Raw genomic sequence first — 53,047 nt, forward strand, 5'->3', positions numbered from 1 at the left:
GCGCTGTTCCTCGACGGCACGATATCCAGCCTGTTTGCACCGGCCATCGGCCGCAATGACGACTACTGGAATTTGGGGCCGATGATTGGGGTATTCAGGAAGAACGGCTAGCGCCCGAGGTCGCTTCCCGACCCCGCTTGGAACCCTCGCTCGGGCAAATAATCTTTGATTCAAACTTTATTGGTAATTTCTCATTCATAACTGATCCGGTTTGTCCGTTGGCTGTCGTTTTGCCCTCGGTCTGTTGTGTTTTGAGTACAGGTCCAGATGCGGATTTCGGGCGCCATCAGTTTCTTGATCGCATCGCTATGCCTTGCCGGCTGCACGTCGACGGCCGGCGTCGACGCTTTGGATTTGCAGAAGCCGTCGAGCGAAACCACCAGTTCCGTGATACGGCCGCCGGCGCCTATCGCGGCGGTGCCGCGGGCAATGCCCAGCAAGGCGCCGAGCGTCGAAATGGCGCCGGTCGACGAAAGTCCGCGGCCTTTCGGACTGGCGGAGGAAGAGACGGTGGCACTTTCTGCGCCTGATCCGTCGGACAGCGTCGAGCCCTCAATCGAGCCGGCGGCCCTGGTATCGCCGCCGAGGCTGCTCAGCCGCGCGGCGCCTCCGATGCTTGCCGGGCCGCTTACGCGCTATGGATTTCGCGATGCCAAGCCGATCAATTTCGGCAAGGCTTCGCCCCGTTACCTTGCCGTGCACGGCGTCGACGTCTCGCGCTGGCAGGGCAACGTCAACTGGAACAAGCTGCGCGCTCAGGGCGCCAACTTCGCCTACATCAAGGCCACCGACGGTGGCGACCACCTCGATCCGATGTTCACCAGGAACTGGCGCAATGCCGACGCCGCCGGCCTGAAGCGCGGCGCCTATCACTTTTTCTACTGGTGCCGTACGGCCGGCGAGCAGGCCGACTGGTTTATCCGCAACGTGCCCAGGGTCGAAGGCGCTCTGCCGCCGGTGATCGACGTCGAGTGGAACGGCGAGTCCAGCTGCAAGCGGCGGCCGTCGCGTGAAAAGGTGCTGGAGAAGATGCAGGTGTTCATGGACAGGCTGGAGCGCCATTACGGCCAGCGGCCCATCATCTACACCGCGCCCGATTTCTATCGCGACAATCTGCGCGGCGCCTTCCTCGATTATCCGTTCTGGCTGCGGGCGGTGGCGCGGCACCCGTCAAAGGTCTACCCCGATCGCAAATGGCTGTTCTGGCAGTATTCCGGCTCCGGCCTGTCGCATGGCGTCACCGGCCGCATCGACCTCAACGTCTTCCACGGCGACGAACGGCAATGGCGCGCCTGGGCCGGTGGCCGGATCTCCGTCGCCGACGCCAACTGAAGCAGCCGATCAGGCCCGGCGTTCCTTCGCGCGTGGCTGTTGCTGTTTGCGCTGCTCTTATCTGCGTGGCCGGCGACGCGATTCATCGAGGGTGGCATAGGCCAGGACCGCGGAGAATGACCCGAAATAGAGCAAGACCGCGGCCGTAATCATGAGGTCGTAAGTCGACACGTTGGTTCTCCCTTCGATGAGTGTCGAGAAGACAGCACGCACGGTGCATGTGCGTTGATCCAGATCAACGGAAGACAGTCGTTTCCAGATCCGAAGGGGAGGCTTCGCGAATAAACAAGACATTGCCGCAGCCTTGCTGTCTATGTGCAGGCTCCTGCACTCCTGGGGGGAGACGAGTTGGAACTCAAGATTTTGCTTGTCGGCTTTGCCTGCGTGGTCGCCGGCATGTTGTCGCTCATCACCTTCCTGAAATGGCGAGAGGTAAAGGCACTCAGCCGCTGGTTGCCGGCGCCGGGAAAGATCATCTCGTCGCGCGTCGAAGCCCGTGAAGTGAGGCGCTTGGGCGTTGGCTCGGATAGCACTGATACCACCGAAATGCGCAATTTTCCGGCGATCACCTTTGAATACAAGGTCGGCGGCAAGAAATTTCAAAGCTCGCGCTACAGCGTGAAGGAGAATTTGGGGAATTTCGGAGTCGCCGAAACCCTTGCGCAGTTTCCTCGCGGCGCGGAAGTGACCGTCTTCTACAATCCGGCCGATCCGGGCAAAGCCGTGATCGAGCGCACCATGCCGGACGGCGCCTTCAAGTTCATGGTGCAGCTTTCGGCAGGGTTGGTGATCGGCGCGGTTGTGCTGGTGTTTTCCGTCGGGGGCGTCCTGGAGGCTATCGGGCCGCATCTGCCCAAGCCGCAGAACCTCGGCGCGGGAGCGCTGCTGCTGTTCATGGGCCTGTTTGTCCTGCGCATGGGTTTCGCCCAGAAATCGTTGGCCGAGCAGGCGGCAAAATGGCCGGTCGCGGCCGGCCGCGTCGACGCGTCAGGCCTGCAGGCGCTGCGAAGCCATTCAGGCTATCGACGCTGGCGCACGGTCTTCAAATCGCGGATCGTCTACTCCTATGGCGTCGCCGGCCAGCGCTACAGTGCCGATCGCGTCACCTTCGGCGCCACCGTGACGGCTTCGCTGCTCGGCCTCGTCGGCGGTCAGGCACGGCAGTATGTCGAGGGCAGCAAGGTCGACGTGCGCTATGACCCCGCTAACCCCGCCTCGGCGGTGCTCGAATGCCGGGTGCGCGGCCTCTGGTTGCTGTGGGTCTGTTCGGTTGGCTTTCTCGGCGGCGCCGCGTTTCTGGTCGGGCTGGTGTGAGCGGACAATCGCTTCGGGTTCGGATTCGTACCCCAACCTTTTCCGGACGTTGGCGCCGCCCCTCATCTGCCTGCCGGCATCTTCTCCCCGTATAGTGACGGGGAGAAGGACGCTTTCGCGATGGATTTCGCCAATCTCCAGCGTTGCAGAATGGGTGCCGAGGTTGCGGCCGGCCCACTTCTCCCCGTCACTATACCTATCGGATTCACACATCTTTCTGCGGCGGCTAAAGAAACGTGAAATCAAAGACTTAAGTGAGGGCGATGTCGTCATGATCCCTTGGCGGCGCTAGGATGCAGGCGTTGAAAATGCTGGCATTTTTGACCTACCGTCCATGAGCGGAAAGAGATGTGTGAATGCCATAGGTCACTATACGGGGAGAAGTGCCCGGCAGGGCGATGAGGGGCGGCGCCGACTTCGACAATTGGTGGTCTCCGCCACAAGCGATCGCCCTGCTGGTGTGAGGCGCCGGATGCCTTCAGCAGCGGACGAGGGGCCCGCTGTCGAAGCCATGCCAGGTGAACCGCACCGTGGCGCCATGCTTGACGATACGGATGACGCGCGTGAACGGCTCCTCCAGTGACGGGTCCGACCCGTAGCACTGGCTGGCATGCACCACCCAGCCGGTGGCGGTTTTGCGGAAGGTCGCGTGCTCGCAGCCGAATTCGGGAAGCGACAGCGACGCCCGATCCACGGTGAACACAGTCTGGCTTTGGACGTCGGCGGTCGCACTGCAGTTCAGCCGGTCGCTGGACCATGCTCCGACATAGGGCGCCGCCGCCATCGCAGGGCCAGCCGCGAATGCGGACATCGTCATCGTCGTCATAAAGCGCCGCATCACCGGGTTTTCTCCTTCGTTGTTGCGCTCGACCATACAGACTGTTGGGAACGATACGGGATACGTTTCGTCCAGGCGTGGACAAACGCTGCCGTTCCGGATTTCGCTTATGCTTTTGCACGGATGATGCGACTGTGCGGGAGTACCCAGGCAACGCTTTCCCAGAGACATCTAATGATCACCCGCAAACTGGCCTTCGTCTTCCTGGGCCTGCTCGGTCCGATGCAGGCGGCGAGCGCCAGGGACTGTCTGCTGAGCCACGCCACCTATCGGGAACAGCGCTCGGGTGCCGTCATGCAATTTCGGCCGCTCGCCAACGAGCCGGCGGCGCTGACGGCGCAGGTGTTTTCGCTGACCGTGCCCAACACCGGCACAAGCCTGCCGGCCGACATCACCTGGACCAACGGCAAGAATTCCTTTCCGCTCGGCACCATCCGCCACACCTGCACCGACGACGACCGCGAAGCGGGCCTGCAGGACGGCAGCGGACTGTGCAGGATATGGGAGGGACAGGTCTATGCCTTGACCGGCGGCGGCGCCGAGCAGTTGAATTCGCGCGAAGCGACAGCGGCGCCGAAAGGGCTGCTTTTACCCGATTTCGGTGTGGCCTTCAGCGAATTGGCCGATTTCGCCAATGCCAATCCCGATGGTTCGGCCTGGGATGCCTTCACTTTGACAGGATGCAGCGATGAATAATGCCATGAAATCGATCATCTGGGTCAGCGCCCTGCTTGCATCCACGACGATATCCGCCGTGGCGGACGAGCCGGCGCCGTCGCGCCCGCCCATCGACAAATGCGTCTGGGAAAGGCTGTCCGACAGGAGTGTCGGGCTCGCCGCCTGGGTGCAGCGCTGCGATTTCGGCTTCCGTCAGATCCACTTCGAATTCGCCGGCAATGCGCTCGCCATCAAATACAGCGATGGCGGCGCCGCCGACCCTCTTGTCGAGGTCTTCGACATCATATCAGGTGAAACCGCCGAGGCCGCCTTGCAGCGCCTGTTCCTGCAAAAGACCGACAAGGCAGTCAGCGCCCGCTGCGTGCTGGCGCCTTACACCGAGGGCACAGTTCCCGCCGGCATCAAGCGCTATACATTCAGCCCCGACGCGGCCTACGCGAAAGAACTGAAAGCGGTGGCCGACCCCAACGAGGTTCCAGAGCCACCCTGCGGCGACTGGGGCGAAATGCCAGACGGCATCCAGTATTTCGAGGTGCCCACGGGTGAGGCGCGCAAACTGCTGTTCGTGCGAATAGGCCAGGACGAGTCGCTGTTTGACGAGCAGACGCTGTACGTGTTGCCGGCGGGGTAGGAGGCGGGATCCGAGCCGGTCCGGATGAGCGAGGCGCCGGGTCTGTCTTCTATGCCTCTACGTATTCCGCGAGGCTGACGCCGTTAGGCACGTCCAGCCCATCGGCGCGCAAACCTTCGATGTGAAAGCGGATTGCGTCGCGAATCTCGGTTTCCACCTCAGGTACGGTCGCACCGGTCGCGATGCAGCCGGGGAGGTCCGGCACATAGGCGGAGAAATTATCTCCTGCTTTTTCAATCACGACCGCGTAACGCATGTCATCACTCCCTTAAGTGGACTAACTTAACCAACTTGGATGCCGACGCCGCAGCCTGCCATACGATTCCCTTCTAGTATCATACCGCCGACCTGGATGTTGCGATCGTTGAATTTGACGGGCACAGGTGCAGGCATATCACCTGTAAAGAAGCAGAAAACGACGTTTTCCTCGGCAGGAATTCCGAATTCGGCGGAGATATTCTCGTCTTCGGTGCTCAACGATTTCCTATCTTTGAATTCGATTTTGACGTTAACTTGATGGATAGTCGATTTGAATAAAAGCGTTCGCGCGGCCGGCGGCGTCTCGATGTCATCTACATTTATTTTGGCGGTCCAATCGTTCATCCGCATTTCGAATATTCTATTCATGCAAACATCATATATATTCAAAGAAAGAGTATCGCATCCGAATTCATCTTTTTCAAAATAGATTACGTCTATTCCCCCTACGCGAAGCATACTATCGCATTGATAGGCATAAGTTCCACCGCAAACGAAAATGGTGTGTTTTCTACGCCACTGAAAGCTACTTTGGACAAAGGTATGATTGGGTCGCTTAAGACTCGTAAGTTGATCGTTTGTGAACGCTCCCGAATCGGCGGCAGCATGATGTTCAGCACATAAGGCGATCATGCCCTGTTGATCGTGATGGTTTTGCTCGGCCCAGGTAGGATTGAAATGGTGATATTCCAGGTGCGGAGAACCGCACATCGGGCATCCGAAGCCGACTTCCGCTCGAAGCCGTCGTCGAACGTCAACAGGCGGCGTTCTTGAGATCGATTTGATTTCTGACATGAGTGCTCCGGTCGTGTTGTTAAAGCAAACTGAGCCGTACCCTTTTTGTTCCTTTTGCCATTTCGGCCCGATCTTGCGACCGGGCCGAAATGTTGCGTTTAGGGGGCCTCATCATCAGAATTTTCTCAGCTGCACCCGCTCGTGGCACCACACGTATCGCACTTCTCACAAGTCCCGTTCCGCACCATCGTAAAATTCTGGCACTCGGAGCAGGAATTGCCGGTGTAGCCCTGGAGCAGCGATTTGGCGCGGCGGTCGTTGGCGAGTTTCTTGGCCTCGGCCGCCTCAAGGGCTGCGGCATCGGTGAACAAGCCTGCCGTGGCGTCGGATGCAGCCGCTTCCTCGAAGGTGATGTCCTCGGCCAGTTCCTTCGCTCGCTCCTCATAGTCGCGCTTGTAGGCGACCGCTTCGTCGCTGGCCGGTTTCAGGGCCAGCACGTTGGAGCCGGAGAAGGCTGTCGGCACCGAGCGGGCAGGGGCGCCCGAGGGAGCCGCAAAGCCTTTCGGATCGTTGCCGCTGACGCGCGACACCAGCTTCACCGGCGAGGCGCCACGGGTCAGGCCCTTGGAGACCGCGTCCGTCTTGCCTTCGCTGATGCCGCGGCCAAGTGCGGTGTTGGAAAAGTCCGACTGGTCGACATGGGCGAGGTCGTTGCGGCCGAGATAGGAGATCGCCAGCTCGCGGAACACGTAGTCGAGGATCGACGTCGCGCTCTTGATGGCGTCGTTGCCCTGCACCATGCCGGCTGGCTCGAATTTGGTGAAGGTGAAGGCGTGCACATATTCGTCGAGCGGCACGCCGTACTGCAGGCCGAGCGAGATGGCGATGGCGAAGTTGTTGAGAAGGCCACGCAGCGTCGCGCCTTCCTTGTTCATGTCGATGAAGATCTCGCCGAGGCGGCCATCGTCATATTCGCCGGTGCGCAGGAAGATGGTGTTGCCACCGATCTTGGCCTTCTGCGTATAGCCCTTGCGGCGGCCGGGCAGCTTTTCCTGCTCGCGCGACACGCGCTCGATGATGCGCTCGACGATCCGCTCGGTGATCTGTGCCGCGCGCGCCGCCGCCGGTGCGGCGATCAGTTGCTCGAGAGCTTCGTCCTCGTCGTCCTCGACATCGGCGAGCAGCGAGGAATTGAGCGGCTGCGACAGCTTCGAGCCGTCGCGGTAGAGCGCGTTGGCCTTCAGCGCCAGCTTCCACGACAGCATGTAGGCGCCCTTGGCGTCTTCCACCGTGGCATCGTTGGGCATGTTGATGGTCTTGGAGATGGCGCCGGAGATGAAGGGCTGTGCCGCCGCCATCATCTGGATGTGGCTGTTGATCGACAGCGAGCGCTTGCCGATCTTGCCGCACGGGCTGGCGCAGTCGAACACGGCGAGGTGTTCGGGCTTGAGGAAGGGCGCGCCTTCCAGCGTCATCGCACCGCAGACATGGATGTTGGCGGCCTCGATGTCCTTCCTGGAGAAGCCCAGCGCCTGCAGTATCTCGAACGAGAAGTCGTTGAGCTGCTCGTCGGAGAACCCGAACGTCTCCTTCACCCAGTCGGCGCCGAGCGTCCACTGGTTGAAGACGAACTTGATGTCGAAGGCCGACTTCAGCGCTGCATTGAGCGCCGCGATCTTGTCGTCGGTGAAACCCTTGGCCTTGAGCGCGCCGGGGTTGATGGCCGGCGCCTGGTTGAGATTGCCGTGGCCGACCGCATAGGCCTCCATCTCGCCGATCTGGGCCTCGGAGTAGCCGAGCGTGCGCAGCGCTTCAGGCACGGCGCGGTTGATGATCTTGAAGTAGCCGCCGCCGGCCAGCTTCTTGAACTTGACCAGCGCGAAATCGGGCTCGATGCCGGTGGTGTCGCAATCCATGACCAGGCCGATCGTGCCGGTCGGCGCGATCACGGTTGCCTGCGCATTGCGATAGCCATGCTCCTCGCCAAGCTCGATGGCGCGGTCCCAGGCGGCCTTGGCGTGGGTTGCGAGTTCCGGCTGCTTCAGGTCGGAGGCGACCAGCGGCACCGGATTGACGGCGAGCTTCTCATAGCCCTGCTTCTCGCCATAGGCGGCACGGCGGTGGTTGCGCATGACGCGCAGCATGTTCTGGGCGTTGCGGTCGTAATCGGCGAAGGCGCCAAGCTCGCCGGCCATCTCAGCCGACGTGGCATAGGCGACACCGGTCATGATCGCGGTGAGGGCGGCGCAGATGGCGCGGCCCTCGTCGGAATCGTAGGGAATACCCGAGGTCATCAGCAGGCCGCCGATATTGGCATAGCCGAGGCCGAGCGTGCGGTATTCATAGGACTGCTTGGCGATCTCCTTCGACGGGAACTGCGCCATCATGACCGAGATTTCCAGCACGATGGTCCACAGCCGTACGGTGTGCTCGTAAGCGGCGATGTCGATGGTGCCGTCGGCGTTGCGGTAGGGCAGCAGATTGATCGAGGCGAGATTGCAGGCCGTGTCGTCGAGGAACATGTATTCAGAGCACGGGTTGGACGCCCGGATCGCACCGGCGGAAGCGCAGGTGTGCCAGTCGTTCATCGTCGTGTTGAAATGCAGGCCCGGATCCGCAGATGCCCAGGCGGCATAGCCGATCTTTTCCCACAGATCCCGTGCCTTCAGCGTCTTCAGCACCTTGCCGTCCTTACGGGCGGTCAGGTGCCAGTCGGCATCGTCCTCGACAGCGCGCAGGAAGTCGTCCTTCAGCGACACCGAATTGTTGGAGTTCTGGCCCGAAACCGTGAGGTAGGCATCCGAATCCCAGTCGGTGTCGTAAGTCTTGAACGACATCGACGAATAGCCCTGCTTGGCGAACTGGATGACGCGGTAGATGCAGTTCTCCGGCACGGCGGATTTCTTGGCCGCCTTGATCTCGCGCTTCAGCGCGGAGTTGATCGATGGATCGAAGCAGTCGTCGCCATTGCCTTCGCAATTGACGCAGGCCTTCATGATCGCTTCGAGATGCTTCTTGACGATCTTGGAGCCGGTCACCAGCGAGGCGACCTTCTGCTCTTCATTGACCTTCCAGTCGATGAATTCCTCGATATCGGGGTGGTCGGCATCGACGATGACCATTTTCGCGGCGCGCCGCGTCGTGCCGCCCGACTTGATGGCGCCCGCCGCGCGGTCGCCGATCTTGAGGAAGCTCATCAGGCCGGACGAGCGGCCGCCGCCCGACAGCTTTTCGCCTTCGCCGCGCAGCAGTGAGAAGTTGGAGCCGGTGCCGGAGCCGTATTTGAACAGACGCGCTTCACGCACCCAAAGGTCCATGATGCCGCCCTCGTTGACGAGGTCGTCCTGCACGCCCTGGATGAAGCAGGCATGCGGCTGCGGATGCTCGTAGGAGGATTTCGACTTGGTCAGCTTGCCGGTGAACGGGTCGACATAGAAGTGGCCCTGGCTCGGGCCGTCGATGCCATAGGCCCAATGCAGGCCGGTGTTGAACCATTGCGGTGAATTCGGCGCCACGCGCTGGGTGGCCAGCATGTAGGCAAGCTCGTCCCGGAAGGCGCGCGCGTCTTCCTCCGACGACTTGAAGTAGCCGCCCTTCCAGCCCCAATAGGTCCAGGTGCCTGCCAGCCGGTCGAAGACCTGGCGGGCGTCGATCTCGGAGCCGTAGCGCTCGGCTTCCGGCAGTTTGGCAAGTTCCGCCTCGTCGGCGACGGAGCGCCACAGGAAGGAGGGGACGTCGTTCTCCTCGATCTTCTTCAGGCGTGCGGGGACACCGGCCTTGCGGAAATACTTTTGCGCCAGGATGTCGGCGGCGACCTGGGAGAACTGCGCCGGCACATCGATGTTGTCCAAGCGGAACACCACCGAACCATCCGGATTCTTGATCTCCGAAAGCGCCTTGCGGAATTCGATCTCCGCATAGGCAGATTGTCCTGGCTTGGTGAAACGACGCTCGATGCGCATTGGTCCGGTCCCTTTTGTCTATATATAGCGCTTTCGTCAGGGGAATTTCTGCCCCCAATGCGAAACACGCATGTCCGCGTCTGCCGGCGTTCGAAAACGGCCGGCTCTCCATTTCGCGGTCTCCGCCGGCCCTGCTGGTCAAAACTCCTTGCGAAGTAACTGTCCAACGCGCCGACGAACCCCACGGGTCCCTCAAAACTGATTTTTTCGATTCCCTCACTTGAGGGAGATTCACACTATCTAGCGTCGAACGTACCTGCAAACACTAAATATAGTGTTAACAGACAATTTATTCAAGCCTGACAATTGTCCCAATTGTCCCCAATCGCCCCACAATTCCAACGCTTCCGCCGGCCTCGTAAACGGGCGGAAATGCGAGCAAAAACGCACATAATCCGGGAAAAATACCGGGCTCAGAACTTTCCGGTCGCACTCTCAACAGAAGCGCATGGCCTATAAAAGGCGACTCGTTTTGCGCCGTCAAGGATTCGTTTGCGTAGCTTTTGTGACCCCAACATCTTGTGTGTCACATATGTGGATAACGGGGATAGAAACCGGCGCGGCGATCGCAATTGCCGCCCAATGGGAGACGTGGATGCGGGCGATGTTCACACTATTGCCAGGGCAAGGGGGTGAGGCACGCGCTTGCCCCCAGGTTCCGACAGGATCAGCCGTAGTGCAGCCGGGGCTTTGGCTCGGTGCCGGTGAACTGCACGCCAAGGCGGTCATTGCGCCGCCAGCGAACCTCGCACCGATAGGCAATGCCGTCGAGCGGCACATAGAGAAGGAAGCGATCGGGAACCCGGGCTTCGAGTGGTATCTTCAGTTCGGCGCCGCCTTCGTGCTGATTGCGCAGCGTGCAACCGACTTCCGAATTCGAAATTCCGGTGATGATCGACCCGCCCTTGAGCACGCGCGGACGATGCTCGCGCTGGGGATCGCCGGACTCGTTCGGAATTGGATTTGCGGGGTTCGCCATCGATGAAAATACCAGAGCTGCCGAATCGTACCCTTGATTCCTTAGCAAAGCATTCACGTCGATGCGCGGCGCAGCGTGTCTCGCCTTTGAAAAAACCGTTCCGCTTGCCCTTGCAAACCGATCCGGTTTGCAGGCAGCGCGATGCCGCCGCTCAATGTCGCGTCAGGGGAAGCTGTGCGGGTCGGCGCAGAAATAGGCGATGATCTGGCAAAGGTCGGGTTCGTTGATCATGCGCACGGCTTCGCTGGAACTGACCCATTTGCGGGTGCGGGAGTGTTTTTCCTTCCAGCGGTCGGCGATCTTGTCGACGTGCAGCGGGAACACCAGGACCTCGCACGGCACTTCTTCGCCGGAAGCCAGCACCTTGGCGTAGAAGTAGCGGCCGGCTTCGAGATGAGAGATACTCCCCCGCAGCCCAGCTTCCTCGGCGGCTTCGCGCGCCGCGGCCTCGCAGAGCGGCTCCCTGGCCTCGGGCCAACCCTTTGGCAACACCCAGCGGCCGGTATCGCGGCTGGTGATCAGCATGATCTCGACACCGTTTCCGGCATCGCGCCAGGGCAGGGCGGCGACCTGAAGGCGGCACGGCGCCGTGCCGAAGAGCCGTCGGACCCTTTCGGCCAGATGATTGTGCGTCGTTGGCCTCGTCAACATCGAAGAAGCTAGCCCCAGCCTCCGGAATCGTTTGCCGTCTCACGAATCTTAGGGCTAATTGTCGGCAATAAAAGTAAAAAATTTCATTCGTCCGGCCGATTTCCGCCAATAGACGTCGATTTCGCAAAATATCCGGCCTGCCGGGCTTATTCGCGAAAGCAAATAATGCCCGTGCAAGCTGCTGATCTGTAACAGCCAGGTTGTTGCGAATCAGCTGGCGTGGTCGTCGGCGATCGGCTTCTGGTAGGTGAAGCCCATGTCCCACGGAAAATAGATCCAGGTGTCCTGGCTGACTTCGGTGACAAAAGTATCGATCAGCGGCCGGCCTTTCGGCTTGGCGTAGACGGTGGCGAAATGCGCCTTCGGCATCATCGCGCGCACGATGCCCGCCGTCTTGCCGGTATCGGTCAGGTCGTCGATGATCAGCACGCCGGCGCCATCGTCGGCCAGCAAGGCCGGCGTGATCTCTTTCAGCACCTGCAGTTGCCCCTGGCTGGTATAGTCGTGATAGGAGGCGACGCAGACCGTCTCGATGACGCGGATGCCGAGTTCGCGCGAGATGATCGCCGCGGGGACCAGCCCGCCTCGCGTGATGCAGACGATCGCTTTCCACTGCCCCTTGTTGGCGCCGGCAAGCCGCCAGGCGAGCGCCCGGGCGTCACGATGGAACTGGTCCCAGGAGACCGGAAAGGCTTTTTCGGGAAGGGACATGTCGCGCACTCCGCAGCACGCGGGGATCGCGCGCAAGAAAACAGGGGAATGCGCGCGGAATTAGCTGGAAAGCCCCCATCTTGGCAAGAGCATGGGCCTTGGCAAGAGCAGGGGTCTTGGCAAGAGCAGGGGCCTTGGCAAGCGCAGGCCTGACCGATCGCGGTGGACTTCAAACGCGTCGCATCGAAACAGATGCATGCGATCCGCTCCAAGTCTGCATGTCGTTGTCTCAAAACTCGCGACCTGCGCGACATGCGTCAACGCGACAGGAAGGCTGCTACCGGCGCGGTGCGCAGCACACTGCGCGTCACGCCGCCGAACAGAAGTTGTCGCAGCCAGGAGTGGCTGTAGGCGCCGAGCACCAGCAGATCGGCGCCGGTCTCCGCGATCCTGGTCTGGATGATGTCGTCGATCGAATTGCCTCCCGACTGCTGCAGCGAGACGCTGACGGTGGCGCCGTGGCGCGACAGCGCTGACGCGATTTCGGCGCCGGCGGCCTCCGCGCTGTCGTCGAGCGTTTCAGGCGGATCGATGACCAATATCTCGGTCTTCTCGGCTTCGATGATGAAGGGCAGCGCGTCGAAAGCGGCGCGCGCCGCCTCCTTGCTGCCGTTCCAGGCGAGCAGGACGTGTTTGAAGGTGGTGATCAGCGGACCCTCATGCGGCACCACCAGCACCGGCCGGCCGGCATCATAGACCAGCGTGTCGACATCAGCGCTCGGGTCACCGCCCGTTTCGCGTTGCGCCGCAATGATCAGGTCAGCGGCGCGCACGCTCGAAATCCCGGTCAGCGCACTGTCGCCCGAAAAGCTCTCCAGGCTTCGCCACTCGAAGGACAGGCCGGAATCCTCGATACGTCTGAGGAAAGTCGCCTGCAGTTTTTCGGCACGCTCGCGGTTCATGTCGGCCGAAACCTGCAGGAATTCAGTGTCCGGAAAGCCCGTGGCCGAGGTGTAGGGCACGGGAAGCGTTTCGGCGTGGATGCCGATCAGATGGCTCTGGAACCGGGTGGCGAGAGGAATGGCGCAGTCGAGCACGCGCTCCGCGTCCTGCTCGTTCTGCAGAATGGCGACGATGGTTTTGAAGCGCATGATAATCCCTCAATCTACGAGCTACCGAACTCGTGCCGAGGAAACGTTGCAGCTTCGTGCTTGGTTCCGGTCTGGACCAGATCAGCCGGGATTGCTGGCGAACCCGGCCACCATTGCCTCGACATCGGTACGCGCGGCATCCAGGGCCTCCTGGTTGCGGGCACGCACCACCAGTTCGGTCCAGAACTTGCCGTCGCCATATTTCGGATAGGAGCCGATGATCGTGTCCGGATGCGCTTTCTGGATATCGCCAAGCGGCCCGCCGATAAGGCCTTCGCCGAATGGGCAGGGCACGGTTGCCGACAGCATTTTCGTGCCGGCCTTTAGCGTCGGCACGACATTGTCGAGCATGGCCTGGAAGATCGACGGCACACCGGCCATGACATGGACGTTGCCGATACGGAAGCCGGGTGCAACGGACACCGGGTTGTCGATGAGATCGGCACCGCGTGGCATCCGTGCCATGCGTTTGCGGGCCTCCGTGTATTCGATGCCGCGCGCCGCGTAACTTGCCTCCAGCAGTGCATAGGCCTTGGCATCGTACTCGCAAGGCACGCCGAAAGCCTTGGAAATGGAATCGGCCGTGATGTCGTCATGCGTCGGGCCAATGCCGCCGGTGGTGAACACATAGGTGTAACGGGCGCGCACGGCATTCACCGCGGCAATGATCTCGTCTTCCTCGTCCGGGACGATGCGCACCTCCTTCAGGTCGATGCCGATCGCCGTCATGATATCGGCGAGATGACCGATGTTCTTGTCCTTGGTTCGGCCGGATAGAATCTCATCGCCGATGACGAGCATGGCGGCGGTCACGATTTCAGGCATGGGAGGCTCCGGTATGACGGGTGGCCTGAGATAGCGCGGCGCGGCGGCGGCCGCAATGCCGCCGGAACGGTGAACAATCCGCACCCGAGATATCCATTGCCTACGGACAGGGTGCCGCGTCACGGAAGTCGACCGTCGAAACGGGCGGCCTTCGCGCTCGCCGTTTCGACGGAAGGTTGCACCTGGATCGGGGGAAGCTAAGCTCATGCGGGTTCTGGTCCGGTGAACAATGATCTTGCCGATTCTGTCATGGCTTCTGGGCACGCTGTTCCTGCTGGCGGTCCTGGGGATCGCCAGTCTGGTGCTGGCGACGCTGTGGATCGCCGCCAAGGCTGAAAGGCTGGTGCCGCCGGTCGGAAAATTCATCGAGATCGGCGGCAACCGCATCCACTATGTCGATCAGGGTGAGGGGCAGCCGATTGTCTTCGTGCACGGGCTTGGCGCCCAACTCCATCATTTCCGGCACACTCTGTTCGAACGGTTCGGTCCGGGCTACCGGTTGATCGCGCTCGATCGACCGGGGTCGGGCTATTCGGTGCGAGCGCGCAGCGCCACGGGCCGGCTGCCCGAACAGGCCGAGATCGTGCGACGCTTCATTGAAGCCCTGGGACTGGAAAGGCCGCTGGTGGTCGGTCACTCGCTGGGCGGCGCCGTCGCGCTGACCCTGGCCGTGGAGCATCCCGAGGTAATTTCCGGCATCGCGCTTTTGGCGCCATTGACCCATCTGGAAGCCGGCATGCGCGAAAAGTCCGGCTTGCTCTATATCCCCTCACGCCTGCGGCGCTGGATCATGGCTTACACCATGGCGATACCGACAAGTCTCCGATATGCGCGGCCTACAATGGAATTCATCTTCGCGCCGCGGGTTTTTCCTGCCGACTACATGGTCGACGCAGGTGGATGGCTCGGGCTGAGGCCAACCCATTTCTACGCCACGTCCTCCGATGTCGTCGCAGTCGAGCAAGATCTCGGCCGCATCGAGCAGCGCTATGGCGAGATCGTCATGCCGGCTGGCATTCTCTTCGGAACGGCCGACCGCGTCATCGATATCCGTACCCACGGCGAGCCAATGCAGGACAAGATCGAAACACTTGATTTCGAATCTGTCGGCGGCCTCGGCCACATGCCTCAATTCAATGAGCCGGACCGGGTCATTGCCTTCATCAAACGCCTTGCGGCACGTGCGTTTTCCAAGCCGACATCAAACCGGCTTCACAACAATTTCAAGGAACCATTCGGCTGAATGCCGGGTTTTACCCCGTGTCGCACCCAAGACGACGAAGATATGGAGTAATTCAAAATGTACACAAAACTACTCGCAGCATCCGTCCTGACGATCGGTCTTGCCACAGCGGCGATGGCGCAGTCGTCGGATAGCAACTATTCCAACCATAGCTGGTGGTTGTTCGGCAATGAAGACCGGACGACTGTCGATCCCAACACCACCGGTAGTATCAGTGCGGACGGCTCCGGGTTGAACACTTTGGGCAATACCGGCGGGATTGGCCCATGTGCCGATCACACGCCCGGTCCAGACGCCAATGCCGGGCTGAACGTCAACGATCGGTACTGCGGCAAATAGGGCCACGCGGCGGTTGCTGGCCGCGGAGCGTTTCCTCTCCGGACGTCCGCGGCCGGCGTCCCGCTCAATGCCAAAAACTGACTGTAGATCCCAAACTAGTCGGAAACCTCTGTCTGAGGCCGATCCCGGCCGTCGGCCAGTTCCTCATGCCATTCGCCATCGGCATCTTCGTATTGGATGCCGTCCGTGGCTCCGGCGATCCGTTGCTCGGCCGAAGCGATTTCGGCGGCGCGCAATGCGTCCTGATGGGTGGGAAACGTCTCCGAGAAGGTCGCTCCGACCTTGTAGGCCCAACCGCCGTCATGCTCGACGATCTTATAAGTCAGCTTCGCCATGAAAACCTCCGGTTGAAAGGTCCGTCCGCTCAGTGCAGCCGGTCGTCGGGCAGTTGGTCGTCGGGCACCAGAACTTCCGATTCCTTGGCGGCTTCAATCAGCGCCCGGCGCGCATCCGCTGTCGAACGATAACCTTCCAGCACTTTGAGGCAAGTGTCGAGGGCATCACGATGGCGCGGGCCGCGATTGAGCGGCCACACGGTCATCAGGCATTCCGCCGCCTCCTGGGCGCTGCGGATATGGCGATATTTGCCGACGTGCCCAAGTTCGACGACGACCGGCACTTCAAAAGGTTTGTTGTCCATCATGGCCGCAACGCAAAGCAGCCAATTTGGTTGCAAACGTGGCCTTCAGCGTGCGCCCAAACGTCTCAGAGCCTGTTTGGAGGCTGCCATCCGACCGGGAGCGACTCGAAAACAGCCGCTCAGTAGCCGCAGTCGTTGCGCAGCCAGCGTGCGTTTGCCCAGCCGGTCCGGCCGCCGATTTCGACCTGATACCAGTTGCCGCGTCGGTCGAAGATCTCGGTATGATCGCCATTGAACAACTGGCCGATCATCCGCGACGACGAATTCGGCCGTGTCCGCACGGCAAGAAAGCCGCTGCCGGTCGATAGATTGTAGCGGCCGGACAGGCCGTGCACCGTGCCCTCGCAATATTGTGCGCCGGCCGGCGTCGACGTGCCGATCCAAAGTCCGGCCACAACGGTCAGCGCCGCAACCGGCAAGAATGCCTTGAACGCCATGATTTCCTCCCAAGCCCTGCCGCGCCCGCCGCGGCCTCACCGAACGTAACAGTTTGCGGCGAGAATTGAAGCGGGGCAACTGTCCAAAGCCAGGGGGCGCCGGTATCGGGAGAACGGGCCGATCAGCCCGCCGCCTTCATCCAGTGCTGCATGGTGGTCACCGATCGCGCAAGCTGCGGCGCCGGGTGGATTGTCTCGCTGAACGTCGCCGCCGCGCGCCATCCCCAGCGCGGATCGGCCAGGAAGGCGCGCGCCAGCGCCACCATGTCGGCACGGCCGTCGGCAACGATCGCTTCGGCCTGCTTCGGATCGTCGATCAGGCCAACCGCGCGGGTCGGAATGCCGGCACCCTTGCGCACGGCCTCCGCCAGATGCACCTGGTAGCCCGGACCGGTGGGCAATTTCTGCAACGGCGAATTGCCGCCGCTCGAGCAGCAGAGATAGGCGACGCCCGCGTCCTTGAGTGCTTTCGCCACTTCGATCGCATCCTCGACGTCGAAGCCGCCATCGACCCAATCCTTCACCGACAGCCGCGCGCCGAGCATCAGCTTTGGCGTTGCCTTGCGCACCGCCTTGGCAATCTCGACGACAAGGCGCATGCGGTTTTCCAGCGAGCCGCCCCAACGGTCGGTGCGCTGGTTGGACAATGGCGACAGGAACTGGAAGATCAGATAGCCATGCGCGGCATGCAGCTCGAGGAAGTCGAAGCCCGCGCGTTCGGCCCGCCTTGCCGCGTCTGCGAAGCGTTCGATGAGGTGCAGGACTTCCTCCTCCTCCAGCGCGCGCGGCACGTTCCAGCCGGTGTCGTAGGCGATCGCCGACGCCGACACGGTCTGCCAAGGATCCTCGTCTGGCTGCAGCGGTCCGCCGCCCTCCCACGGCTTGCGATTGGAGGCTTTGCGGCCGGCATGGGCAAGCTGGGAGCCGAACTTCGTGCCGGGAGCGGCGACGCGTCTTGCCGCATCGAGTGCCCGACGGGCGGCAGCCTCATTGTCTTCGGAATAGAGGCCGAGGCAACCATGCGTGATGCGTCCGCGCCGCTCGACATCGGTCATCTCGACCGTGACCATGCCGGCGCCGGACATGGCAAGGTTCATCCAATGGTAGAGATGCCAGTCGCTGGCCGAGCCGTCTTCGGCCGAATACTGGCACATAGGCGCGACAGCGATGCGATTGGGAAAGGTAAGGCCGTCGAGGGTGATCGGCTGGAAAAGCGATGTTGTCATGAAAAGGGGCTCCGGGGAGGGGTTAGCCGCTATTTAGGCAACCGATCGAGTCTACGCCAGACACGAGGCGGTGAACCGGCTTCTGGACCAATCACTGAGGGCATTGCCGAAACGCCGGTTCGCGGCTAGGCCTCGACCCGATAGCATGGAGACCATGATGGAAGATCGCGTTCGCATCCGTTCGGAGGAAATCCTCTCCGATGACTGGGCTGTCCTGAAGAAGACCGTCCTCGACTACCGCCGGCGTGACGGACAGTGGGAGACGCAGGTGCGCCAGACCTATGATCGCGGCGACGGCGCGGTGATCCTACCTTACGATCCCTCGCGTTCGACCGTGCTCCTGGTGCGCCAGTTCCGCTATCCCGCCTACGTCACCGGCCACCGCGAGCCGCTGATCGAGGCCTGTGCCGGCCTGCTCGACGAAAACGATCCGGAAACCTGTATCCGCAAGGAAGCGGAGGAAGAACTCGGCTACCGGCTGCGGAACGTGGAGCGGTTGTTTTCGCCCTATATGAGCCCGGGCAGCGTCACCGAACGGCTCTGGTTCTTCATCGCCCGCTATTCGCCCGCCGATCGCATCTCGGCCGGCGGCGGCGCGGCGGGCGAAGGCGAGGACATCGAGGTGCTGGAAATGCCGCTCGACGAGGCGCTGGCCGGCATTGTCGACGGCCGCATTGTTGATGCCAAGACCATTATCCTGATCCAGCACCTGAAGCTGAACCCGATGCCGGCTTGAGTGCCGGCTATCCGGCGATCTGAAAAATTGTCGCTGGTGCGGACGACGGGAATCGAACCCGTACGATCAGAGATCGAGGGATTTTAAGTCCCTTGCGTCTACCAATTCCGCCACGTCCGCAGGCCAGCCCTTTTCAGACGCCAGACACAGGCCGTCAAGTCGTGTTCTTGGGCCTTGGCCGAACGTGCGAACAGACCGGCGGCTTGGCCATACTGGCGCGATCACGGAATTTTCGGCGCCGCGGGCATTGGTACGATGTTTGTGCGGCGGATTTGATCCGCCAAGGCCGGCGTCTCCCAGGCCCAACCCATTCCCCCGCCCACTGGGAGCGTCGGCCGCCCCAATTCCTTTTGAAATAGCTCCGCAAGCTCCGTCGTGGCCGGCAGCGCCACAACAGTGGGCTGGTTCAGAACTTGTAGCTCAAATTGATACCGACCGTGTTGAGCTTCACGTCCTGATCGCGATCGTTAAAGGGTTCCGCTACGTCGTAGTGCTCGGAGCCGAAATCATAGTAGCGATATTGCGCGCCGACGACGAACTTGTCGGTCAGCGCGTAATCGACGCCGGCGCCCAGGGTCCAGCCGATATTCGTGCGCGTGCTGGCGAACGCCGGACCAGCGACTTGCGACGTCTCGATGCCGGCAAAGGCGACGCCGCCAATGCCGTAGACCAGCAGGCGATCCACGGCGTAGCCGGCCTTGGCGTTGACCGATCCGAACCATTTGATGTCGGTGCCGAATGTGCTTCCCAGGCCCGATTCCGTCGTGCCGTCGATCGAGGAATAGTTGAGTTCGGCCTCGGCGCCGAGCACCGCCTGGTCGAACTGCCACAGGCCGGCGACATGGCCGCCGACGAACCCGCCGTCAATGTCGGGCGTGATGGAAAACGGCGCGCCTTCTGTTCCTGATATGTCGGATTGGCCCCAGCCATAGCCAGCCTGCAGGCCGGCATAATAGCCCGTCCAGTCGAAGCCGGGCGCGGTCATCGGCACGTCGGCACCGATGTCCGCCGCGAACGCCGACCCGCACATGAGGACAAGATAGCCGGTACTGGCAAACGTCAAACGACGCATCGAGTTCTCCGAAATGACGGTTCAGAAAATCCTGCCGGGACGATAACCGTTTTCGTCGCAAAACGGAATCCCATTGTTCAACAGTTGTGATTCACCTGTTGCTGCACAGAATCTCCCTATTTGGCGTCGATGAAGTCCAGCACCGCCTGGCTATATTCATCCGGCGCTTGCAGCATGGCGAAATGACTGGCGTTGGGCAGGATGATCAGCTTCGCGCCTGGGATGGCGGAGGCTATGTATTCGGTGTGTTCGCGCTTGATCGCCTCATCATGGTCGCCGGCAACGATCGCCGTCGTCGTGGTGATCTTGGCGAGCTGTTCCTTGGTCCACGCCGGCTCGCTCTCCCACATATGGCTGATTTGCGCCACGAAGGCGTCATACTGGTCCGGCGTTTTCGACATCCTCTTGTAGTCGCGGCCGGAGCGGTCGATGTAGGCGGCAAAGGTCTTGTTGGTCATCACGCCCGGATCGACACCGTCGGTGGTTACGTTGGCCGCTTGCGCAAAGAGTCTGGTCAGCCGCTCTGGATGATGCAGCGCGATGTCGATGCCGATAATGCCGCCATCGCTCCAGCCGACAAGCGCGGTCTTGTCGATCTTCAGGTAGTCGAGCAGCGCGAGATAATCCGACGCCATCAAGTCGTAGCCGTAAGGCTGCTCGGTGCGGGTGGAGCGACCATGGCCACGGCTGTCGGCGACGATCACCTTGTGCGTTTTGGAAAGCGTCGCCACCTGGCTGGCCCAGATGTCGGCGTGGCCAAGGCCGCCATGGATGAGCAGCACCGGGTCGCCCGCGCCGAAAACGGCGTAGTACATCTGGATGCCGTTCACCGGCGCATATCCGCTCTGATCGGGTTCGGGCATGGCCGCGGGCTCCGGCAAGGTCTGCCAACGTTCCTCGGCGGCGGCAAAAGTGGTTGGCGCGGCGAACAGGACGACGATGGCGAACGCTTTCCAAAAACGGGTCATGTTTCCCTCTTACGGCTCGGTCCGCGGACAGCATTGCGTTTTGGCCAGATTAGTCAACAAGCCCGGCCGCCGTCGGATGTTGGACCGACGGCTCTGGCGGCGCCCGCCCACATTTGCGAGACTGGGCGCAACCGAGGAATCGCCAATGACGAAAGCCAAGCCCGCAAGGCCCGCAAAACCCAAACCCTGGACCGAGATGGCGACACATCTGGTCGATGTCGCCATGGGGCGAAAGCCCGCCGACCTGGTCGTCCGCAACGGCCGCTGGGTGAATGTCCATTCAGGCGAGATCATCGCCGGCACCGACATCGCCATTGCCGGCGGGCGCTTCGCCTATTGTGGGCCGAACGCCAGCCATGCCATCGGCCAGGGCACCAAGGTGGTCGACGCCGGCGGGCGCTATCTGGTGCCCGGCCTCTGCGACGCGCACATGCATGTCGAGAGCGGCATGGTGACGGTGACCGAGTTCTGCCGGGCGGTCATCCCGCACGGGACCACGTCGATGTTCATCGACCCGCACGAGATCGCCAATGTGCTGGGGCTGCCAGGCGTGCGGCTGATGCATGACGAGGCCGTTGCCATGCCCATCAACGTGCATGTGCAGATGCCGTCTTGCGTGCCTTCGGCGCCGGGGCTGGAACATGCCGGCGCCGAACTGACGGTCGCCGATGTGGCGGAAGCGATGACCTGGGAAAACATCATCGGGCTTGGCGAAGTGATGAATTTCCCCGGCGTCGCCGCCAACGATCCGGTGATGTCGGGCGAGATCGCCGCGACGGTCAAGGCAGGCAAGACGGTCGGTGGCCACTATGCCTCGCGCGACCTCGGCCTGCCGTTCCATGGCTATGTCGCCGGCGGCCCGGAAGACGACCACGAGGGCACGCGCGCCGAGGACGCCATTGCCCGTGTGCGCCAGGGCATGAAGGCGATGCTGCGGCTGGGCTCGGCCTGGTACGACGTCGCCTCGCAGATCAAGGCGGTGACGGAGAGCGGGATCGACCCGCGCAACTTCATCCTGTGCACCGACGACAGCCATTCCGGCACGCTGGTTCATGAAGGCCATATGGACCGCGTGGTGCGCCACGCCATCCAACAGGGGTTGAAGCCGGTGACGGCGATCCAGATGGCGACGCTCAACACAGCCCAGCATTTCAAACTGGAGCGCGAGATCGGCTCGATCGCGCCGGGGCGGCTGGCCGACCTGCTGATCGTCTCGGATCTCGCCGCAATGGCAATCGATGAGGTCTATGCACGCGGCGTCAGGCTGGCCAAGGGCGGCAAGCTCGAAATCGACATTCCGGCCTATGATTATCCGAAGACGGCGAAGAACACCGTCAAGCTCGGCAAGAAGCTGAAGGCCCACGACTTCGACATCGCCGCTCCCAAGGGCGCCAACGAGGTGCGGGTGCGCGTCATCGGCGTCATCGAGAACCAGGCGCCGACGCGGGCACTGGAGGCCGATCTGCCGGTAGAGGACGGGCTGGTCGCCATGGATCGCCGCAACGATGTCTGCCAGATCGCGCTGGTCGAGCGCCACAGAGGCACGGGCGGCGTCACCAACGCCTTCGTCTCCGGCTTCGGCTACATGGGCGACTGCGCCATGGCGTCCAGCGTGGCGCATGACGCTCACCACATCATCTGCGTCGGCACCAACAAGCAGGACATGGCGCTGGCCGTGAATCGTCTGGGCGAGGTCGGCGGCGGCGTCGTGCTGTTCTCCAAGGGCAAGGAACTGGCCCTGGTCGAAATGCCGATCGCCGGGCTGATGTCGGACGAGCGGGCTGAAATCGTCGCGGCCAAGGCGGACAAGCTCACCGAGGCGATGCGCAAGATGGGCTGTTCGCTAAACAACGCCTATATGCAGCACTCGCTGCTGGCGCTGGTTGTCATTCCGGAGCTCAGGATTTCCGATGTCGGACTGATCGACGTGACGACTTTCCAGAAGGTCGATCTCTTCGTCTAGGGTATATCGATATTCGGGTGAGGCCGGCCTGCGAATGGTGGCTTTCTGCGCTTCCGGTGCTCACGTACTTAAAGTACGCTCCGCTCCGGTTCTCGAAAGCCGCCATTCTCGACTCGGCCTGACCCGAATCTCAACATACCCCGGCGCTTGTTGATGGTACTCAGCCGCCGGTGGCTATGGTCAGCACCTTGAATGGTGTGGTGATGACGATCTCGGCGACCGAGCCGACAGCCTTGCCGAGGCCTTGACCGATATTGTTGAACTGTGTCGGGTCGGGTTCCTCCGAAGCCAGGCCAGCCGGTGCTCGCAGCCGGTCGCCGAGCAGTTGCACCAGGATCGGGTTATCGGCGAATTTGGCGTGGTTGAGGCGATCGCCGGACTTCAGTTTGCTCAAGTCCACAACCGATACGCCGTAGCTGGCAAGGTCGGCTGCATTGCCATAGTCGCCGACTCGCGGTTTGTCGCCGGACAGAAGGCCTGACAGTCTCAAGGCGCGGTCGTCGCCCGAAAGCAGGATGGCGAACGGCTTGTCCGGCTTGCCGTAGCGGATCATCTGTTTCTTGAACACATCGACGTCGATATCCGGCGAGGCCAGAATGACATAGCCGAGCTTCCCGCCGAGATCGCGGTCGCCGGTGATGGCGAGTTGCCGCAGCGCCTCCATGGTCAACCACGTCCCCATCGAATGGGCGATAATGTCGATGCTTCTCACCTTGGTCTTGGCAAGCATTCTCAGCGTTGCTTCAAGATCGTCGCGCGCCGCGTTTGCACTATCCCTGTCGTAGAGATAGCCCGTCGTCTTGGCACTCGACGCCCATGAAAACAGAACGGGCGTACCTGGATATTTCGTGTCGTGAGCGATCTGCGTCAGCCGATAGATGCCGTCATCGAAGCCATTGTTGAAGCCGTGCACGAAAACCAGCGCACGGTCTCCGCGCATGGCAATGTCGGCGCCGACCGCCTTGGCGAATTGCGGCGCGCCTTCGTAGAAGGCGACGTCCTTGGCGGTGAAGTCCTTGGCTGGAGCGCTGTTTGCCGATCCCTTGGCCCGCTCGATGGCGCCGACTTGATGGCTTTTCGGAACGGTGACGTCGACGCGGGCAAAGCTGGTGGTCAGCGAGCGATCGCCGTCGAACACCTGTCGCGGATCCTTGATTGCCTTCTGGCGGGTCGTGGCAACGAAGATCTCATGCGTGGCCGCGATGTCGGAAGCGGGCACTGAGACAGCAGTTCTGTTGAGCAGGTCATGCGTGTTCCGGCCGGCGCAGCCGGTGACAGCGAGCGCGATCGCAACGACGAGGTAACTCTTCGAACGCACGGTCACGCGCCGGCTCCCGCGAAGGGGGACGTCAAACGCATGACGTCGCTGGCTATTCCGATAAAGCCAGAGACCGGCGCGGTCCAGTTCAAAGTGAGTCCATGCGTCCGCGATGCTGAACAGGAACGGCGAAAACCGCGGGACCGCATCTATTGCCCGAGCAGGCCGATGCGGTCGGTCACGTCACGGTCGCTGGCAAAGCCGTCATCCTCGCGCAGCCGCTGGCCGATCATCTTCACCAGCGTTGGATTGTCGGCGAATTTCGTATGGTTGAAGCTGTCGCTTCCCTTGACCTTGGAGAGGTCGACGACGGTCACGCCGTAGGAAGCAAGATCGGCGGCATCCTTGTAGTCGCCGACGCGCGGCCGCGAACCGGCGATCAGGCCGGAGAGCCTCAGCGCCCGATCGTCGTCGGACAGCAGCAGGATGAACGGCTTGTCGGGCTTGCCGTAGCGCCGCATCTGGCTCTTGAACACGTCGACATCGATGTCGGGCGAGGCCAGCACCACGTCGCCGAGTTTGCCGCCGAGATCGCGGTCGCCGCTGATGGCCATCTGGCGCAGCGTTTCCATGGTCACCCAGGTTCCCATTGAATGGGCGACGATGTCGATGCGACGGGCGCCCGACTGCTGCAGCATCCTGAGCGTCACTTCCAGCTGGTCGCGGGCGGCACTGGCGCTTTCCTTGTCGTAGACATAGTCGGTGGTCCTGGCGCCGGATGCCCAGGAAAACAGCACGGGCGTGCCGGGATAGCCGGAATCGTGGACAAGCTGGGTGAGGCGATAGACGGCGGCGTCGAAGCCTGTGTTGTAGCCATGCACGAAGACCATGACGCGGCCGCCGCGCGCTGCGATGTCGGCGTTGAGGGCGCTGGAGAATTTCGGCTGTGTGTCGTAGCCGACGACCTCGGAGGCCATGAAATATTTGGCCGGGTCATCCGACTTGCCGCGCGAGCGCCGCTCGATCTGGCCGGTCTCATGGGTCCCCGGAACGGTGACGTTGACGCGGGCGTAGTTAAGCGTCGCCGAGCGCTCGCCGTCGAAAACCTTGTTTGGATCGTCGGATTTCTTGCGCGTCGTGGCGATGAAGATGCTGTGGTTGCCGGCGATCTCCGTCACCGGAGCGGACACCATGGCGCTACCCAGCAGTTCCTGTGTTTGCGAGCCCGCGCAGCCGGCGACGAGCAAGGCAAGGACAACGGCAAAGATCTTGTTCAAAGGCACGCTTGAAATTCCAACTCCGGCCGAAAGGCCTGTCTACCCCCGCCACCTCCCGGACAGGCAGAGTGCGGCGGAACTAAGTCGTGTCCAGTCGAAATGTGATCAGCGCCCGGCTACAGCCATCGCAGTGTTGCGCGAAAGCCAAAATGGCGGGAGGAACGCATGCGTGGTGCGCGCAATGAGCGGCATCACCGTCGGCTCGCCGAATTCCGGCAAGGACATGGATTCAGGCCAACCGATGACACGGCATGAACAAACGCCTCCAAGTGCTTGCAAGGATTCTACGAATGCCCGTTGCGGAAGGGCATGAATGGCCGGACAATGGCGTCGCGAGGCTGGATATGCAATAGGCGGGGCCGGCTGCGCGGTCCGATCGATGATTGAGGGTCCGCGGGCGACAACCGGCGCGAGGTGTTTTCCAATGAACAGTTTTTCTTCCCGCGTCGCTGCCGCTGCCGCGGCGATCCGCCAGATCTTTCCGGAAACGCCACTGCAGGAAAACGACTATTTGTCGAAAAAGACAGGTGCGCGGGTGCTGTTGAAGCGTGAGGATCTGTCGCCGGTGCGTTCCTACAAGATCCGCGGCGCCTTCAACTTCTTCCGCAAGACGCTGGCGGCGGGCAACGAGGCCGAACTGTTCGTGTGCGCGTCCGCCGGCAACCATGCGCAGGGCTTTGCTTTCGTCTGCCGCCATTTCGGCAAGAAGGGCGTGGTGTTCATGCCGGTGACGACACCGCAGCAGAAGATCGACAAGACCAGGCTGTTCGGCGGCGATTTCGTCGAGATCAGGCTGGTTGGTGACTTTTTCGACGACTGCTACCGTGCCGCCTTCGAATTCACCGAAAGTTCCGGCGCCCATATGGTGCCGCCCTTCGACCACAAGGACATCATCGAGGGCCAGGCGACCGTCGCCTATGAGATCGCGGACCAGATGCCGGGCGCCCGCATGCCCGATATCATCATGCTGCCGGTCGGCGGTGGCGGGCTCGCCGCCGGCGTCACCCATTATTTCGCCGATCAGGGCCGGGAAGCGCGCTTCGTCTTCTGTGAACCGGCCGGCGCGCCGAGCCTGCGCGAGAGCCTCGCCGCGGGAAAACGGCTCAAACTCGCCAAAGTCGACAATTTCGTCGATGGCGCGGCGGTGGCCGAGATCGGCCGCGAGCCGTTACGGCATCTCAAGGATTTTCCGGCCGACACGGTGCGGCTGATCCCGGAAAATCGGCTTTGCGCCACCATGATCGAGATGCTCAACGTCGAAGGCGTAGTGCTGGAGCCGGCCGGCGCCCTGGCGATCGATGCGCTGAAGGATTTCTCCAGAAAGGAAATCAGGGGCAAGACCATCGTCGCCGTGGTTTCGGGCGGCAATTTCGATTTCGAGCGGCTACCGGACGTCAAGGAGCGGGCGCTGCGCTTCGAGGGCTTGAAGAAATACTTCATCATCCGCTTCCCCCAGCGGCCGGGCGCGCTGCGCGACTTCCTCGAACTGCTCGGTCCCGACGACGACATCGCCCGCTTCGAATATCTGAAGAAATCGGCGCGTAATTTCGGTTCGGTGCTGATCGGCATCGAAACCAAGGACCGCCGCAATTTCGACCTGCTCAAGGCGAATTTCGAGGCCGAGGGCGTCCAGTACCAGGACATCACCGACAACGAGACATTGGCCGGGTTCATCATATGAGCGGTGCTGGAAAAATCTTCGTCGCGCTGTTTTCCGGCATCAATGTCGGCGGCAACCGCATCGTCAAGATGGCGGAGTTGCGGTCGTTCTTCGAGGGTCTCGGCTTCTCCGATGTCGCCACCTATGTGCAGAGCGGCAATGCCGTGTTCAAGGCGAAGAAGGGCGATGCGGTCACGCTGACGAAACAGCTCGAAGCAGCCTTCGAGAAGAAATGGGGTTTCCATTCACGCATCATGGTGCGCGATCTCTCATGGTTCGAGCGGTTGGTGGACGAAAATCCCTATCCGGACGTGGCCGCGGACCACACGAAGTTGCACGCCTATGTGCTGGAGCGCGAGCCGACCGCCGACGAGGTGGCGCGGCTGGCCGAAAAGTGCACAGGGCCCGAACGCTTCGAGATCAAGGGCGATGTGCTCTACCTGCACGCGCCGGATGGATTGGGCAAATCGGTGTTTGCCGGGCTGATCCCGCGCACGTTGAAAGTGCCGGGCACGGCGCGCAACTGGCGCTCGGTGCGGGCGCTGCTGGAGATGGCCGCTCAGGCCGGTGGAAAATAGGGTCCTTATGCCGCCGGCGCGGGCTTCCAGGCGAAGGTCAGTTCTTCACGGAAAGCAAAGCGCTTGATGTAATCGGCGACGACGCTTTCCAGGCGTTCGATCGATCCGGCTTCGTCAGTTGATACCGTTATATGCAGCGCGGTCGCGTCGGCATCCATGACGGTGCGGCCGAGCGAGAGATCGATGGTGCCATGGGCGGGATCGAACTCGACCGGGAATTTATGCGCCCAGTGTTTGCACAACTGCTGCAGGTAGCGGCTGGCATGTTCGGTGGCGACATCGGCACGGCTGGTCGGCATGAATGAATTCTCCTGGTGAGCGCCGGCCCCTTGCCGGGCAGGCGCTATAGGCAGGTAGATAGGTGCCGTCGATCAAGACGGCAAAGGCGGACGGCTTGTCCGCCTGGCCGCTCCACTCAAGATGGCGTGATCGCTACCAGGTGCCGGTGTTCGGCATCGAGGCCCAGGGCTCGGCCTTGGGCTTCGCCGGTCCCTTCTGCAGCAGCTCGATCGAGATGCCGTCCGGCGACTTGACGAAGGCCATATTGCCGTCGCGCGGCGGCCGGTTGATGACGACGCCGTTGTCCATCAAATGCTGGCAGGTGGCGTAGATGTCGTCGACCTCATAGGCGAGGTGGCCGAAATTGCGCCCGCCCTTGTAGTCTTCCGGATCCCAATTGTAGGTCAGTTCGATCAGCGGCGCCTTGTCGGCGATGCCGCTTTGCTCGTCTTCCGACGCGGCGAGGAAGATCAGCGTGAAGCGGCCCTGCTCGTTTTCGTAGCGGCGCACCTCCTTGAGGCCGAGCTTGTTGCAGTAGAAGTCAAGCGAGGCGTCCACGTCGGCGACGCGGACCATGGTGTGCAGATAGCGCATGTGATTTCCTCGACAAATTGCGTTGCGGTGCAACATAGGGTCGGCCCTGTAAAAGGGCAATCGTGCGGCAGCGCGCAATGCCGGCAAAGAACAAATCCGGTATTCCCCCCATTGAACCGTGAAAAAAGGCACGGCAGGTCTTGCACACACCGGAAGTGGCGGTGTTAATCTGGTGCCAAGAATCAGTTGCGGTGTTCTTGAAAAGAGGGGGGCATTCTTATGGGGGAAAAGGCCTCTTTCATGGGGCGGGACGGACCCCTTGGCGACGCCCGGCAGCGTGACGAAGGCGGCGACGCCGCCGACCTGCTCGAAATTGCCGGCGCCATCAAGTGGTTCGATGTGGCCAAGGGCTACGGTTTCATCCTTCCGGATGACGGCATTTCGGGCGACATCCTCCTCCACGTGACATGTCTTCGAAAGGACGGCTTTCAGACGGCCCTGGAGGGCGCGCGCGTGGTCTGCCTCGTCAAGCATGGCGACCGCGGGTTGCAGGCCTTCCGGGTGCTCTCCATGGATCTCACCACCGCAGTTCACCCGGCCGAGATGCAGGAGCAGCGCACCCATATCGTGGTGACGCCGGAAAGTGGTCTCGAACGCGCCTTGGTGAAGTGGTTCAACCGCACCAAGGGTTTTGGTTTTCTAACCCGCGGCGAGGGCACCGAGGACATCTTCGTCCACATGGAGACCTTGCGCCGTTACGGCATCACCGAGCTTCGGCCCGGCCAGGTCGTGCTGGTTCGTTTCGGACGCGGCGACAAAGGCCTTATGGCCGCCGAAATTCACCCCGATATGGGGACCTTGCCGGTCTCGCATTAAGACGATTCCCGGCCGAGGATCTCAAATGGCTCACAGAAACTGGCTGACGGCGGGCGTGGTATGCGCCGTGATTGCCGTCATCGTCGCCGCAGGCGCCTTCTTCTATTCCGGCCGGCCGACCTCGGCGGACAGCCGGGCGATGATCCTTCCGGTCGATCCGGCGCCGCTGGTCGTGGTGACGAAAGGCGGCGACCGCTCTTTTTCCATTGAAGTCGCCGACACCGATCGAGAGCGCGAGGCCGGTTTGATGTATCGCCAGGACATGGCGGACGACCATGGCATGCTGTTCGTCTTTGAAATGCCGCAGCAGGTCAATTTCTGGATGCACAACACGCCGATGCCGCTCGATCTGATCTTTGTCGGCCAGGACGGCAAGATCCGGGCGATCAAGCACGGCGAGCCGCAGTCCGACGCCGTTGTTTCGCCCGGTGTCCCCGTGCGCTTCGTGCTCGAGCTCAAGGCCGGCACGGCTGCCAGGAATGGCATCGAATATGGCGACCTGTTGCGCCATCCGGCCGTGGGCACGGTATCCGGCCCCGGCATGCCGCCAGCCGACAATGGCGATTCGCCCAATGGCGGGGGCGGCTGAGTGGGCAGGCGGGATCGCTGATGCGGCTTTTCACCCATGACGGCTTCGACCTTGCCTTCCTCGACCGCCAGCCGGCATCGGGCGAGGGCGACCCGGTGCTCATGATCCACGGCTTCGCCTCGAACCACCATGTCAACTGGGTGTCGCCCGGCTGGTTCAAGACGCTGAACGATGCCGGTTACCGCGCTATCGCCTTCGACAATCGCGGCCACGGTTCGTCGTCGAAGAGTTATGAGGAAGCGGACTATACGCCGGTCAAGATGGCTTCGGACGCCGCCGCCCTGCTCGGCCATCTCGGCATCCAACGCGCCCATGTCATGGGCTATTCGATGGGCGCGCGCATCGCGGCGTTCATGGCACTGTCGGATCCGGACAAGGTGGCGACGCTGGTCTTTGGCGGCCTCGGCATCGGCATGATCGATGGTGTCGGCGATTGGGATCCGATCGCCGCGGCCCTGCTTGCCGATGATCCGGCCGCGACAAGCCATCCGCGCGGCCGATCGTTTCGCGGCTTCGCCGACCAGACCCGCAGCGATCGCCGTGCATTGGCCGCTTGCATTGCCAAATCGCGCGAACTGCTGAGCGAGCAGGATATTGCCCGCATCGCCCAGCCGACGCTGGTCGCTGTCGGCACGACCGACGACATTGGCGGCTCGCCCGATGAACTCGCGGCGTTGATGTCGAACGCCAGGGCCTTTCACATCGAGGGCCGCGACCATATGCTGGCCGTTGGGGACAAGACCTTCAAGCAGCGCGTGCTGGAGTTCTATGCCGAAAATCCGCTCTGAGCGGACAGCGAGGGGAGAGGGACGTGACTGCCCTCAGCCTGTGGTGAGAGCCGCCAGCGACCGCGTCATGTTTTCCCGGGCCTGCCGTTCAAAGCGTTGCCGGAACTCCTCCGTGTGGAAAATGTGTGGGCGGGCGAGGAAATTCTTCAGCACCGCACTGCGCCCGGCCCGCCACATCGGCTCCTCCACCCATTGATACTCGCGCCGCACGGCGCGCTCATAGGCGTCGAAGGCTTCCGGCGCGGCACCCAGGATCGCCAAATCCATATCGAGGAAGAGACTTGCGTCCCGTGTGCTCGTCGCGTCGTCAAACGGCGGCACCTGGTGTGTGGCGGTGGCGACGATCATCGCCGAGATGCGGTTCAGGCGTGAAGGATCCGCGCGGCCCGCCAGCTTCTTCTCGGCGAGGTCGGCACTTTGCGCCTCGTTGTCCTTGGCCTTGCTGTCATAGACGGCATCGTGGAACCAGATCGCCGCTTCGACGGCTCCGGGGTCGCCGAGCGCCGCTCGATAATCACCCGCCAGAGCCAACATCGCCTCGATATGGGCAAGGTTGTGGTAATGGCGGCCTGGTCCCCGGTAGAGTGCTGAGAGCTCGCTCTTCAGAGCGTCGTCCATCAAGGGTTCGTTTTCCATCGCTGCTTGAATTCCCGCGAACCAAATCCATTTGACAATGCACTAAGGAAAATTGAGTTCAATCGTGCTATGATCTGGCTTATATGTGCGGCCGGACAACAGGCAAGCACAACAGGCAAGCCCGGCAGGGCGCAGGACGAGACGGCGATGAACAGCATCAGCATTTCCCGACACAGCGCATTGCAGCCGGTCGACCCGATCTGGCGTTCGATCCGCGACGAGGCAATGGAGGCTGTCAACCGCGACCCATTGCTCGCCGCGTTCCTCTATTCGACCATCCTCAACCAGGACAGCCTGGAGGAAGCGGTCATCCATCGGCTGGCCGAGCGGCTGGCGCACCAGGACATCGGCTCCGATCTCATCCGCCAGACCTTCAAGTCGATGCTGGCAGATGACAAGGACTGGCCGACGACCGTGCGTGTCGACATCCAGGCCTATTACGACCGCGATCCGGCGTGCGACCGGTTCATCATGCCGGTGCTCTATTTCAAGGGTTTTCACGCCATCCAGACCCATCGGCTGGCGCATTGGCTGTGGAACCAGGGCCGCAAGGATTTCGCCCTTTATCTGCAGAGCCGCTCATCCTCGGTCTTCCAGACCGACATCAACCCGGCCGCGCGCATCGGCAAGGGCATCTTCATCGACCACGCCACCGGCCTTGTGGTCGGCGAGACCGCGGTCATCGAGGATGATGTGTCGATCCTGCATGGCGTAACACTGGGCGGTACCGGCAAGGCCGGCGGCGACCGTCATCCCAAGATCCGCTACGGCGTGCTGATTGGCGCCGGCGCCAAGATCCTCGGTAACATCGAAGTCGGCCATTGCTCGAAGATCGCGGCAGGCTCGGTGGTGCTGTCGCCAGTGCCGCACAACAAGACGGTAGCCGGCGTGCCGGCCCGCGTCGTCGGCGAGACCGGCTGCGATCAGCCGTCGCGCCAGATGGATCAGCTTCTGCCGTCGCAGTCGATGGATCAGGTCGTCAGCTTCGACATCTGATTTTTACGAGGCCTGCCGCCTGCTTGCCGGATTCCGGCCGCGGGCATGAGTGGTGGTTGTCTCGTCTTATCAAGCCGCTTGCCTTTACATCGCCATTGTCGACGTGCCAGAAGCGCGTTCGAACGAGCAAGCCCGATGATCGGAGAAGACTGTTGAAGCCGGACGAAATCAGAAAGCTGGACGCCTATTTCAAGCGCGTCTTCCAGAACCCCAAGCTCGAGGTCAAGGCACGGCCGCGCAAGGAAGATTCGGCCGAGGTCTATGTCGGCGACGAATTCCTCGGCATCGTCTTCAAGGACGAGGACGACGGCGACTACAATTTTTCGATGGCGATCCTCGACATCGACCTGGCCTGAGCCAGCATCTTGCGCTTGCCGGCTGCGCCTCGAATGCGGCCGGCCAGCCGGATCTCCCGACGCTTTCCTATGCTAATGTCCTGGTTTCAGGACGCGCCCGGCTTCGGTGGCGATTGCCGCGTCAAGCGCCTGCCAATCGCCCAGAAATTCCCTGGGGAAGCGATAGGTGAGGCTGAGCTCGTCGCCGACCTGGATGTCGCGCTCGCAGGGCGCCAGCGATTCCTCGGCACTCGGCCCGCTCAGGCAACGGGCCACGAACGGGTCCTTGCCGGGGCGCTTGCCGACAACCAGCACCTCGTTCAAATAGCCTGATTTCTCGTTGAAACCGTACACCGTCGTGCCGCCAGGCCCCGCAATGCCGGGTTTGGTGATCAACGCGTTGTAGATCGGCGCGAAGCGGCCACTCATGTCACGCGACATCATCTGCTGTTCGAAGGACAGGAAGATGATGTTCTTGGCTGTCCCCGTGTGGTTGAAGTCGTCGCGCGCGGCCTCGCTGTAGCCGTCCATCTGGGGATAGCGCAGATAGAGGTCGAGCCGCGAGGCGATGCCGTCGCGCCGGGCCTGGGCGAAGCGGATGGCGTTGGCCGGCACGGCGAGGACATTGTTGCCGATCACCACCTGGTGGACCGTTGTGTCGTCGGTGTATCCGGCCATGGCGATCGAATGGCCGAACCATTTGCCGCCAAGGCTGATCGCTGCCGACAGCAGGGCCAGCGCCGCGAACCCGTAGAGCACCCGCTTCATCAGCCTGGAATCGACCACGGTGATTTCGGGGCCGTTGGCGAGCGCTGCCTGTTTCATTTCAGTCCCCGGATCTCCGGCCGCCACCTGTCCGCCTCCCGTGTCCCTGTGCGGCACACATCGTACGGCACGGCTCTTGCAGCCTTCATGGAACGACTGTGCAATTTCATGGTAAATGGAAAGTTAAGATGGGACCGCTGCAACTCACTCTCTTCGCTTTTGTCGTCGGGTTGACGGCCTGCGGGCTGGCTGGATCGGCCATGGAACTGGTCTCGGGCCGCAAGGTCGCCTTCACCGAACCCTATGTGTCGCCGTCCCATATCTTGCGCTCGCTGCTCGCCACCGCGTGTGCCGGGCCCTTCATGCTGGTCAACGATGCCATCGATGCCCGGCGCGAGCGCCGCATTTCGATGATAGCGCTAATGTCCTGCGGCTGCACGGCGATCGCCTGGGCCTTGGCGCTGGGCGTGGTCGTGCTTGCCATTGCCTCATGGACGATCCGTCTCCTAGGCTTGCCAGCCTGAGACGATTCGGAGATCAAGAAATGCCGCTTTATGCGATCGATGGAACGGAGCCCAGCTTCGTGGATGCCGAGACCAACTGGATCGCGCCCGATGCGACGCTGATCGGCGACGTGCGCGTCGGCCGCAACGCCGGCTTCTGGTTCGGTACCGTCATTCGCGGCGACAATGAGCCCATCGTCATCGGCGCCGACACCAATGTGCAGGAGCACACGGTGATGCACACCGATCCCGGCTTCCCGCTGACCATCGGGGAGGGCTGCACCATCGGCCACCGCGCCTTGCTCCATGGTTGCACGATTGGCGACAACAGCCTGATCGGTATGGGCGCCATCGTGCTGAACGGCGCGAAAATCGGCAGGAATTCGCTGGTCGGCGCCGGTGCACTGGTCACCGAAGGCAAGGAATTCCCGGACAATTCGCTGATCGTCGGCTCGCCCGCCAAGGCAATCAGGGTTCTGGACGACGCGGCCGTGGCAAGGTTGCGCGGCTCGGCCGCGCACTACGTTGCCAATGGCAAGCGCTTCAAGGCTGGGTTGAAGAAGGCCTGAGGCCAGTTTGGCCTATATCTGTCGCCGACCGTCTTAATCGCGGCCCAACTCACCGTTGGAACCACGCCCGGTCATCGCATCGTGCAGCAATGAAGCACCTGCTTCAAAACCGGCAATCTGGGCCTCTTCCACGGCCGTCCTGTAGTCATCGATGCGGGTTTCGAGTGCCGGGTCGGCGCCCGCCGCCAAAAGCAGGCGGATCGCATCGACACTGCGGATTGCCACCGAATAGTGAAGCGGCGTCCAATCGTTCACACCCCGCATGTTGGGATCGGCTCCGCCGTCGATCAATATCCGCACGATGTCCAGCCTGTCGGCCCGGTCGGTGGACAGCGCCGCGATGATGGACGGAAACCCGCCGTGATCCTGATAGTTCGGATCCGAGCCAGCATCCAGCAAGGTCGAGATGAAACCGACGGGGCTCCAATAGATCGCATATTCCAGCGGATGCCCGAGGCCGAGTTCAAACGGCATGCGCTCGTCGAACCAGCGGGGCGAGTCACCCAGGGCTACGCCGAGGCCCTCGAGATCGCCGGCCTTGAAGGCATCATCGATGGCCTTGAACAGGCGATGGCGCTCGCATCGATCTTCCGGGATTTCCAACATCGCCGAGATCCAGAGGTGGCTTTTGATCGCTCATCCTGCAGCGATCAGTTGCCATTTGAAAGCTGGATCGCGGACAAGGGAGCCTTGTCCGCGTTCGCAGCGGCCGCGAAACTTCCGACGGACCGCCTGAGCGCCATTTTAACAAATGATGGCATTCAGGCGGATGCCATTTCCCGGCCACTATTCGCCTTCGGACGTGCCGTCGGTAGGCAGTAGGCGACAACACATTTCGCATCTTATGGCGGGTCTGATTGCAAAACTTGCAAGCAGCAACGACGTTCTCCTGCGTGTCTTTGCCGCCGTCCATCCGGGGCGTCAGATGTTCAGCGGTGCAGAGGAAACGGTCGAGCAATCCGCTAAAGTGATGATAACGCTCAGAAAACGGCGCCGGATCTCCGTCCCACATCGGAAAGTCGCAGTGGAAGCATAGCCTATTCTGCTTGTTGGCTTGCGCAATCTTGAGTTTTGCCAGCGTGTTTGATTTGCACATTTCGCACATCCTTTTGCTTCATCAACATGAAGCGGATGTGCAGCAACCGGTAAGCGATTGCCCCTTATTCGGAAGGGATAACCCTCGCACGAGACGACACCCTGTAGAGTGCCACTCCGCAGTATTTAGTGGTAGGTGCCAAGCGTAAGAATAGCGCCCATCAGGTCACCCACAACGGCTACCCAGACGAACTTTAGAACGTCTCCACATACTTATGCTATTTGGGAATTTGGTGAAGATCAAGTCGATCTTGGATGCCCCGGCGAATGGCGCGCCGTTGCCGGAGCGGTCTAGGAGTTACGGAAAATCCCATGGGTCGGGTAAAGCAAAAGTACAACCGACGTGAAGCCGAAATGCGTTTCGAGCGCGTTTATGAAGTCGTCGCGGGCGACCAGTGTATCTATTGCGGGATGCCGAATGATGGTAAATCTGACCATCAACCTCCAGTATATATCCTTCATCGGTTCGCGGACGGCGGATTGGTAACCAAGAAGGCGATACGGGAGAGGTTTGGTCAGTGCAAACTGGTCCCGTGCTGCACCATCTGCAACATGGGGCTTGGTGCATTTTACGGTTCCACCGACAACGAGCGAAGGCAGGAGATTGTAAATTGGCTTCTCGTGGATGACCGATACCCGGCCGACAAGATCGTTTTGGATATCGCGAACAAGTTGATTGAAGATCGCCTCCAAGGCAGGCGGGGGATTGAGATTTACGAGTTTCCCGGTGTTGGTCGTGTCATCTACATTAGCGCTTTGGTCGGTTTGATCGAAGGAGAGTTCGGCGGCCTCGACGAATTTCCAGATTGGCTAACGGTTACGCAATCAGAACTAGCTGATTGGCTTCGGGGAGCGCCAAAAAGAAAGTCAAAGTATTTTCTAGATATGGCAAATCTGGAGAGTTATGAACTGGTGCCCGACGCCCGAGATGATCCTCGCGGCCAGCTTAAAGATAATAGCCTCTAGGACTGGGATGTACTGGCCGGACGTGCATAAAATTCTCCGTCGTCAGGAATATTTTTCTTAGATGACCAATGCAGATCAGCGTGGATGTCAGAGTTCGGGTTCATTTCGATTTGCATTCTAGGGAGAGGCCGTAGTAATGATGGCCTGGTGCTCTTCGATCAATTTCTTGAACTCCTCAAAAGTTTTACAGCATAGCCTGCACTGATCCGACATCAACTGCACAATTGTGTTCATGGGCAATGGTGGTGTCGCGCCAAAGACATAGCTCACCAGTCCGGTCTTTGGCTCTAGCTTACGAGTGACCATCCCTGTGATCCCGAGAACAAGACCGGGGGGAATCTGATGGTTGTACCTATGTCGATAGTCTCTCGTTGCTTGCCGGTAGCCCTTGTCGAATATGCCTTCCATTGCCTGTTTAAAGCCGGCGTAGCTCTGCCATCCGACCCCTAACTGATCCAGATGAGCCGGTTTGATGCCCCTGTCAGGCGGCAGCTGATCGACCCATTTTTTCCCGTGCTTCAGTTGGTTTACTTGATGACAGAGATGAACCGCCGCGAAAAGGAAACGTGCACGAATTGCGTACGGCATCCCTAACGCGAGAGAAGCAATGGGGCGCACGAACTCCACCAGTACGTCAAACCTTCTTTGTTCATTAAGCGGCTTCATCACCTCATCCCATGCCGCAAGGTCATGCGTGTAATTGATCAGAGCATTGATCTCATTCGCGATTTCGGTAGAGAACTCCCGAAGCATGGTTCCATATGCCATCAACGACATATCCATTCGCGACGGCAGCCTGTACCATCCAAAGTCGGTGTAATTCGCGCTAAGTGGCACTGTTTTCAGCGCCCTGCGGTACTGCGCATACATGCGAACTGACATCCCTGCGGCCCTTCTCCTTCCAGGCGCTAGCTGAGCATCAGCTTTAGCGCGTCTCCTGGCTTATCTCGTGTTGTTGGTTGACGAAGTGGGACGGATGCTTATCGCAAATGTCTCGCGTCCTTATTTATTGGTGAACTAAACGCTTTGTGATTAAAGGGGCAGCCGGATGGCCTAAAACGAGAACGCGCAGCCCGTAGCGCCGCACGGTGCCCCGGTGCTGGAGGTGTTTTCGATCAGCCACGTCTTTCATCCTGTTTGTGTAGCAGAGGTGAGCCGCAAACAGAAATCTAAGCTGTTGAAATCGTAGATTTCAATCGGGATTTCAAAGGGTTGTCCCAGAAATGGCGGAGCCGGCCCGGGGACGGGGCCGGCTCCTTTCACCCGGTCGTTGGGGACGGGGAGGGGGGGGACTCGACCGGGTTTCTCCTTAAGCGGTCACATTCATGCGACGCGCTTGACCTCTGATTTAGCGGACGCTGGCGACAGCGTCGGAGCGGCCGTCGTTGATCGTCACCCAAACGCCGGAATTCTGATCTGACTGGCGCTTGAGATAGGTGTACTCGGTGTCCGTCCAGGACAGGACCTTGGTTTCCAGATTGTCGAGGATGAATTCGCCCAGGCTGGTGCGCACGGTCAGCACCGCGTGACCGTCGCCATTCGGCTGGCGCGCGACGGTCATCAGCAGATTGCCGGCGGGCACGCCCGCATCCATCAATTCACGGCGCTTTTCCAGCGCGTAATCCTCGCAATCGCCATAGCCATTATCGGGATAGGCCCAGTATTCCTCGACACCGTAGTTTTCCATGTCGGTGCGCGGCTTGACGCGGGTGTTGACCGAATTGTTGATGTTGACGATCGTCGCCCACAGTTTGCGGGTCAGTTCGACCGGCGGGCCCTTGGGGGTCTTTTCGCTGCATTCGCCGGCTATGCGCTGGCAGAATTCATAATGGCCAACAGGCTGCGTGGTACGTCCGCCCGTGTGCATATAGGCCGGTCCCGCGGCATATGCTGATCCCCAAGCGGAAAGCTGCATCGCCATTGCCACCAGCAACAGCTTGCCCCTCGTTTTCTTCATTGCTGCAGTCTCCCCGTTCGAGGAAGACATTGCCACGTGTGGATTTATTTGAGGCAAAAGCGCGAAGTAGATATTGAGTAAAACTCCAGTAGAATAAACATAAAATTTGAATCATTTGAGTATTAAATTATTTGGAGTTTTCCGAAGCTGGCCCTCCAGGCTCGATGTCATGCAGGCCTGGCAGGCAACGGCATTGAGCTTGGCTGGAGCATCTCGATCAGCGATGTCTTGAACGCAAAAACCGGCCGCAAAGGGCCGGTTTCATGAAAGCGTTGCTGCCTTGTCAGGCGCGCGGCGTGTTGAATTCGGAATCGAGCGTTTCGGGGCGCTGGATGACGGCGAATTCGATGGCGACGCCATCCTCGAAATGGCGGACGATCTGCCCGCGCATGGTGCCGAGCATGACCTGGATGCCGATCGCCGGCTTGACGTCGATCTCGACCGCGGCGCCGGAGAGCGACAGGTCGATGATACGGCACTGGTACTGACGGCCGTCGGTGAGCTGCAGCACGCTGGTCGGATTGCGCGGCGCGACGCGCTCGTGGCGACGGTCTTCCGGCAGGTCGAGCTCATGCTTGTTGGCAAGCCAGGTCAATTGCGCGGCAAGCTTGTCCTTCTTGCGATCCGACGCGATGACGGTCATCGCGAAACCGTCTTGCAAGGTGCGCGTAACGACGCCTTCGATGCGGCCGATATGATCGATGTAGGCGATGACTTTTTCGCCGGGCATTCCGATGCGGTCGGTGCGAAACGCGACATTGCCCGGTGACATGTCGATGACCTGGCAAGGGTGCTCGGTGCGGTCTTCCAGCATGAAGCGCCCGTAAATCTTGACCCGGACGCGCTGAAAGTTGCGCCTTTCAGCTTGGGACGGCGCATAGTCGATCGCCGCTGACCTCATGACTGCCTACACCCCGTTTGGCGTCCCACGCGTCGATGCGAGGAACTTCATCCGAGAAGTACAGCAAAGCGGGTTAACAAAGGGGAAAAACGGGCGCTTTTAGCGTTTTCCTTTTTATGCATGTCGCTGTTCCAAAACCGCTCCGCATTTTTGGGCGACATGCATCGAGCCGCGATACCGCGGACTATTCCTCGCGCCCGCCATCGAAGACGACAAGATGACGGATGCGGCGCGCCCGGCCGAGCGCCGAGATCGTCTCGGGTATCCCGAGGTCATCGGGAACGAGCGAGGGAACATCGATCGCCGGACGGTTGCTCAGCAGTTCTTTCTCCGGGTCGATGACGCGGATCGAATCGATCAGCGCGTCGGTGATCGGGTCGGCGCCCAGCCAGAAGGGCTTCTCCACGGCGCTGACGACGCCCAGGCAGCGCGGATTTTCGATGCCGCCGTCAAGCGGCAAGGCGAGCAGTTCGAACTTGTTGGAGCGCCCGTTGCGGCTGAAGCCCTCATAGGTGATGAGCACGACCGACTTCTGGTCGAAGACGCCATGGATCAGCCGCGAGACGAGCCGCTGATCCTTCTCACGCCACAGCGACGGAAAGGAAAACCCCTTGAGCTCACGGCCATAGCAGGCGCAAAGCCTAGTGCCGGCGAGCCGGAACACGGCTTGCCCGCGCGTGTCCCGTTCCAGGATAAAGGTGTCGGCCAGCAGCGACTTGATGTCGGCCGGCTCGACCTCCGAACGCTTCGGGGCAGGGCGTCCGTCACGCAGGCGATTCCAATAGTGGAACAGCGTGATCGATCCATTCTGGTTCATGCTATGCTGCTCCGCGCAATCTGTCGTCTGATGTCCCATCGGTGAACAGAAGGGCGCCCTCCGATGACCTACATGCGTTGCGGAGCAGGAAGCGTGCCAGCGTCGTTAACACTTGTTCACGGGTCGGGGCCGTTAAGGTTAACAAGTGGTTTACGTTGCATCGAAGCGAGCCCCGTGGCACACAAAAACCACTCCAGAAGCGGTCGTTTCGCAACGATCGGCAGCACTTCAGTCAAGAGTTTTAGGGGAGCGTGGGGCTCGACCGGCCGTTCAAGGGAAACCTTGAACGGCTTCTTTTTTGATTCGCGCCGCGGCGATTCGCGGTTTGCGGTTCGGTCCGCGGTCATCTAGATGCTCGGACCCCGATCATGCTGTGAGTGCAATTTCAAATGAGTGAACCGGTAACTCCCCCGGAAGACGACCTGGTCGAGGGTTCGCCTGAGCCCCGGCGCGAGCCGGTGTTCAACCTGCCGCCGGTGGTGCTGGCGGTGATCGGCATTTGCGTCGCCGTCTATCTGCTGCAGCAATATGTGCTGGACGACGCACAGCAGATGACATTGCTGTACGACGGGGCCTTCATTCCTGTTCTCTACACCGGGCAATACGGCTTCGACTGGTTCCTGTTTTCCCGGCCGTTCACCTATGCCTTCATGCATGGCGGTTTTGCCCATATCGCCATCAACATGGTCTGGCTCGCGGCCTTTGGCTCGCCGTTGGCAAATCGTCTGGGCACGCTCTGGTTCGCGCTGTTCTTTGCCGTAACCGGGCTGGCTTCGGTCGCGCTTTTCTGGGCTATGCATCCTTATGGAGACGCGCCGCTGGTCGGTGCCTCGGGAGCCATATCGGGCATGATGGGAGCCGCGGCGCGTTTCGGTTTCCGCACCGACCGTTCGGCTGCCTTCGCCGGCCCGGTGCTGCCGATCGCATTCGTGTTGCGCTTGCGCGGCGTCGTGATCTTCCTCGCCGTGTGGATGATCATCAACCTTGCCACCGGTCTTCTCGGCCTTGCCCCGGGAGTAGACGGCCAGATCGCCTGGGAGGCCCATATTGGCGGCTTCGTCGCCGGCTTCTTCGGGCTGCGCTGGTTCGACCGGCGATGGCAGGCGCCCGAATGGGAGACGACCGACCACCGCACTTGAAATGCAACCGATCACGGCGCACGATGTTCAATCTTATGTGAAAGCCGGTCAGGCAGGAACCGGCAGGCAAAAAGCAGAGGAGGACGCCATGACGGTGAAGGCAATTCTCGAGAAGAAAGGCCACGACGTGTTGACGCTCGGGCCGAACGAAAAGCTTAGCGAAGCCATCCGCATCCTGGCAGAACACAAGATCGGCGCACTGGTCATCACCAATGGCGATCACAAGATCGTCGGCATTCTTTCCGAGCGCGACATTGTGCGGGTTCTGGCCAAGGAAGGCGGTGCCGCGCTCGATATCGCCGTGCGTTCAGCGATGACGCCGAAGGTGAAGATCTGCAACGAAAACCACACCGTCAACGAGGTGATGGAAATCATGACCCGAGGCCGTTTCCGCCATCTGCCGGTGGAAAAGGACGGCACGCTCGATGGCATCGTGTCCATCGGCGACGTGGTCAAGCGCCGCATAGAGGATGTCGAGCGCGAGGCCGAAGAGATCAGGGCCTATATCGCCACCGCCTGAGCGCCGACAAGGAACCGCCGGCCGGAGACCCAACCGGCGGAGCCATGGTCTACCTGTTGTCGACGCTGTGGCAGTTATAAGTTGGCGCATGATCCTTGCCGAAAATCGATTCCGATTTTCGGGGGCATGCGCTGCGCGAAATATCCATGTGAGAGTTTTCCCGGAAAACAGAAAATGCCGCCGCCGCGAAGCTTGACGGCACGGGGTTACAGGTTTTCTGCCCTGCCTCGCTAGGAGGTCAGGGCTTTACCGGGACTGTGCGTAAGTGGACATCCACTCTCCATTGGAATGGGCGTCCTATTGGCGAAAGCGGCTGAAAACGCCAGCTTGCGGCTTTGCACTTGTCTCGTTGAACGGTTTGCACTAGCGAAGTTGCACACCAAAATATGCGTAAACGCATAATCCGTAGTTCCAATACGCAGGCCACAATGTCCCTCATCGACACCCGCACGCCCGACGCCAAGCGCCTTGTTTCCGGCGCCACCGGCGACTGGGAGATCATCATCGGCCTCGAGGTCCACGCGCAGGTCACCTCGGAAGCAAAGCTGTTTTCCGGCGCTTCGACAGCCTTTGGGGCGGCGCCCAACGCCAATGTCAGCCTGGTCGACGCGGCGATGCCGGGCATGCTGCCCGTCATCAACGAGGAATGTGTCAAGCAGGCGATCCGCACCGGCCTTGGGCTGAAGGCGCAGATCAACCACAAGTCGGTCTTCGACCGGAAAAACTACTTTTATCCCGATCTGCCGCAGGGCTACCAGATCTCGCAGTTCAAGCAGCCTATCGTCGGCGAGGGCACGGTGATCGTCTCGGTCGGTCCCGACCGCCAGGGCGAATTCGAGGACATCGAGGTCGGCATCGAGCGGCTGCATCTGGAGCAGGATGCCGGCAAGTCGATGCACGACCAGCATCCGACCATGTCCTATGTCGACCTCAACCGCTCCGGCGTGGCGCTGATGGAGATCGTCTCCAAGCCGGACATGCGCTCGGCCGACGAAGCCAAGGCCTATGTCACCAAGCTGCGCACGATCGTGCGCTACCTCGGCACCTGCGACGGCAACATGGACGAAGGCTCGATGCGTGCCGACGTCAACGTCTCGGTGCGCAAGCCGGGCGGTGAGTTCGGCACGCGCTGCGAGATCAAGAACGTCAACTCGATCCGCTTCATCGGCCAGGCCATCGATTATGAGGCGCGCCGGCAGATCGCCATCCTTGAGGACGGCGGCAAGATCGACCAGGAAACGCGGCTGTTCGACGCCGTCAAGGGCGAGACGCGCTCGATGCGCTCGAAGGAAGAGGCGCACGACTACCGCTACTTCCCCGATCCGGATCTTCTGCCGCTGGAATTCGACCAGGCCTATGTCGACGCGCTGGCGAAGGAATTGCCGGAACTGCCCGACGACAAGAAGGCGCGGCTGATCTCGTCGCTCGGCCTGTCGACCTATGACGCCTCGATCCTGGTGTCGGAAAAGCCGATCGCCGACTATTTCGAGAAGGTCGCCGCCGGCCGCGACGGCAAGCTCGCCGCCAACTGGGTCATCAACGATCTGCTCGGCCAATTGAACAAGGCCGGCAAGGACATTGAAAACGCTCCGGTTTCGCCCGATCAGCTCGGCGCCGTCATCGATCTGATCAAGGACGGCACCATCTCCGGCAAGATCGCCAAGGACCTGTTCGAGATCGTCTGGAACGAAGGCGGCGATCCGCGCCAGCTGGTCGAAAGCCGTGGCATGAAGCAGGTCACCGACACCGGCGCAATCGAGAAGGCGGTCGACGAGGTGATCGCCGCCAACCCGGACAAGGTCGAACAGGCGCGCGCCAAGCCGAGCATGGCGGGCTGGTTCGTTGGCCAGGTGATGAAGGCGACCGGCGGCAAGGCCAATCCGCAAGCGGTCAACGACCTCGTCAAGACCAAGCTGGGCATCGAGTAGGGCCGTGTTCGTCCGCACCGCCGGGGAGCGCGACCTTGCCGCAGTGCGGACGCTGCTGGTCGAGACCTGGCATGCGACCTATGATGCCCTTTATGGCGCTGCCAAGGTGACCGAGATCACCGATGAATGGCACTCGATTGCCTCGCTCCGTTCGCGGCTGACACGGCCGAACTCGGAATTCCTGGTCGCCGATGACGGCAAGCGGATCGGCGGCATGGCTTTCGCCGCCGCCACCGCGGATGCGAAGGTCATCCTGTTGAACCAACTCTACGTCCATCCGGACTGCCAAAGGCGAGGGATCGGGCAAGCACTGCTCGACGAGGTCGAGGCCAGTTTCCCGGAAGCGCGAGTGCTGCGCGTCGAGGTCGAGGAGGCCAATGGCGGCGCCATCGCCTTCTATCGATCGAAGGGGTTTTTGCCCGCCGGCACAGCTGCGGAACCTCACGACAGCTCAAGGCCGACGACGCTGAGTTTCGAGAAGCCGCTCGGATAGGCTGCCGCCGGGCTTCGGCGCCAACATGAATTTCATCGTCAACCGCTTCACCGGGCGGGTCGGCATCCAGTCGATGTATCTGCATATGCCAACCGAGGAATAGTTCGAGGCATGTCGGCAGCGATCCGGCCATGCGTCATCCCGGCATTTGCCGTGCCGGCTCACGACGGATATGCAGGGACATGACCAAACTATCCCGCACTGTAGCGTTGGCGCTGCTCGCCATCATCATTTTCGCAACATTGTCGCCGATCCAGATGCGGCCGCACCTCGCCGAAGCGAATGTCGAGCGCGCCTTGGCTTACGTGCTGTTGGGCTTCGCCTTGGCGCTCGGCTTCCCCAACCGACTGTATCAAGCAGTGATCTTTGTAGCTGCGACCGCCGGCATGTTGGAACTGCTTCAGATCATCGATCCCGGTCGCCACGCGCAGCTTTCCGATGCGTTCGTGAAAGCCTGCGCAGGCATTGTCGGGATCCTCGTGGGGCAATTGTTCGTCAAGAGCAGCGGACGAATGGGGGAGCGGTAGGCGCGGGCAGAAAACCGCCGCGCCGACGGGGCAGGCTTCGCCTCGAGCTTGGCTACGCAGAGGAAACGTCCACATTGTCGATCAGCCTGGTCTTGCCGAGCCACGCGGCCGCGAGCAGGCGGCCTTCACGGTCTCGACGCCATGGCGCGAGCGTCAGGCTTTCGCGTGCCTCGACATAGTCGACTTTTTGGAAGCCGGCGGCGATGAGGGCGCGGCTGGCCTCTTCGGTTGAGTTGCTCTGGTCGGCGCCCGCCGCCAGCGCCACTGCCGTGTTGCGCAATATCACGTTGAGCTGGCGGGCGATCTTCAGTTCGGTCTCGTCGAGATAGGCATTGCGTGACGACATGGCGAGACCCTGCGCATCGCGGATCGTCGGTGCGCCGATGATCTCGACGGGCAGGTCGAGGTCGCGGCAGAGCTGCCTGACGACGCAAAGCTGCTGGTAGTCCTTCTGGCCGAAGATCGCGCAGTCGGGCGTTGCCTGCAGCAAGAGCTTTGCCACCACGGTGGCGACGCCATCGAAAAAGGTCGGCCGAAAGTCCGATTCGAGCCCGGCGGAGGGGCCGCCGACCGAGATTTTCGTGGCGAAGCCAGCAGGGTACATCTCGCCAACCGTCGGTGTGAAGGCAAGGTCGGCCTTTGCCGATCCCAGCCGGTCGAGGTCGCTGGCGAGCTGACGCGGGTATTTGTCGAGGTCTTCGGTCGGCGCGAACTGTGTCGGGTTGACGAAGATCGACACGACGCAGCGATCGGCTTTTTCGAGCGCGATTCTGACCAGCGAGACGTGCCCGTCATGCAAAGCGCCCATGGTCGGCACCATGGCGACACGAAGGCCGTCGCGCCGCCAGTCACGGATTTGCGCGCGAAGTGCGGCAACGCTGTCGACGACAACGGGAAGGCTCATGCGTCATTCCTGCTGTCTGTCGCCGAAAAGACATGGCCAGGGCCGGGAAATGCCCTGCTTCGCACCTCCGCTGCGTAGCTTTCGGCGGCATGCGAGATCACGCTGCGCAGATCGGCGTATTCCTTGACGAATTTCGGCACTCGGTCGACGGTGAGCCCGACCATGTCGTCGATGACCAGGATCTGGCCGTCACAGTCGCCGCTGGCGCCGATGCCGATGGTTGGAATGGCGATGCGGCGGGTTATGTCGGCGGCGACCGTCTCGACCGTGCCTTCGATGACCACCGAGAATGCGCCGGCGCTTTCGACGGCAAGCGCATCGCGAAGCAAAGCCGCAACAGCCTCCTCGGTGCGGCCTTTGATCTTGTAGCCGCCGTCCTTTTCGACCGATTGCGGCTGCAGGCCGATATGTCCCATGACCGGAATGCCGGCGGCGACGATGGCCGCGATTTGTCTGACCATGCTGACGCCGCCTTCGAGTTTCACCGCCTGGCAGCCGGTTTCGTCGGCGACGCGTCGCGCCGAAGCGACGGCTTGCGCCGTCGAATCCTCATAGCTGCCGGCCGGCAGGTCGACGACGACGCAGGCCCTGGCCGAGCCGCGCATCACCGCTTGCCCGTGCGCTATCATCATCTCCAGCGAGGCTCCCAGCGTCGTCTTGTGGCCGTGCAGCACCATGGCGACGCTGTCGCCGACCAGAAGCAGGTCGACATGCTCGTCGAGCAAACGGGCCACGGGGTAGGTATAGGCGGTCAGGCAGACGATCGGCGTGCCGCCCTTGTGGCGGCGAATCAGCTCGGTGCTGATGCGGATGTCGGTGGTCGGCAATTTCGTGGCCAATCGTCACCTCCTTCGGCCTGCTGCCGGGTTGGATACCCGCACGGCGCGCGCAGAGCTTTAGAAAGACCGCAAAGGCTTGGCAAGCGCGCATCCCGCGACGGAGAGGATCAGGGGCTGGTGCCGGGTTTCCGGCAAGCCATTTGCAAGCACCCCGTGGCAAAAGCCTTGCCTTCGGCAAGGCCTGACGCCATAAGCAGGAAACGGGCGCTGCCGGCGCGAGGGTTCTGAAGATGAAGACTTTCCTGACGCAGTTTTTCACCTGGTGGAACAGCCAGACGCTGGGAACGCGGCTGCACACCTGGCGGTATGGCAAGAAGGTCGGTCAGGACGAAACGGGCAATGTCTACTACGAGGGCGGCATCGATTCGGAAGGCCGCACACGCCGCTGGGTCATCTACCGCAACTATTCGGAAGCGTCCGCCATACCGCCTGGTTGGCACGGCTGGATCCATCATCGGGTCGACGTCGCACCGGCGAGCGAGGACTACAAGCCGCGCGACTGGCAGAAGCCGCATCAGCCCAACCTGACCGGCAGCCCGGCGGCCTATCGCCCGAAGGGCTCGGTGCTGACCAATCAGCATCGTCCGCAGGTCACCGGCGACTACGACGCCTGGACGCCCGGGTCGTAGCGACAGGGTGCAGGCCGGTCCTTTATCGCCACAATTGGTGTTTAGCTGCTTGCTGATCAGAAAACGGCGACTAGCCTTGGCGATCGACAGAATCACCCGGGCGCGAACCACCGGTATCTTTGCATGAGCTTTTTCAATCCAATATCAACGGCCAGTCTGACGCTAGCCGCCGGTCTTGCTGTCAGCACCGCGGCGTTTGCCGCTTCGCCTGAACCCGCCGCACCCGCGCCGGCACCGTCCACGGCATCGGAGCGGGTCACCAATCCCGTCGCCGAGTTTGCCGGTATCGACAAGATCACCGGCCGTATCATCAGCTTCGATGTCTATATCGATGAGACGGTGCAGTTCGGTGCTTTGCAGGTGACGCCGCGCGTCTGCTATTCGCGGCCGCAGACCGAAGAACCGAAGACAGATTCCTTCGTCGAGGTCGACGAGATCACACTCGACCGCAAGATCCGCCGCATCTTCACCGGCTGGATGTTCGCCGAAAGCCCCGGCCTCAACGCTGTCGAGCATGCCGTCTATGACGTCTGGCTGAAGGAATGCAAGCAGAAGTCGGATGTACCGGCGCCTGACGGCGCCAAAGCTGACTCAACCAAACCCGATGCTCCCAAGCCGGCCGCGGCCAAACCGAAGCCCGCGGCCACTCCGGACGTGACAGAGCCTGATGTGACTGAGCCTGATGTGACTGAGCCGGACGCTTCGGATCCCGATTCGACCGACGCCAACTGATCCTCCGGAACCCTCCCGGTCACCAAGCGTTGGGCCACGGAAGACCGCGCATCCATGCGTAAGGAGGATCTTCCGATGTCAGACAGCAAGCGCATCACGGCCAGTGAGGCAGAATTGCTTGAACTCGAAAAGGGGTTCTGGACGGGCGACGCGGCCTATTACGCCGCCAATGCCGACACGGAATGCCTGGTGGCATTTCCGCGGATGGCCAAGGCGATGGATAATGCCGATCTCGCCAAGACAGCAACCAAACCCAACCGCTGGCGGGATCTGAAGATCGACCTCAAGGGTATTATCGAGCCGGGCAGCGACATCGTCATGCTGACCTACGAAGCGCATGCCACGCGCGAGAACGGCGAACCCTACGCGGCCCTGGTCAGCACCGGTTACGTCCATCGCGTCAATGGCTGGAAGATGATGTTCCACGCGCAGACGCCGTTGGAAGCCGCGGCCGAGACTAATCGTCAGGGGTAGAATACGGCCTCGCCCTTGAGTGCGTCGGCCAGCATCTTCTCGTATTTGCCGCGCGGCACGTCGACCGCGCCGAAGCGCTTGAGGTGCTCGGTTGTGAACTGCGTATCAAGCAGTGCGAAGCCCCGCGCCTTCAAGCGCTCGACGAGGTAATAAAGGCAGATCTTGGAAGCGTCGGTCTCCCTGGCGAACATGCTCTCGCCAAAGAACACCCGGCCGAGCGACACACCATAGAGGCCGCCGACCAGCCGGTCCTCGCGCCACGCCTCGACCGAATGACAATGCCCTATCCGATGCAGTTCGACATAGGCTTCGCGGATCGGCGCATTGATCCAGGTCGACCGGCGCTCGACGCGCTTCTCGGCGCAACCGTCGATCGTCGCTTCGAAGTCGAAATCGAAACGGATGTCGAAAGGGCTCTTCTTGATCGTTTTCCTGAGGCTTTTCGGCGTGTGGAAATAGTCGAGAGGTATGATGCCACGTGTCTCCGGCCGTACCCAGAACACTTCTGGGTCGCCGGCACTTTCGGCCATAGGGAAGACGCCCGAAGCATAGGCCTTGAGCAGAAGGTCGGTGGGAATGCGATAGCCGGGCGCGTAGGGACGGGTCATCGCGTCTCCGCGTTACTCTTCCTGGGCCAGATATTTTTCCAGCCAATGGATATCATAATCGCCATTGGCGATGTCGGCATTGCCGACGAGATCGCGAAACAGCGGCAACGTCGTCTTGATACCGTCGACGACGAATTCGTCCAGGGCGCGGCGCAGCCGCATCATGCACTCGACGCGGTTGCGCCCATGCACGATCAGCTTGCCGATCAGGCTGTCGTAATAGGGCGGGATCTTGTAGCCGGAATAGACACCGGAATCGACGCGGATGCCCAGGCCGCCTGGCGTGTGGAAGTGGGTGATCGTGCCGGGCGAGGGCGTGAAGGTGCGCGGGTCCTCGGCGTTGATGCGGCATTCGATGGCGTGGCCGTTGAACTTGATGTCCTCCTGCTTCACCGAGAGGCCGCCGCCGGAGGCGACGCGGATCTGCTCGTGCACGAGATCGATGCCGGTGATCGCTTCCGTCACCGGATGCTCGACCTGCAGGCGCGTGTTCATCTCGATGAAATAGAACTCGCCATTCTCGTAGAGGAATTCGATGGTGCCGGCGCCGGAATAGCCGAGATCGGCGATGGCCTTGGCGCAGATGCCGCCAATACGGGCGCGCTCTTCGGCATTGAGGGCCGGCGAGGGGGCTTCTTCCCAGACCTTCTGGTGGCGACGCTGCAAGGAACAGTCGCGCTCGCCGAAATGGACGCCGCGACCAAAGCCGTCGCCAAACACCTGCACTTCGATGTGGCGCGGCTTTTCCAGGTACTTTTCGATGTAGACGGCATCGTCGCCGAAGGCCGCACCAGCTTCGCTGCTCGCTGTCTGCAAGGCGACCTCAAGGTCGGTTTCGGTAAGGGCGACCTTCATTCCGCGCCCGCCACCGCCCGCGGATGCCTTGATGATCACGGGATAGCCGATCTCGGCGGCAATGCGCCTGGCTTCCTTTTGATCGGTAACGGCGCCGTCCGAACCGGGCACCACCGGAATGCCGAGGCGCTTTGCCGTGCGCTTGGCCTCGATCTTGTCGCCCATGATACGGATATGGTCGCCGGTCGGGCCGATGAAGGTGATGTTGTGCGCGGCCAGGATGTCGGCGAACTTGGCGTTCTCAGACAGGAAGCCATAACCCGGATGCACGGCGTCGGCACCAGTGATTTCGCAAGCCGCTACGATCTGATGGATGTTGAGATAGCTGTCGCGCGATGGCGGCGGGCCAATGCAGACGCTCTCGTCGGCGAGCCGCACATGCATGGCGTCGGCATCGGCGGTCGAATGCACCACCACCGTCTGGATGCCGAGTTCCTTGCAGGCGCGCAGGACCCGAAGGGCGATTTCGCCGCGATTGGCGATGAGGATCTTCTGGAACATCAGGTCCGCTCTACTCGATCACGACGAGCGGCATACCGTATTCGACCGGCGTCGCATCCTCGAAAAGGATCGCCGTCACCGTGCCGGCGCGCGGCGAGGGGATCTGGTTCATCGTCTTCATCGCCTCGATGATCAGCAGCGTCTGGCCTTCCTTGACCTTCTGGCCGATTTCGATGAACGCCTTGGCATCGGGCGACGGTGCCAGATAGGCGGTGCCGACCATGGGCGAGGTGACCGCGTTCTTCGACACGTCGGCCACCACCGGGGCGGCGGCCATAGCGGCCGGCTGAGCTGTTGCCGGCGCATAGGCCGGCTGCGGTGCCGCGATCGCGTGAACGGCGGGCGCCTGGCGTGAGACGCGCACCTTCAGGTCGCCCAGTTCGACCTCGATCTCGGTGAGATTGGTGTCATTCAGTATGCCCGCCAGATCACGGATCAGCTGCTGGTCAACACCGGTCTTCTTTATCGACATTTTCGAGCCTTCTGTTTGTTGGCCGGTCATAGGCGTGCGGCCAGCGCCTGCAGCGCCAGCGTATAGCCGAGCGGCCCAAAGCCACAAATCATGCCGACGGCGACCGGCGCGACCATGGAGACGTGGCGGAATGGTTCCCGCGCATGGATGTTGGAAAGATGGACTTCGGCCACCGGCAACGGCGCGACAGCGCGGATGGCGTCGTGGATGGCGATCGAGGTGTGGCTGTAGGCGCCAGGATTGATGACGATGCCGACAGCCTTGTCGCCGGCTTCCTGAATCCAGTCGACAAGGTCGCCCTCGTGGTTGGACTGGCGGAAATCGATTTCGAGTCCAAGGGCCGTGCCGGCCTGCTTGCAGTCGTCGGCGATGTCGGCAAGCGTCTTGCCGCCATAGATGCCCGGCTCGCGCTTTCCGAGCGCGTTGAGATTGGGACCGTTCAAGACGAAAACCGTTTTCAAAAAAGCCGACCTTTTCCGGCGCTGACATCAAGTCGACGCGCTGGGCCCTCTATAATGGGCATACCCGCCCGCGGAAAGAGCGCAAGTGCGTTCTTTCACTGTCCACAACAGGCGGAAATATGCCCGTGAGAAATAGGCGCGCGGGCAAGATCAGAGTGCGGCTTTCGCCGCCTCGATCTTTTCGGCCAGCACTTCCTGCCCAAGCGCCCCGAATACCACCTCGTTGCCGACGACATAGGACGGCGTTCCGGTGATCGCCAGCTTGTTGGCAAGATCGTAGGTCTTGGAAAAGGCCTCGGTGATTTTTGGGTCCTTCATTTGCTCGCGCAGCGTTGCTTCGTCGGCACCTAGCGACAGCGCGACCTTGATGGCCGCCGCCTCGGTGGCACGTCCCTGGCCGCCGAGCAGCGCATTGTGGAATTCGCCGTATTTTTCCGGGTGCATCAGGTGAAAGGCCATCGAGACGACGCTCGCCTTCTGCGAATCCGGTCCGAGGATCGGGAATTCCTTGAGCACGAAGCGCAGGTCCGGATCGGTCTTGGTCAGTGCCCTCATGTCTTCGATTGCGCGTTTGCAGAAGCCGCAATTGTAATCGTAGAACTCGACGATGGTGACCTTGCCGTTCGGATTGCCGACGACGCCGTCGAAGGCGGAGTTGAATATCTGGTCCTTGGCGTTCTTGATCACGCCGAGATGAGCGATGCGCTGCTCTTCCTTCTGCTTGGCCTCGAGCGCGTCCTGGACCTCCAGAAGGACTTCCGGGTTCTTGAGCAGATAGTCGCGGATGATGCCTTCCACCTCGCCGCGGTCGATCTTGGTGTCGGCCGCTGCCGTCTCGACGGGCTGCGTCGTACCGGCCTTGGCAATCTGCGGGTTTCCGGCCACGAATCCGAAAGCCAGCATGGCCAACGCGACCGCAACCCCCGTGGTGCCCAGCAACAGTGCCTTTTTCATCGTTCCGTTCCTTCTACCTGTTTCCGGTCTGGCTATGTCGTGGCGCGCGGCCGGAAGGTTCACTTGATCTTGGTTGATGGCCTGTAGTTTATGATATCCTGGGCGCGAAGCCAGCGCGGCTCGCCGCGCTTCATCTCTTGCTGCGCCCGCATGGCGAAAATCTTCGCATCCTTGTAGTTACCGGAATAGAAATGGCCTTCGGCGGTGGCGAGTTCGGCGCCCGGTATATCACCCAGCTCGCCATAGGCTTGCGCCAGATAGCGGTACCCGGCCGAATTTTCCTTGTCGCGACCGAGGCCATTGTTGATCTGCACCACGGCCTTTTTCAAGGATTCCGGCGTGCCGACGGCCATCAGCGCCTGGCCAAGGGAGACAGGCAGCAAGCCGGACCGCGCCGGATCGAGGCTGACCGCCTTGGCATAGGCGTCGGCCGCATCCTTGGGCTTGTTCGCCTTCATCAGGATATCGCCGCGCAGTTCCTGGAAATAGGCGTTCTTCGGCTGCGCCTTGATCAATGCATTGGTCTTGGCGAGCGCGGCGGCGATGTTGCCGAACAGGTAGGTCGACTGGGCATCGCCATACCGTGCGGCCAGCGTTCCCTGCATCTTTCGCATCAGCCGCGACGCGGCGGCCTGGCCATCCATGTAGACGGCGATCTTCACCCGCATCATGTCGTGACGCTGCTGCAGCGCGGGCGGGTCCAGTCTGTCGACATTGGGGCTCTGTTTCACCAGCACTTCGAGATTGGCGATGCGGTCCTGCGGCATCGGATGGCTGATCCGGTAGGGATCGACCTGGGCGCCCGAAAGCGACAGCGCCGTCTGGAAGCGTCGGAAGGTCTTGAGCATGCCCATGCCGGACTGGCCGGTGGCATTGAGATAGGTGATCGCCGAGCGGTCGGCCGTCATCTCCTCGGTGCGCTGATAAGCGAGGATGCTGCGCTGTGCCATCTCGCCGCCGCCGGCCGCCACGCCCATGCCGGCGCCGGCAAGGCCGCGGCTGT

General features: G+C 61.5%; 64 protein-coding genes, 1 tRNA gene and 1 pseudogene (2 of these 66 cut by a window edge). 28 read left to right on the forward strand and 38 right to left on the reverse strand.

Going from position 1 to position 53,047, the window contains the following annotated elements; translation table 11 throughout:
• Nucleotides 1-111 carry the end of a phosphodiester glycosidase family protein gene (locus tag NKG99_RS03250; RefSeq protein WP_352864081.1) on the forward strand. 681 nt of this gene lie to the left of the window's left edge, so 111 of the gene's 792 nt are visible here — the last part of the coding sequence; the start codon falls outside the window, past its left edge; it ends in the stop codon at nt 109-111.
• A gap of 80 nt (nt 112-191) precedes the next feature.
• Here the strand turns inward: NKG99_RS03250 and NKG99_RS03255 are convergent, their stop codons facing one another.
• Nucleotides 192-440 carry a hypothetical protein gene (locus NKG99_RS03255; protein ID WP_352864083.1) on the reverse strand — a complete coding sequence of 83 codons (249 nt, stop codon included), beginning with the start codon at nt 438-440 and terminating at the stop codon, nt 192-194.
• Between NKG99_RS03255 and NKG99_RS03260 the strand changes: the two genes are divergently transcribed.
• Entirely contained in the window at nt 355-1,332 is a 978-nt protein-coding gene (locus NKG99_RS03260; RefSeq protein ID WP_502910906.1) for a glycoside hydrolase family 25 protein, read from the forward strand. The genes NKG99_RS03255 and NKG99_RS03260 overlap by 86 nt on opposite strands.
• A 348-nt stretch (nt 1,333-1,680) precedes the next feature.
• A complete protein-coding gene (locus NKG99_RS03265; RefSeq protein ID WP_352864089.1) occupies nt 1,681-2,646 on the forward strand; it encodes a DUF3592 domain-containing protein in 966 nt (321 codons plus the stop codon).
• A 478-nt stretch (nt 2,647-3,124) separates the two neighbouring features.
• On the opposite strand, the gene NKG99_RS03270 is transcribed toward NKG99_RS03265, so the two are convergent.
• Entirely contained in the window at nt 3,125-3,484 is a 360-nt protein-coding gene (locus NKG99_RS03270) for a hypothetical protein (protein WP_352864091.1), read from the reverse strand.
• Between the two features lie 174 nt (nt 3,485-3,658).
• On the opposite strand from NKG99_RS03270, the gene NKG99_RS03275 reads away from it, so the two are divergent.
• On the forward strand, nt 3,659-4,180 hold the full coding sequence (locus tag NKG99_RS03275; protein ID WP_352864094.1) for a hypothetical protein: 522 nt from the start codon (nt 3,659-3,661) through the stop codon (nt 4,178-4,180).
• Complete coding sequence (locus tag NKG99_RS03280) at nt 4,173-4,793, forward strand: hypothetical protein (protein WP_352864096.1); 621 nt, start codon at nt 4,173-4,175, stop codon at nt 4,791-4,793. The genes NKG99_RS03275 and NKG99_RS03280 overlap by 8 nt, the downstream gene beginning before the upstream one ends.
• Before the next feature lie 49 nt (nt 4,794-4,842).
• Here the strand turns inward: NKG99_RS03280 and NKG99_RS03285 are convergent, their stop codons facing one another.
• The 8 genes from NKG99_RS03285 to NKG99_RS03320 all read right to left on the reverse strand — a co-directional run bounded on the left by NKG99_RS03285 (nt 4,843) and on the right by NKG99_RS03320 (nt 14,005).
• Entirely contained in the window at nt 4,843-5,049 is a 207-nt protein-coding gene (locus NKG99_RS03285; RefSeq protein ID WP_352864099.1) for a type II toxin-antitoxin system HicB family antitoxin, read from the reverse strand.
• A 26-nt stretch (nt 5,050-5,075) separates the two neighbouring features.
• Nucleotides 5,076-5,846 carry a hypothetical protein gene (locus NKG99_RS03290; RefSeq protein ID WP_352864102.1) on the reverse strand — a complete coding sequence of 257 codons (771 nt, stop codon included), beginning with the start codon at nt 5,844-5,846 and terminating at the stop codon, nt 5,076-5,078.
• Nucleotides 5,847-5,971: 125 nt separating this feature from the next.
• Nucleotides 5,972-9,748 (reverse strand): vitamin B12-dependent ribonucleotide reductase, encoded by a 3,777-nt coding sequence (locus NKG99_RS03295; RefSeq protein WP_352864105.1) that lies wholly within the window; start codon nt 9,746-9,748, stop codon nt 5,972-5,974.
• 667 nt (nt 9,749-10,415) lie between these two features.
• The gene (locus tag NKG99_RS03300) at nt 10,416-10,727 is read right to left on the reverse strand and encodes a PilZ domain-containing protein (protein ID WP_352864108.1); all 312 of its coding nucleotides are present in this window, start codon (nt 10,725-10,727) and stop codon (nt 10,416-10,418) included.
• Between the two features lie 162 nt (nt 10,728-10,889).
• The gene (locus NKG99_RS03305) at nt 10,890-11,378 is read right to left on the reverse strand and encodes an NUDIX hydrolase (protein WP_352864110.1); all 489 of its coding nucleotides are present in this window, start codon (nt 11,376-11,378) and stop codon (nt 10,890-10,892) included.
• A 210-nt stretch (nt 11,379-11,588) separates the two neighbouring features.
• Nucleotides 11,589-12,089 carry a xanthine phosphoribosyltransferase gene (gpt, locus tag NKG99_RS03310; RefSeq protein WP_352864113.1) on the reverse strand — a complete coding sequence of 167 codons (501 nt, stop codon included), beginning with the start codon at nt 12,087-12,089 and terminating at the stop codon, nt 11,589-11,591.
• A 257-nt stretch (nt 12,090-12,346) separates the two neighbouring features.
• A complete protein-coding gene (locus NKG99_RS03315; protein WP_352864116.1) occupies nt 12,347-13,180 on the reverse strand; it encodes a universal stress protein in 834 nt (277 codons plus the stop codon).
• Between the two features lie 81 nt (nt 13,181-13,261).
• On the reverse strand, nt 13,262-14,005 hold the full coding sequence (locus NKG99_RS03320) for a competence/damage-inducible protein A (RefSeq protein ID WP_352864118.1): 744 nt from the start codon (nt 14,003-14,005) through the stop codon (nt 13,262-13,264).
• A 229-nt stretch (nt 14,006-14,234) separates the two neighbouring features.
• Between NKG99_RS03320 and NKG99_RS03325 the strand changes: the two genes are divergently transcribed.
• Together NKG99_RS03325 and NKG99_RS03330 are read left to right on the forward strand one after the other, a co-directional pair.
• Complete coding sequence (locus tag NKG99_RS03325) at nt 14,235-15,248, forward strand: alpha/beta fold hydrolase (protein WP_352864121.1); 1,014 nt, start codon at nt 14,235-14,237, stop codon at nt 15,246-15,248.
• Nucleotides 15,249-15,305: 57 nt separating this feature from the next.
• Nucleotides 15,306-15,587 carry a hypothetical protein gene (locus NKG99_RS03330; protein ID WP_352864124.1) on the forward strand — a complete coding sequence of 94 codons (282 nt, stop codon included), beginning with the start codon at nt 15,306-15,308 and terminating at the stop codon, nt 15,585-15,587.
• A gap of 95 nt (nt 15,588-15,682) precedes the next feature.
• Here the strand turns inward: NKG99_RS03330 and NKG99_RS03335 are convergent, their stop codons facing one another.
• The 4 genes from NKG99_RS03335 to NKG99_RS03350 all read right to left on the reverse strand — a co-directional run bounded on the left by NKG99_RS03335 (nt 15,683) and on the right by NKG99_RS03350 (nt 17,890).
• Nucleotides 15,683-15,922 (reverse strand): DUF2188 domain-containing protein, encoded by a 240-nt coding sequence (locus NKG99_RS03335; protein ID WP_023759465.1) that lies wholly within the window; start codon nt 15,920-15,922, stop codon nt 15,683-15,685.
• A 29-nt stretch (nt 15,923-15,951) separates the two neighbouring features.
• Nucleotides 15,952-16,230: a DUF982 domain-containing protein gene (locus NKG99_RS03340; protein WP_352864128.1), complete on the reverse strand. Its 279-nt coding sequence runs from the start codon at nt 16,228-16,230 to the stop codon at nt 15,952-15,954.
• A gap of 116 nt (nt 16,231-16,346) precedes the next feature.
• The gene (locus NKG99_RS03345) at nt 16,347-16,664 is read right to left on the reverse strand and encodes an SH3 domain-containing protein (protein ID WP_352864130.1); all 318 of its coding nucleotides are present in this window, start codon (nt 16,662-16,664) and stop codon (nt 16,347-16,349) included.
• Between the two features lie 122 nt (nt 16,665-16,786).
• Nucleotides 16,787-17,890 carry an NADH:flavin oxidoreductase/NADH oxidase gene (locus NKG99_RS03350; protein ID WP_352864132.1) on the reverse strand — a complete coding sequence of 368 codons (1,104 nt, stop codon included), beginning with the start codon at nt 17,888-17,890 and terminating at the stop codon, nt 16,787-16,789.
• Nucleotides 17,891-18,047: 157 nt separating this feature from the next.
• Here NKG99_RS03350 and NKG99_RS03355 point away from each other — a divergent pair, with 157 nt between their 5' ends.
• The gene (locus tag NKG99_RS03355) at nt 18,048-18,626 is read left to right on the forward strand and encodes an NUDIX domain-containing protein (protein WP_352864135.1); all 579 of its coding nucleotides are present in this window, start codon (nt 18,048-18,050) and stop codon (nt 18,624-18,626) included.
• Between the two features lie 34 nt (nt 18,627-18,660).
• On the opposite strand, the gene NKG99_RS03360 is transcribed toward NKG99_RS03355, so the two are convergent.
• The 3 genes from NKG99_RS03360 to NKG99_RS03370 form a co-directional block, all read right to left on the reverse strand.
• Nucleotides 18,661-18,746 (reverse strand) — tRNA-Leu (locus NKG99_RS03360).
• A gap of 286 nt (nt 18,747-19,032) precedes the next feature.
• On the reverse strand, nt 19,033-19,698 hold the full coding sequence (locus tag NKG99_RS03365; protein WP_352864137.1) for an outer membrane protein: 666 nt from the start codon (nt 19,696-19,698) through the stop codon (nt 19,033-19,035).
• A gap of 116 nt (nt 19,699-19,814) precedes the next feature.
• Entirely contained in the window at nt 19,815-20,666 is an 852-nt protein-coding gene (locus NKG99_RS03370) for an alpha/beta fold hydrolase (RefSeq protein WP_352864140.1), read from the reverse strand.
• 145 nt (nt 20,667-20,811) lie between these two features.
• On the opposite strand from NKG99_RS03370, the gene ade reads away from it, so the two are divergent.
• The gene (gene ade, locus NKG99_RS03375) at nt 20,812-22,629 is read left to right on the forward strand and encodes an adenine deaminase (protein WP_352864143.1); all 1,818 of its coding nucleotides are present in this window, start codon (nt 20,812-20,814) and stop codon (nt 22,627-22,629) included.
• A 160-nt stretch (nt 22,630-22,789) separates the two neighbouring features.
• Here the strand turns inward: ade and NKG99_RS03380 are convergent, their stop codons facing one another.
• Complete coding sequence (locus NKG99_RS03380) at nt 22,790-23,953, reverse strand: alpha/beta hydrolase (RefSeq protein ID WP_352864146.1); 1,164 nt, start codon at nt 23,951-23,953, stop codon at nt 22,790-22,792.
• A 143-nt stretch (nt 23,954-24,096) separates the two neighbouring features.
• Nucleotides 24,097-25,170: an alpha/beta hydrolase gene (locus NKG99_RS03385; protein ID WP_352864148.1), complete on the reverse strand. Its 1,074-nt coding sequence runs from the start codon at nt 25,168-25,170 to the stop codon at nt 24,097-24,099.
• A 418-nt stretch (nt 25,171-25,588) separates the two neighbouring features.
• Here NKG99_RS03385 and ilvA point away from each other — a divergent pair, with 418 nt between their 5' ends.
• Both ilvA and NKG99_RS03395 read left to right on the forward strand, forming a co-directional pair.
• Nucleotides 25,589-26,845: a threonine ammonia-lyase IlvA gene (ilvA, locus tag NKG99_RS03390; RefSeq protein WP_352864151.1), complete on the forward strand. Its 1,257-nt coding sequence runs from the start codon at nt 25,589-25,591 to the stop codon at nt 26,843-26,845.
• A complete protein-coding gene (locus NKG99_RS03395) occupies nt 26,842-27,402 on the forward strand; it encodes a DUF1697 domain-containing protein (RefSeq protein ID WP_352864153.1) in 561 nt (186 codons plus the stop codon). Before ilvA ends, NKG99_RS03395 begins: the two co-directional genes overlap by 4 nt.
• A 5-nt stretch (nt 27,403-27,407) precedes the next feature.
• Here NKG99_RS03395 and NKG99_RS03400 read toward each other — a convergent pair whose 3' ends face one another.
• Entirely contained in the window at nt 27,408-27,701 is a 294-nt protein-coding gene (locus tag NKG99_RS03400) for a DUF2218 domain-containing protein (protein WP_352864156.1), read from the reverse strand.
• A gap of 133 nt (nt 27,702-27,834) precedes the next feature.
• Nucleotides 27,835-28,275 (reverse strand): lactoylglutathione lyase, encoded by a 441-nt coding sequence (gene gloA, locus NKG99_RS03405; protein WP_352864158.1) that lies wholly within the window; start codon nt 28,273-28,275, stop codon nt 27,835-27,837.
• A gap of 219 nt (nt 28,276-28,494) precedes the next feature.
• Between gloA and NKG99_RS03410 the strand changes: the two genes are divergently transcribed.
• The 3 genes from NKG99_RS03410 to NKG99_RS03420 are packed head-to-tail and all read left to right on the forward strand — an operon-like array spanning nt 28,495 to nt 30,468.
• Nucleotides 28,495-29,091, forward strand: coding sequence for a cold-shock protein (locus NKG99_RS03410; protein WP_502910899.1), 597 nt, complete (start codon nt 28,495-28,497; stop codon nt 29,089-29,091).
• A 25-nt stretch (nt 29,092-29,116) separates the two neighbouring features.
• On the forward strand, nt 29,117-29,680 hold the full coding sequence (locus NKG99_RS03415) for a DUF192 domain-containing protein (RefSeq protein WP_352864162.1): 564 nt from the start codon (nt 29,117-29,119) through the stop codon (nt 29,678-29,680).
• 20 nt (nt 29,681-29,700) lie between these two features.
• The gene (locus tag NKG99_RS03420) at nt 29,701-30,468 is read left to right on the forward strand and encodes an alpha/beta fold hydrolase (RefSeq protein WP_352864164.1); all 768 of its coding nucleotides are present in this window, start codon (nt 29,701-29,703) and stop codon (nt 30,466-30,468) included.
• A 33-nt stretch (nt 30,469-30,501) separates the two neighbouring features.
• Here NKG99_RS03420 and NKG99_RS03425 read toward each other — a convergent pair whose 3' ends face one another.
• Entirely contained in the window at nt 30,502-31,104 is a 603-nt protein-coding gene (locus NKG99_RS03425; RefSeq protein ID WP_352864166.1) for an HD domain-containing protein, read from the reverse strand.
• A 147-nt stretch (nt 31,105-31,251) separates the two neighbouring features.
• On the opposite strand from NKG99_RS03425, the gene cysE reads away from it, so the two are divergent.
• Both cysE and NKG99_RS03435 read left to right on the forward strand, forming a co-directional pair.
• The gene (cysE, locus tag NKG99_RS03430) at nt 31,252-32,100 is read left to right on the forward strand and encodes a serine O-acetyltransferase (protein ID WP_352864168.1); all 849 of its coding nucleotides are present in this window, start codon (nt 31,252-31,254) and stop codon (nt 32,098-32,100) included.
• Between the two features lie 152 nt (nt 32,101-32,252).
• Nucleotides 32,253-32,456, forward strand: a complete 204-nt coding sequence (locus tag NKG99_RS03435; RefSeq protein WP_006200852.1) for a DUF3126 family protein — start codon at nt 32,253-32,255, stop codon at nt 32,454-32,456.
• Nucleotides 32,457-32,528: 72 nt separating this feature from the next.
• Here the strand turns inward: NKG99_RS03435 and NKG99_RS03440 are convergent, their stop codons facing one another.
• The gene (locus tag NKG99_RS03440; RefSeq protein WP_352864171.1) at nt 32,529-33,260 is read right to left on the reverse strand and encodes a hypothetical protein; all 732 of its coding nucleotides are present in this window, start codon (nt 33,258-33,260) and stop codon (nt 32,529-32,531) included.
• A 128-nt stretch (nt 33,261-33,388) separates the two neighbouring features.
• Here NKG99_RS03440 and NKG99_RS03445 point away from each other — a divergent pair, with 128 nt between their 5' ends.
• Entirely contained in the window at nt 33,389-33,724 is a 336-nt protein-coding gene (locus NKG99_RS03445; RefSeq protein WP_352864173.1) for a DUF6949 family protein, read from the forward strand.
• 20 nt (nt 33,725-33,744) lie between these two features.
• Complete coding sequence (locus NKG99_RS03450) at nt 33,745-34,272, forward strand: gamma carbonic anhydrase family protein (protein ID WP_352864175.1); 528 nt, start codon at nt 33,745-33,747, stop codon at nt 34,270-34,272.
• Nucleotides 34,273-34,305: 33 nt separating this feature from the next.
• Here the strand turns inward: NKG99_RS03450 and NKG99_RS03455 are convergent, their stop codons facing one another.
• Entirely contained in the window at nt 34,306-34,746 is a 441-nt protein-coding gene (locus NKG99_RS03455; protein ID WP_352864646.1) for an ankyrin repeat domain-containing protein, read from the reverse strand.
• On the opposite strand from NKG99_RS03455, the gene NKG99_RS03460 reads away from it, so the two are divergent.
• The gene (locus NKG99_RS03460) at nt 34,720-35,094 is read left to right on the forward strand and encodes a hypothetical protein (protein ID WP_352864661.1); all 375 of its coding nucleotides are present in this window, start codon (nt 34,720-34,722) and stop codon (nt 35,092-35,094) included. The genes NKG99_RS03455 and NKG99_RS03460 overlap by 27 nt on opposite strands.
• A gap of 31 nt (nt 35,095-35,125) precedes the next feature.
• On the opposite strand, the pseudogene NKG99_RS03465 reads toward NKG99_RS03460, so the two are convergent.
• A pseudogene (locus tag NKG99_RS03465) lies at nt 35,126-35,377 on the reverse strand (HNH endonuclease); the annotation flags it as partial.
• A gap of 302 nt (nt 35,378-35,679) precedes the next feature.
• Between NKG99_RS03465 and NKG99_RS03470 the strand changes: the two are divergent.
• Nucleotides 35,680-36,333: a hypothetical protein gene (locus NKG99_RS03470; RefSeq protein ID WP_352864177.1), complete on the forward strand. Its 654-nt coding sequence runs from the start codon at nt 35,680-35,682 to the stop codon at nt 36,331-36,333.
• A gap of 117 nt (nt 36,334-36,450) precedes the next feature.
• Here NKG99_RS03470 and NKG99_RS03475 read toward each other — a convergent pair whose 3' ends face one another.
• The 5 genes from NKG99_RS03475 to NKG99_RS03495 form a co-directional block, all read right to left on the reverse strand.
• The gene (locus NKG99_RS03475; RefSeq protein WP_352864179.1) at nt 36,451-37,203 is read right to left on the reverse strand and encodes a hypothetical protein; all 753 of its coding nucleotides are present in this window, start codon (nt 37,201-37,203) and stop codon (nt 36,451-36,453) included.
• Between the two features lie 478 nt (nt 37,204-37,681).
• On the reverse strand, nt 37,682-38,290 hold the full coding sequence (locus tag NKG99_RS03480; RefSeq protein WP_352864182.1) for a transglutaminase-like cysteine peptidase: 609 nt from the start codon (nt 38,288-38,290) through the stop codon (nt 37,682-37,684).
• Between the two features lie 283 nt (nt 38,291-38,573).
• Nucleotides 38,574-39,191, reverse strand: coding sequence for a PilZ domain-containing protein (locus NKG99_RS03485; RefSeq protein ID WP_352864184.1), 618 nt, complete (start codon nt 39,189-39,191; stop codon nt 38,574-38,576).
• Nucleotides 39,192-39,375: 184 nt separating this feature from the next.
• A complete protein-coding gene (locus NKG99_RS03490; protein WP_352864186.1) occupies nt 39,376-40,008 on the reverse strand; it encodes a PAS domain-containing protein in 633 nt (210 codons plus the stop codon).
• Between the two features lie 116 nt (nt 40,009-40,124).
• Complete coding sequence (locus tag NKG99_RS03495) at nt 40,125-40,355, reverse strand: hypothetical protein (protein ID WP_352864188.1); 231 nt, start codon at nt 40,353-40,355, stop codon at nt 40,125-40,127.
• 42 nt (nt 40,356-40,397) lie between these two features.
• Between NKG99_RS03495 and NKG99_RS03500 the strand changes: the two genes are divergently transcribed.
• The 5 genes from NKG99_RS03500 (at nt 40,398) to NKG99_RS03520 (ending at nt 44,615) form a co-directional block, all read left to right on the forward strand.
• The gene (locus NKG99_RS03500; RefSeq protein WP_352864191.1) at nt 40,398-41,147 is read left to right on the forward strand and encodes a rhomboid family intramembrane serine protease; all 750 of its coding nucleotides are present in this window, start codon (nt 40,398-40,400) and stop codon (nt 41,145-41,147) included.
• 88 nt (nt 41,148-41,235) lie between these two features.
• A complete protein-coding gene (locus NKG99_RS03505; RefSeq protein ID WP_352864193.1) occupies nt 41,236-41,667 on the forward strand; it encodes a CBS domain-containing protein in 432 nt (143 codons plus the stop codon).
• A gap of 428 nt (nt 41,668-42,095) precedes the next feature.
• Complete coding sequence (gatB, locus tag NKG99_RS03510) at nt 42,096-43,595, forward strand: Asp-tRNA(Asn)/Glu-tRNA(Gln) amidotransferase subunit GatB (protein ID WP_352864195.1); 1,500 nt, start codon at nt 42,096-42,098, stop codon at nt 43,593-43,595.
• Nucleotides 43,596-43,599: 4 nt separating this feature from the next.
• Nucleotides 43,600-44,088: a GNAT family N-acetyltransferase gene (locus tag NKG99_RS03515; RefSeq protein WP_352864197.1), complete on the forward strand. Its 489-nt coding sequence runs from the start codon at nt 43,600-43,602 to the stop codon at nt 44,086-44,088.
• A 182-nt stretch (nt 44,089-44,270) separates the two neighbouring features.
• Nucleotides 44,271-44,615: a VanZ family protein gene (locus tag NKG99_RS03520; RefSeq protein ID WP_352864199.1), complete on the forward strand. Its 345-nt coding sequence runs from the start codon at nt 44,271-44,273 to the stop codon at nt 44,613-44,615.
• Nucleotides 44,616-44,667: 52 nt separating this feature from the next.
• Here NKG99_RS03520 and panC read toward each other — a convergent pair whose 3' ends face one another.
• Together panC and panB are read right to left on the reverse strand one after the other, a co-directional pair.
• Nucleotides 44,668-45,519: a pantoate--beta-alanine ligase gene (panC, locus tag NKG99_RS03525; RefSeq protein ID WP_352864201.1), complete on the reverse strand. Its 852-nt coding sequence runs from the start codon at nt 45,517-45,519 to the stop codon at nt 44,668-44,670.
• Nucleotides 45,516-46,358, reverse strand: coding sequence for a 3-methyl-2-oxobutanoate hydroxymethyltransferase (gene panB / locus NKG99_RS03530; RefSeq protein ID WP_352864203.1), 843 nt, complete (start codon nt 46,356-46,358; stop codon nt 45,516-45,518). Before panB ends, panC begins: the two co-directional genes overlap by 4 nt.
• Before the next feature lie 230 nt (nt 46,359-46,588).
• Here panB and NKG99_RS03535 point away from each other — a divergent pair, with 230 nt between their 5' ends.
• The 3 genes from NKG99_RS03535 (at nt 46,589) to NKG99_RS03545 (ending at nt 48,193) form a co-directional block, all read left to right on the forward strand.
• The gene (locus NKG99_RS03535; RefSeq protein WP_352864206.1) at nt 46,589-46,987 is read left to right on the forward strand and encodes an NADH:ubiquinone oxidoreductase subunit NDUFA12; all 399 of its coding nucleotides are present in this window, start codon (nt 46,589-46,591) and stop codon (nt 46,985-46,987) included.
• Between the two features lie 123 nt (nt 46,988-47,110).
• On the forward strand, nt 47,111-47,719 hold the full coding sequence (locus NKG99_RS03540) for a DUF2155 domain-containing protein (protein ID WP_352864208.1): 609 nt from the start codon (nt 47,111-47,113) through the stop codon (nt 47,717-47,719).
• Between the two features lie 75 nt (nt 47,720-47,794).
• On the forward strand, nt 47,795-48,193 hold the full coding sequence (locus tag NKG99_RS03545; protein ID WP_352864210.1) for a hypothetical protein: 399 nt from the start codon (nt 47,795-47,797) through the stop codon (nt 48,191-48,193).
• Here NKG99_RS03545 and aat read toward each other — a convergent pair.
• From aat to NKG99_RS03575, 6 genes are all read right to left on the reverse strand, one after another.
• Nucleotides 48,184-48,801, reverse strand: a complete 618-nt coding sequence (gene aat, locus NKG99_RS03550) for a leucyl/phenylalanyl-tRNA--protein transferase (protein WP_352864212.1) — start codon at nt 48,799-48,801, stop codon at nt 48,184-48,186. The two genes, NKG99_RS03545 and aat, sit on opposite strands and share 10 nt — an antisense overlap.
• 12 nt (nt 48,802-48,813) lie before the next feature.
• On the reverse strand, nt 48,814-50,157 hold the full coding sequence (accC, locus tag NKG99_RS03555; protein WP_352864215.1) for an acetyl-CoA carboxylase biotin carboxylase subunit: 1,344 nt from the start codon (nt 50,155-50,157) through the stop codon (nt 48,814-48,816).
• Between the two features lie 10 nt (nt 50,158-50,167).
• On the reverse strand, nt 50,168-50,629 hold the full coding sequence (gene accB / locus NKG99_RS03560) for an acetyl-CoA carboxylase biotin carboxyl carrier protein (protein WP_352864217.1): 462 nt from the start codon (nt 50,627-50,629) through the stop codon (nt 50,168-50,170).
• Nucleotides 50,630-50,655: 26 nt separating this feature from the next.
• Nucleotides 50,656-51,090 (reverse strand): type II 3-dehydroquinate dehydratase, encoded by a 435-nt coding sequence (gene aroQ, locus NKG99_RS03565; RefSeq protein WP_352864220.1) that lies wholly within the window; start codon nt 51,088-51,090, stop codon nt 50,656-50,658.
• A gap of 150 nt (nt 51,091-51,240) precedes the next feature.
• A complete protein-coding gene (locus tag NKG99_RS03570; protein ID WP_352864222.1) occupies nt 51,241-52,044 on the reverse strand; it encodes a DsbA family protein in 804 nt (267 codons plus the stop codon).
• Between the two features lie 59 nt (nt 52,045-52,103).
• A protein-coding gene (locus tag NKG99_RS03575) for a M48 family metalloprotease (RefSeq protein WP_352864224.1) crosses the window boundary here: on the reverse strand, nt 52,104-53,047 show its 3' portion. It continues 451 nt past the right edge of the window; only the last 944 of its 1,395 coding nucleotides appear in the window; its start codon lies off the right edge, out of view; it ends in the stop codon at nt 52,104-52,106.

Origin of the sequence: Mesorhizobium sp. M1409 (assembly GCF_040317535.1) — a bacterium.
In the GTDB taxonomy this organism is placed as follows: domain Bacteria; phylum Pseudomonadota; class Alphaproteobacteria; order Rhizobiales; family Rhizobiaceae; genus Mesorhizobium.

What these genes read in the sequence shown, in the direction of transcription:
- NKG99_RS03420 (WP_352864164.1), top strand. Translation starts at nt 29,701, where the DNA reads ATGCGGCTTTTCACCCATGACGGCTTCGACCTTGCCTTCCTCGACCGC.
- NKG99_RS03350 (WP_352864132.1), bottom strand. Translation starts at nt 17,890, where the DNA reads ATGACAACATCGCTTTTCCAGCCGATCACCCTCGACGGCCTTACCTTT.
- NKG99_RS03540 (WP_352864208.1), top strand. Translation starts at nt 47,111, where the DNA reads ATGAGCTTTTTCAATCCAATATCAACGGCCAGTCTGACGCTAGCCGCC.
- NKG99_RS03445 (WP_352864173.1), top strand. Translation starts at nt 33,389, where the DNA reads ATGGGACCGCTGCAACTCACTCTCTTCGCTTTTGTCGTCGGGTTGACG.
- NKG99_RS03315 (WP_352864116.1), bottom strand. Translation starts at nt 13,180, where the DNA reads ATGCGCTTCAAAACCATCGTCGCCATTCTGCAGAACGAGCAGGACGCG.
- NKG99_RS03570 (WP_352864222.1), bottom strand. Translation starts at nt 52,044, where the DNA reads ATGAAAAAGGCACTGTTGCTGGGCACCACGGGGGTTGCGGTCGCGTTG.
- NKG99_RS03440 (WP_352864171.1), bottom strand. Translation starts at nt 33,260, where the DNA reads ATGAAACAGGCAGCGCTCGCCAACGGCCCCGAAATCACCGTGGTCGAT.
- NKG99_RS03475 (WP_352864179.1), bottom strand. Translation starts at nt 37,203, where the DNA reads ATGTATGCGCAGTACCGCAGGGCGCTGAAAACAGTGCCACTTAGCGCG.
- ade (WP_352864143.1), top strand. Translation starts at nt 20,812, where the DNA reads ATGACGAAAGCCAAGCCCGCAAGGCCCGCAAAACCCAAACCCTGGACC.
- NKG99_RS03300 (WP_352864108.1), bottom strand. Translation starts at nt 10,727, where the DNA reads ATGGCGAACCCCGCAAATCCAATTCCGAACGAGTCCGGCGATCCCCAG.
- NKG99_RS03505 (WP_352864193.1), top strand. Translation starts at nt 41,236, where the DNA reads ATGACGGTGAAGGCAATTCTCGAGAAGAAAGGCCACGACGTGTTGACG.
- accC (WP_352864215.1), bottom strand. Translation starts at nt 50,157, where the DNA reads ATGTTCCAGAAGATCCTCATCGCCAATCGCGGCGAAATCGCCCTTCGG.
- NKG99_RS03450 (WP_352864175.1), top strand. Translation starts at nt 33,745, where the DNA reads ATGCCGCTTTATGCGATCGATGGAACGGAGCCCAGCTTCGTGGATGCC.
- NKG99_RS03395 (WP_352864153.1), top strand. Translation starts at nt 26,842, where the DNA reads ATGAGCGGTGCTGGAAAAATCTTCGTCGCGCTGTTTTCCGGCATCAAT.
- cysE (WP_352864168.1), top strand. Translation starts at nt 31,252, where the DNA reads ATGAACAGCATCAGCATTTCCCGACACAGCGCATTGCAGCCGGTCGAC.
- NKG99_RS03470 (WP_352864177.1), top strand. Translation starts at nt 35,680, where the DNA reads ATGGGTCGGGTAAAGCAAAAGTACAACCGACGTGAAGCCGAAATGCGT.
- NKG99_RS03490 (WP_352864186.1), bottom strand. Translation starts at nt 40,008, where the DNA reads ATGAACCAGAATGGATCGATCACGCTGTTCCACTATTGGAATCGCCTG.
- NKG99_RS03270 (WP_352864091.1), bottom strand. Translation starts at nt 3,484, where the DNA reads ATGCGGCGCTTTATGACGACGATGACGATGTCCGCATTCGCGGCTGGC.
- NKG99_RS03295 (WP_352864105.1), bottom strand. Translation starts at nt 9,748, where the DNA reads ATGCGCATCGAGCGTCGTTTCACCAAGCCAGGACAATCTGCCTATGCG.
- NKG99_RS03460 (WP_352864661.1), top strand. Translation starts at nt 34,720, where the DNA reads ATGCCCGAGGCCGAGTTCAAACGGCATGCGCTCGTCGAACCAGCGGGG.
- NKG99_RS03325 (WP_352864121.1), top strand. Translation starts at nt 14,235, where the DNA reads ATGATCTTGCCGATTCTGTCATGGCTTCTGGGCACGCTGTTCCTGCTG.
- NKG99_RS03275 (WP_352864094.1), top strand. Translation starts at nt 3,659, where the DNA reads ATGATCACCCGCAAACTGGCCTTCGTCTTCCTGGGCCTGCTCGGTCCG.
- NKG99_RS03520 (WP_352864199.1), top strand. Translation starts at nt 44,271, where the DNA reads ATGACCAAACTATCCCGCACTGTAGCGTTGGCGCTGCTCGCCATCATC.
- NKG99_RS03545 (WP_352864210.1), top strand. Translation starts at nt 47,795, where the DNA reads ATGTCAGACAGCAAGCGCATCACGGCCAGTGAGGCAGAATTGCTTGAA.
- NKG99_RS03340 (WP_352864128.1), bottom strand. Translation starts at nt 16,230, where the DNA reads ATGATGGACAACAAACCTTTTGAAGTGCCGGTCGTCGTCGAACTTGGG.
- NKG99_RS03285 (WP_352864099.1), bottom strand. Translation starts at nt 5,049, where the DNA reads ATGCGTTACGCGGTCGTGATTGAAAAAGCAGGAGATAATTTCTCCGCC.
- NKG99_RS03455 (WP_352864646.1), bottom strand. Translation starts at nt 34,746, where the DNA reads ATGCCGTTTGAACTCGGCCTCGGGCATCCGCTGGAATATGCGATCTAT.
- NKG99_RS03480 (WP_352864182.1), bottom strand. Translation starts at nt 38,290, where the DNA reads ATGAAGAAAACGAGGGGCAAGCTGTTGCTGGTGGCAATGGCGATGCAG.
- NKG99_RS03365 (WP_352864137.1), bottom strand. Translation starts at nt 19,698, where the DNA reads ATGCGTCGTTTGACGTTTGCCAGTACCGGCTATCTTGTCCTCATGTGC.
- NKG99_RS03370 (WP_352864140.1), bottom strand. Translation starts at nt 20,666, where the DNA reads ATGACCCGTTTTTGGAAAGCGTTCGCCATCGTCGTCCTGTTCGCCGCG.
- NKG99_RS03410 (WP_502910899.1), top strand. Translation starts at nt 28,495, where the DNA reads ATGGGGGAAAAGGCCTCTTTCATGGGGCGGGACGGACCCCTTGGCGAC.
- accB (WP_352864217.1), bottom strand. Translation starts at nt 50,629, where the DNA reads ATGTCGATAAAGAAGACCGGTGTTGACCAGCAGCTGATCCGTGATCTG.
- panC (WP_352864201.1), bottom strand. Translation starts at nt 45,519, where the DNA reads ATGAGCCTTCCCGTTGTCGTCGACAGCGTTGCCGCACTTCGCGCGCAA.
- gatB (WP_352864195.1), top strand. Translation starts at nt 42,096, where the DNA reads ATGTCCCTCATCGACACCCGCACGCCCGACGCCAAGCGCCTTGTTTCC.
- NKG99_RS03500 (WP_352864191.1), top strand. Translation starts at nt 40,398, where the DNA reads ATGAGTGAACCGGTAACTCCCCCGGAAGACGACCTGGTCGAGGGTTCG.
- NKG99_RS03330 (WP_352864124.1), top strand. Translation starts at nt 15,306, where the DNA reads ATGTACACAAAACTACTCGCAGCATCCGTCCTGACGATCGGTCTTGCC.
- NKG99_RS03415 (WP_352864162.1), top strand. Translation starts at nt 29,117, where the DNA reads ATGGCTCACAGAAACTGGCTGACGGCGGGCGTGGTATGCGCCGTGATT.
- NKG99_RS03495 (WP_352864188.1), bottom strand. Translation starts at nt 40,355, where the DNA reads ATGACCGCGGACCGAACCGCAAACCGCGAATCGCCGCGGCGCGAATCA.
- NKG99_RS03290 (WP_352864102.1), bottom strand. Translation starts at nt 5,846, where the DNA reads ATGTCAGAAATCAAATCGATCTCAAGAACGCCGCCTGTTGACGTTCGA.
- NKG99_RS03280 (WP_352864096.1), top strand. Translation starts at nt 4,173, where the DNA reads ATGAATAATGCCATGAAATCGATCATCTGGGTCAGCGCCCTGCTTGCA.
- NKG99_RS03425 (WP_352864166.1), bottom strand. Translation starts at nt 31,104, where the DNA reads ATGGAAAACGAACCCTTGATGGACGACGCTCTGAAGAGCGAGCTCTCA.
- NKG99_RS03305 (WP_352864110.1), bottom strand. Translation starts at nt 11,378, where the DNA reads ATGTTGACGAGGCCAACGACGCACAATCATCTGGCCGAAAGGGTCCGA.
- gloA (WP_352864158.1), bottom strand. Translation starts at nt 28,275, where the DNA reads ATGCGCTATCTGCACACCATGGTCCGCGTCGCCGACGTGGACGCCTCG.
- NKG99_RS03485 (WP_352864184.1), bottom strand. Translation starts at nt 39,191, where the DNA reads ATGAGGTCAGCGGCGATCGACTATGCGCCGTCCCAAGCTGAAAGGCGC.
- gpt (WP_352864113.1), bottom strand. Translation starts at nt 12,089, where the DNA reads ATGTCCCTTCCCGAAAAAGCCTTTCCGGTCTCCTGGGACCAGTTCCAT.
- aat (WP_352864212.1), bottom strand. Translation starts at nt 48,801, where the DNA reads ATGACCCGTCCCTACGCGCCCGGCTATCGCATTCCCACCGACCTTCTG.
- NKG99_RS03335 (WP_023759465.1), bottom strand. Translation starts at nt 15,922, where the DNA reads ATGGCGAAGCTGACTTATAAGATCGTCGAGCATGACGGCGGTTGGGCC.
- NKG99_RS03345 (WP_352864130.1), bottom strand. Translation starts at nt 16,664, where the DNA reads ATGGCGTTCAAGGCATTCTTGCCGGTTGCGGCGCTGACCGTTGTGGCC.
- NKG99_RS03400 (WP_352864156.1), bottom strand. Translation starts at nt 27,701, where the DNA reads ATGCCGACCAGCCGTGCCGATGTCGCCACCGAACATGCCAGCCGCTAC.
- NKG99_RS03320 (WP_352864118.1), bottom strand. Translation starts at nt 14,005, where the DNA reads ATGCCTGAAATCGTGACCGCCGCCATGCTCGTCATCGGCGATGAGATT.
- ilvA (WP_352864151.1), top strand. Translation starts at nt 25,589, where the DNA reads ATGAACAGTTTTTCTTCCCGCGTCGCTGCCGCTGCCGCGGCGATCCGC.
- NKG99_RS03535 (WP_352864206.1), top strand. Translation starts at nt 46,589, where the DNA reads ATGAAGACTTTCCTGACGCAGTTTTTCACCTGGTGGAACAGCCAGACG.
- NKG99_RS03355 (WP_352864135.1), top strand. Translation starts at nt 18,048, where the DNA reads ATGGAAGATCGCGTTCGCATCCGTTCGGAGGAAATCCTCTCCGATGAC.